We start from the raw sequence: 57,510 nt of genomic DNA on the forward strand, positions 1-57,510 counted from the left end.
CCAATCGTCTCAGGTCCTGCTCTAGGCATGAACCACTACCTAGAAGGTGCTGGGAATATTGTGCGTACTGAAAGCGAAGCCGCTCAGGCACTGGAGAATCTGCTGCAGTACCCCGCTCACCGCTGGCGAGTGGCGCTGAAAGGCGCACGAGCGATTATACGTGCCCACACAACCCAACACCGTCTGGCTCAGATGCTGCGCACCGCTGGCATGGTGATAATGGCACCTGAACCCCCAATGTTGAGCGTCCTTGCTCCAGAAATCACCATGGCTGCCATGCAGCGCTTGCTCGCCCAGACGCTGCGCCCCCAAAGGGTGGTAGCCAGCCAGTGGCAAGCCGATACCCAGGTACGGTTGGAAGCCGCCAGCATTCAGTGTAGTACCCTCGATGATTATGTCACTACTGAGAATTCTCTCTGTCTGCTAGCTGAGCCACTCGCGCTGGAGGACCTAGAGCCGGAAGATCTGGAAGATTTAGCCTGGCCTACCCAATACGCACCACATACGCGAATCGGTTTTATCCGTGATACTGAATTGGCCGATGGCCAGTGGCCTGGTGTGGCTCTTGAAACCTCATCAATTGATACTGGCCTGCAGTTGGTTTGTTCCCCAGCGGGCATGGCTCTAAAGGCATTTTCTGACTGGGCTTCGCAACAGCCGACACTCGCGCTTCGAAAGCCTGGGCCCAACCATGAACAAGCACCCAATATCGCACCGGAGAAAACGGTGTTGATCGCGGGGCACGACCTCAAATTCATCAAACCCTTCTATCCCTATTTTACAAAAGCGGGAGTTCGCGTGCTGCTTGACTTTTGGAAGGGACATAATAAGCACAACGAGATCACAAGTAAGCGTTTAGTCTACCAGGCCGATACTATTTTTTGCGAATGGATGTTGGGCAACGCCATCTGGTACGGCAAGCACAAGCGGGAAGGGCAGAAACTGGTGGGGAGACTGCACCTGCAGGAAATCGATCATGCCCTGTTCCCGAAGATTCCCTTTGAGGCCTTCGATACCGTGATGTTCGTGGGCCCCCATATCCTGCGCCAAGGGATTGCTAAGAACCCGGTACTCAAGAAAAACGGCATAGTGGTCTACAACGGCGTCGACGTGGAAGGCCTGCAGTCGGTACCTCGTAAACCCACCAACGGCAAGGTGCTGGGTTTTGTAGGTATCGTGCCGCAGCGTAAACGCTTCGATCTGGCTTTGGATATTCTTCAAGAACTACGTAAGGTAGACGACGGATATATTCTGAGGATTAAGGGAAAGCGCCCCGAGGAGTACCCTTGGATGGCTAACCGACCAAACGAGATGAGCTGGTATGAGGCACAGTATAAGCGCATAAAAGAAGATTCGCTTCTTGAAGGTGCGGTTTACTTCGATCCGCATGGGAACGACATGCCAGAATGGTACTCTGGAATCGACTATGTACTTTCCACTAGCGACTTTGAAAGTTTTCATTTTACTATCGCTGATGGGATTGCATCTGGAGGCTCCCCCATAATAATGAATTGGGAAGGCTCTGGAGAAATATATAAAAAAGAGTGGGTGGTTGAAAGTGTGCATGAAGCTTGCTCTTTAATAAACAAAGGCCAAAAGTGTTGTCGTGAAGAACTGGCGTTATTTTCGCAAAGATTCTCAATGGATGTGATATCAGGTAAGATTTTTGAGCAGCTTTAATTTGTGAGGATTTCCATGAAAGCATTGAATGAATCTAAAAACTATTTTATCTGTAGCACTCAGCGAAGCGGTAGCTCCTACCTCTGCCATTTATTAAGGGCTACTAACGTCCTTGGTAGGCCAGGAGAGATATTTGGTAAAGCTAAAGCGATTTCCAATATAGAAAGAAAAATAGGTATTAGCTCGGAGAACTACGAGTTATTTGCTAAAGAAGTTTTTCGTCATTGGAGATCTAGCAATGGTGTTTCTGGCGTAAAAGTCCATTACCATCAGTTTGAAGAGCTTGTTTCAAAGGTAAGACTGGGGAAAATATTTCCAAACATTAAATTTATTTTTATTGACAGGGACGATGTTGTTGCTCAAGCAGTGTCTTTGTATAAAGCTAGGGTTTCTGGAAAATGGTCCTCGGACCATAATGCTATTCGCGAAGCAGTCTATTCCTATAAGGAAATAAAGAGCTGTTTAGACATACTGGTATCCGAAAAAAATAAATGGAAGGCTTTTTTTTCTGTATGTGGGATCAATCCCTTACGGATTAGTTATGAAGAGCTTGAGGTAGCACCCGAAAGAAAAGTTTCTTTAATATGCAGTTATTTAAATGTTGATGTCAAAGAGTTCAGTGCTGAAAACGCTTTAGAAGTAAAAATTAAAAAGCAGCGGGACGTGGAAACAAAGGAATGGATAGATAGATTTCGGCAGGACAGTATTAATGATTGGTTTAAAACAAATGATTAACTAAAAAATATTTTTATGGCTGATCCTGTTGCTTTATATTTACTAACCGCTATGACATTATTCATGGTCAGAGTAATAATATAAGTTGAGACTTTTATTTATGAGTAAAATTACAGCTAATATTTTGCTGCAATGTACTGCCGAGGAAATCTATGCAGATGTAAAAGCTGGATATCTTAGCCCTCAAATATTGTTTCGAGATGCTAGAGAAGTAATTCGTCCTAAATTTGATTCTCATGATGACGTTCTAGAGAAATTCCTCAGTGATAGTTTTTCTTTACTCGATAATTGTGTTGAAACAAAAGAAATAAAAAAACTAATAATCGAAGTTTCTGTTTTGGTGAATGCGGGCTTGTATGGAAAATCTGTTTGTTTGGATAATATATTGAAAATAGACAATTTTTTACGGAAGGAAGAAAGGTGTTCATCGTCTTGCTTCTCTGGTGGAGTGATTTCTTATGTGTTAGGTGATTATAAGACAGCAGAAAAAAAATTCATGGAATTTGACTGTATAAAACCGGAAAAAATATTATATCACCAAACTGCAGCTCCAGCATTCAGAGATAGATCATATTGCCCACAGCCGAGATCTACTGACTCAGCTGGAGAAATAAAATGGTGTAAAAAAGCTGAACCTAAAAATATTACAGTTCTTGTTTCTTGCGATATAGGTTATTTTGTTGCGTATGGTAAAAATTATATCGATACAATCAAAAAATACAATAGCGATTTAAATGTACATTTTCATATTATTAATCCTATAGAAGATATTGTCTCTCAGGCAGATTTTCTAACTCAAACTTGGATAGGTTATTCTACGGAAAAGGTTGATTATGGTAATGTAAAAACCTATAGTTCTTTGGCAAGATATATTATAGCGCCAAGTGTAATAGAGCGATATGGTAATTCAGTTTTTATATCTGACATTGATCTGCTTGTTGAGAAAAATCCGCATTTTTTATCGTCATCTTGTAGGAATTTAATAGGGTTGTATATCGGAAGAAAGAAGGCAAGGTATTTCCCTTGGACTGCTATAAAAGCTGGGGCAGGTTTTTATCCAAACGAACAGAAAAGCATTGCCTTTTTGAAGACAGTAGGCGATTTTATGTTGGACATGTATTCAGCAGGAAATGATGGCTGGATGCTAGATCAAGTTGCCCTTGAATTCTCTTTCCGTCTCCACAGCAACTTAGAATATTTGGATTTAAAGAATTTGGATTATCCAATTGGGCAAGTAAAAAACAGAGGGGGAATGAGAAGAATTGCTTCTGATGTTATCCGGAATGGGTTGTAAGATACTAATGCGGAGGAGTTAAATTTGTTCAAATGGCCAGATCAAAAAAAAGATGTACTTGGTTTCTTATCAGCGGGCAAAAAAACTGACTTTATAGTAGCCTTAAAAACCAAGAACGAAAGTGAGTTGTTAGAAGACTGGATAAAACACCATGGGGATATATTCGGAATCGAAAATCTCGTTATTTTTGATAACGATTCCGATGACATAAAAGTTTTGGATATTTATGAAAAATATAAAAGTAAAGTTAGGTGCATTGTAAAATATGATAATAGTCAGGGAAGCCATAATGCTATACACCACCCACAAAAATTCCCAGAACTGTATGAGATGTTATCGCAAAAATGCAAGTATTTTGCTCTTTTTGATACAGATGAATTTTTTGTTGGGGTGAAAGATGATAAATATTTCTCAGGAAAGCAACTTTATAGACTTTTGATAGAAGAAGCCAAAAAAAATAAATATAACAAAATTATTTTTTGCTTTTGGCTAAACAGCTTGCCTGGCTGTGATGGAATTTACGATGTAGGAAATAACTACATGAAGCTGGTGAATGGGGCAAAAAATGGAAAACATTTCGTCCCAAGCTCATTCTTATTGGACTTTCCTAGAGGACATAATAGTTGCGTTCCTAGAGAAGCAGTATCTGACTCCATTTCTACTTCTTTTTGGCTATTACATAAGCAGGCAGCTAGTTTTAAGCGAAGAATTAGAGTTAATTATAATAAAATCAAGGCAAGAAATGCGTTTTTGAAAAAATATGATTTCTTAGAAGTTTACGATTCGCCGAACATGAACATGGTTAAGGCGACCACAAGTGGTCCTGTAAAAAGTTATATGAAGCAAATCATTGACATGAAGGAAATTGTTGAAAAAAAACTTGAAATAAAGCAGGAGGGAGTTGCAAAGTTAAGTGGTGGAAAAATAAGTTTTGACAAAGAGATTGCTAGAAAAACTTTTCTAAAATTCCAGAAAGATAGAAAAGTCAAAGAGGCGTTAAGGGTTTTTTTCAGTGATCCTAGAACTTGTGCACTGAATAAATCTCCTATGATAGATATCGGTGTTTATGGTAAAGTGGATTTTTTTTCCGAGGAAAAAATTGAAGGATGGCTAATCGATACTATTGTAAAAGAACCTTGGTGCGTGCAAATGAAGCTAAATGGTATAGTATTTAAGGAGGCGAAACCTATTGCCCCGACGTTCATTAATCCTCTAGGTAGGCATGAAAAATGCAGCTTTGTTTTTGATTTTAATATCCATGAAGTCGCTAGTTTTTTAGACGGAAATGAGTTTTTCTTCGAGAGCAATTTTGTGACAATAGATATTGTTTATAAGCGTATTAATAAGAGACTAAAAAAAGGAAGGCACGAACTGGTGGTTATGGATTTTTAAATAAATTGTGAACAGTGATGTTGGCCATTTCATGAAACTTTGGAAACAAATTAGATTGGCCGCATTGATATTGATGGATGAATAAATTTCGACACTGATCCCGCAGCTTCGCACAACTGAGCGATCCCGATGCTTGCTAATGCTTACCTCGTAGCTTGTTTAATTTGTCAGCGTTATTTAAGTTCTAAGAGAGTTTTGTGTTAGCCAAATGTGTCTGGCGTAGCCACTCGACGAAGCCATTCTATTAAACAGAAACGCTGAACTGCACCGTCGGTGTGTTATACGACTTAAGAAAGACAGCGCATCACACATGCACGATCATGTTGGGCAGTTTGTTGATATGTACCCCCTGCATAGCGACTGAAGCGTTTATTACAAACGCATCTTTATTAAAGCAAAGAAAGTTAATGCGGTTAATTGAATAAAACCAATTCTCGAGGCTGGGAAAGTGATAAGTATAGAGCGTATCCGATTAGTGAAAAATATGCGAGAATTAGACATTGGGACTCATATATCATTGAAGTATGATTATATTTACTTTCAGGTAAGCAAGTCGGCGAGTAGTACTGTCAAATATTACCTGCAAGAGCTTGAGGTTCGAGGTACACGTCGTCGTGTCGAAGATGTCAATAACCGAAACCTATCGCCGCATATTTGGCCGAGTCAGTTGAAGGAGGAACATTTTCTTGAGCTGCTGGCATCGCCCGATATGCGCAAAGTTACCTTCGTTCGTAACCCGTTTTCGCGACTTCTTTCCTGCTACCTTCATCGCATCAAAGAATCACCTGGGTCTCCCAGTGTGAAAAATATAAAACGCTTCACCCGTAATCGCTTTGATGAGACCCTCTCGTTTGGCGATTTTGTTGAGATCGTGTGTGATCAGCCAAGTGCCGAGCAGGACTCACATTGGCGTGTTCAATCTGATGAAGTCTTATATGACCTTATCCCTCACTGGAGCTTTATTGGTAGAGTTGAGCGGATTGAAGAAGATCTTCCTAAGTTAATGGCGATACTTGACCCTGATGTGGCTGCTCCAACCAGTGAGCTTGAAGATTACTCACCCTCCGTAACTAAAGCAAGCAGTAAGCTAGCCGATTTTTATACACCTGAGTTTGAGAGAAAAGTGGTTGAGCGTTACAGAGCAGATTTTGAGAACTTCGGTTATGCCGTCTCCATTGAATTGGCTGGATAGTTTGAGCTGAAATTAAAGTTTTCATAAGAAATTGTTTATATGAATAATCTAACGATAAAGTCTGGTTCATCTCCTGAGTTAGAGTGCTGCGTTCAGAAGAAGCTTCAACAACTCTCGAATAATTCATCCAACTGTACGCTCGGTGAAAGGCTGTTCGTAAAGCAGCAGCTTGAATTGGCACCCTTCAAAGCCGTCAAGTTTTCTGGTTGGGGTGACTGGGAACAAGATCCACTCAACAATCGGAGCTGGCAGTGGCGGCTGAACTGGCTTTCGTTTCTTTCGTACCTTATTGCGTATCACCGCTCAACTGGTGATGGTGCGGTGCTGGACTTTGCCCGTGAGGCGATTCAATCATGGCTGGATACCTACCTGAAAACGGATACAAGCTATCCGTTTGAGTTTATCTGGCATGATCACGCCACAGCGCTGCGCGCTGAGCAGTTGGTACTGTTTCTCTATTACTGTCATGAGTACGCACCCGAGTGGGTTAAGCGGCACTGTGCTTTTTTGGCTTATCTAAAGCGGTCGCTGGTCATACATGGTCAGTGGCTGTCCAAAGATAGCTTCTATTCCGAGCACACCAACCACGGATTGGAGCAGGCGCGGGTGCTGCTATTGCTCGGTACCGTGCTAGAGGGAAGTCTGGCATGCAAATGGCAACAGGTTGCCGTCCGGCGAATAAGCAGTGAGCTGACCTTCTCGTTTACCGATGAAGGCGTTCACGTCGAGAATAGCCCGGCATACCATGTTTTCGTATTCAAGGTGTTCTTGGGCATCATCAAGGATTACCCAGATGAAGTGTTAGGGGGGCTAGCCAAGCAGTTCGACCAGTTCTCTGCCAAGGCGTTGAGCTTCATCACCCATATTCTGCGCCCAGACGGTAGGCTTCCTCCAATAGGTGATACCGAGCAATTGCCTACCTCTGATGCTTACGGAGATATGTTTGGCCATACACTGGAGTATCAATATTTTCTGTATGCGATGAGTCAAGGTAAACAGGGGTTAGTACCTCCTGCACTTAATCGTGTATACGCCAACTCTGGCTACGCAATCTTCCGTGATCAATGGCCATCCAAGGAACACTATCGCAAGGCCTTCCATCTGATCGCTAAGGTGGGCTGTTCCAGCCGTTACCACCATCAGCAGGATGAAGGTCATATCAGCCTTTACGCTGGAGGCGAAGACTGGCTGATTGATTCCGGCCTTTACAATTACATTAACAAAGATCCGGTGCGGAAGTATATGCGAGGCCGCCCTGGCCACAATGTGCCGATGATTTCACACGCCAACTATGCGAAGGAGTTTGAGCACCGACTGAGTGCCTGGCAGGTCGTGGAGCACTCGGAAACTGCTCCCACCCCCTACTTGACCATGAAGCTCGGTGTACTGCTCCCGGTTAAGCATGTGCGGCGAGTGGATTTCGATACTGAGACTAAGGTAGTGAGGGTAGAAGACAAGATCTCTTCCGATGACCACCAACAGCGCAATATTACTTTGCATTGGCACTTTCCCAAGGATAAGAGGATATTAATTGAAGGTAATCAGGTGATAGTGACTAGCCCTACTGGCAACCGGCTGAGGATTAATTTTGAAGGCGAGATTCCGGATAACCTTTCGGTGGTCAAGGGGCGCAAGGAAGAGCGCGTATTTAGCTGCGTCTCTTATAAGGCCAACCAAGTCGAACCCAGTCAGCTGCTACGTGTGATGTTCAAGGAGCGCATGGGGCTGCAAGTAGCCACACGTTTTGATTTTGATTTAGCTGATGAACAGATTGCACCACCAGCGGGAAGGGGCAAAACCAGTGTGAAACCATTGGCAACGTTGCTTGCCAGCTTACAAAAAAACAAATCCGTTCATTCGGCAATCTTGGGGAGTCACTCGGCTTACTTGGCGCTGGCCAGGATGCATCGTAATCAAGGGCTAGGTCATGTTAGCCTGCTGGTCGATGAGTCCGAGGAATACAGTGTAACTCAGGAGGAACTCAGTAAACACAACCTCATTGATAGGGTGACCTGTTACCCCTTAACGATTCCGAATACCGTGCAGGAAGATTTCAACAGTGCGGCTCTTCAGGAAGTGAAGGAGGTGGATCTACTCATAATTACAGGTACTGGTTTCTCGGAGAAGCGTTTGACAGCGGTTCTACTCATCACGCTACCAGAATTGCTGAAGCGGATGAATAACTCCGGAGAGGTATGGGTCAGTAACTCTCTTCCCGAGCCATTGAGGGCATTGTGTGAAACATGGAGCACTCGTACTGACCTACGGGTTACGGTTGTGACAGGATTGGATGAAATCGTTACAACTTCGCAGTCTTTTACGAAATCACGTCGGTTAATAAATGTCTTAAAGAATTTAATGTCAGGAAAATGAAAAATCTCTAATTCTGTCTATGAGCTTTTTTGAAAAATTCCGAGAACGTTTAATGTGAAGAATGCGGATTATGGTCATGTTTTTTCATTTGAATTCATTTCCTGCATGTGTATTCGAATGTGAATATACAACAATCCTGCGGATTTTCTAAAGTAAAATGTTGCGCAGACTTATTTTTATTTTGCACTGCGGTTGGGTTGGAGGTCAAAGTTTTGTTAGGGAAAATATTAGCTACCTTAAGATGGTCATTTTCTATTGGTAATAAATTTTTTCGGGTCGTGCCGGGAGTGACATTGTCGATAATTGCAACGACTTTGGTGTCTCAATTATCGATATTGTTGGCGTTCTTGTTGCCGTTGAAGATACTCATGTTGCTCGGGTCGACTGGTATCCCTCGCTATTTCCCTGCTTCCTTTGCTAATGTAGATCGTGACCTGTTAGTAATGGGCCTAAGCCTGTCGGCCGTCGGGTTCTACCTACTCTATTTTATCGCAGAGAAGATAATTGCTTCATCTTCGAACCGAGGTGCGGCATTGCTACTTGAAAGAAGCCAGAAGATCGCGCTTTTCGAAAATCAGGAGGATGTGGCTACACGGGGATATCAGCGTTACTCTCGCAGCTTAGCGGGAAGTGTTTTTCTTTTTTTAGTTGCTATAGTTATGGCTTGGTTATACCCCGAGTTGTTGGCTGTGTTGGTTGGCTATATTGTCGCGGCATTTGTTTTTCTTACCATGCTTTATGGCAAGGGTGGTAAATTGAAGGAGAGTCTGGATGAGGCACCCGGACGTATTATCACTAACGCGACCAGCATCGGCTTTCTGTTGACTTTTGGTTTCATGGTGGGGCAATTCTTGCTTGGCAACCCACCAGGGCTATTGGTCGCTATTATTTCGTTGATCCTGATGCGCCAAGGTTTTTCACGCATCACGGGATTAGTCAATGATTTGAAAGGATTATATGCCCAGCGCTTCAAGCTCAATGCTCTATTTTTCCATGGGCATGTGCTGGTAAACGAAGCGAAGAAACATGAGACTAATTTTTGGTCATTGCTTCAGTCCTCCCAGCGTGAGCAGTGGATATATGATGTATTGAAAGATGTGGTTTCGCAGCCTATTGAGAAAGTGAAGGTGCATTGGTGGCAACTGGGCGGGCAGGATGTAGCAGCGTTTCGCGTAAAGAGTTTCGATCACGAGGGTACGCAAGTTGCCGAGAATCTAGTGAAGCTATTCAACACCAATCGTAGCTCGCTGGCAAAGCATGAAGCTACACTGCTTTCTGGAAATACTCCACTACCAACACTCCCGCTTTTAAGCGTCGATGAGATAGAAGGATTACACTGCCATGTCTTTGAGTGGGTTCCTGCTAAAAAAGTACCTCAGAAGCAGGTGAAAGCAGCTAGGCAGCAAATGATCGAGATGCTATTGTCTATCGAACCTGAAAAAAACTTGGTTTCCCAGTTCAAGCGTTCACGTCCTCCCCTCTGGCAACGTGTTGATGACCGTATGCTAGAGCGCTTGCGGACGGTGGCAGAAATGCTTGGAGGGGAGCACACCAGCCAAGTGCAACTCTTTGGCGAGCAGCAGGATGCTATCATGAGCCGGCTCAGAGAGCTGCCACTCACACTCGTCAATCCGGACCTTCGGCCCAATGCCTTTCTCAAAGCGGAAAACGGCGAACTGCTAATGACGCATTGGGGGCGCTGGAGCCTGGAGCCGGTAGGCGCCAACTGGCCCGTGCAGCCCAGGCAGCTCGAACAACTTGCTTGTGCTTTGAAGGAGGCGAAAGCTTCACGTCGTGCCCTGCGAGATGTCAGGTCGGAGGATGCGTGCCTTGCGGCATTGATGTTTATGCTGGAAAAGCTATATGCCCGCCAAGACTTTGTTGAGGCTCTCAAGCTGATTCCCCGAATCTTAACATATCTGAATATGAGACCTCAGTCTTCCAAAGTCACAGCCTAATGATCTTAAGGAGTAAGATTTGCCTACTGTTTCCATGATTGTCTGGAATGAGTTCCTTAATGATGCACGGGTATTGAAGGAGGCACAAACCCTCCAGGCAATGGGTCATCAGGTCATAGTGCATGCACTGCATACACCCGGTACGACGGAAGAGCGAGAAATACTTGTCTCTGGTGTTCAGGTGGTACGTGTCTCTCGCAGCCCGCTGTGGAAGCTTCGCAAGCGCAAGCGTATAGAAGCCGAACGCAATGCCGCCAAGAAGAGTGAGAAGACAAAGTCGCAACCGCAGAAGGTTGCTGCTCCGCCACCGGAAACCTACATACGCCAATTACTCAAGCTGGTGGCTAGGTTATGGACCCATGCTGGGCTTGCCGCTCAGCTCGTGCGCTCACGTCCGGATGTCATCCATGCTCATGATGTCAATGTACTGCCTACTGCTTGGCTGGCGGCTAAGATTGCTCGTGTGCCCTTAGTTTACGATGCTCACGAGATCAGTACGGACCGGGAAGGGTACAAGGCATTTCGAGGGCTGGTAGGCTGGCTGGAAAAGAAGCTGATGCCTAAAGCGGCAGGCACCATTACCACTACGGATGCGCGTGCCAAGTTTTTTGCCCGTGCTTATGGGATACCGCGACCCTTGGTGCTGCAGAATCGTCCGCGGCTGGTGAAAGTGGAGAATTCGAACCGCATTCGTGAGGAGCTGGGGCTGGCTGAGCCTTGGCCGATCGTGCTCTATCAGGGTGGATTGCAGCCTGGGCGGGGGCTTCCTCGTCTGGTGGAGGCTGCTGCTAGTGTACCGAATGCCTATTTCGTGTTTATTGGGGGAGGCCGCCAAGCCGCTGAGCTGCACGAACTGACCGCCGAGTTGGGGTTGGAGGAGCGCGTGCGCTTCATTCCTACTGTTGCGCTCAGTGAGCTGCCGTCCTATACCGCCTCGGCGGATGTCGGTGTGCAGCCCATCGAGAACACCTGCCTGAACCACTTCACTACCGATTCCAACAAGCTCTTCGAGTACGTCATAGCAGGCTTGCCGGTTGTTGCTAGCCAGCTGCCCGAGATTGGTAAAGTGGTGCGAAACCATGATCTGGGCCTGCTCGTACCCCCTGGCGACACAGTAGCCCTGGCGACTGCCATTCGGCGCTTGGTGGAGTCAACGGAGCTGCGCGCTTACTACCGCGCCAAGGCAGAGCAGGCTGCTGAGTCGCTCAACTGGGAGACCCAGGAGCAGGCATTGGTGGAGCTGTATGAGCGAGTATTGCCCCGTTCACGGGTTGCCAAGGCAGGGCGTTAGGCTCCGTGAAATTGCTCCTGCTTGGGTTCTACTATCCGCCGGATATCAGTGCCGGTGCCTTTCGTACCGAGGCACTGGTGAATGCATTGGCATGTCGTTTGCCCAAAGGGGCGGAGCTACATGTCATCACTACGATGCCTGGTCGGTGTGTAGCTGAAGGTGACGCACCGCCTGCGGAGGAAACGCTTTTCTCGGGTAGCGTGAGAATCATACGCTTACCTGTTCCCGGCGGGCGTGGTATGGCCGCGCAGTCTCGCGCGTTTGCTTGCTATGCGCTTCAGGTACGTAGGTTGATCAAAGGCGTCTCGTACGATCTGGTGACCGCTACCTCATCGCGTTTGGTAACCGCTGTGCTTGGGCGATGGGTGGCAAGGCGATGCAACGCCAAGCTATATCAGGATATACGCGATAACTTCGTTGCTAACCTGCCTTACGTGCTACCTGGTGGCGTGGGCCGGCTTCTGGCGCCTATCTTTGGTTGGGTGGAGCGCTGGGCATTGAGCCGGGCCGACCGCATCAACCTGGTGTCGCGAGGGTTTGCTCCCTATTACGAGTCTCGTTATCCATCCCAAGATTCCACGTGGCACACCAACGGTATCGATCTTCCGTTCGTCGAGGCGGCCGAATCCGGCTTTTTCGAGCATGCGGATTACCACGGTACCAAACCGCTGAAGGTGCTCTATGCCGGCAACCTGGGGGCTGGCCAGGGGATCGAGTACGTGTTACCGAGTTTGGCCGAGCGGTTGGGCAAACGGGTTCAATTTACCATCATCGGGGCCGGGGCGGGACGAGAGGCACTGTGCCGTGCTCTGAATGAGCGAGGCATCAAGAACGTTCACGTGCAAGACCCCGTGCCACGCGAGACGCTGCTTGAAGCCTACCGCGCTGCCGATGTGCTGTTTCTGCACCTGAATACCCTGCCTTCGCTGGAGACCGTGCTGCCCTCCAAGCTGTTCGAGTATGCGGCAACAGGGCGCCCGATCTGGGCTGGACTGGCGGGCTTTCCCGCGCGCTTCGTCATGGAGGAGATAGAGAACGCTGCGCTATTCGCACCAGGTGATGTCGAGTCGGCTGTCGCTGCATTGGATCGACTTGAGTTACACTGCCGCCCGCGCCCGGCATTCGTAGAAAAATGGCGGCGTGACAAGATCATGGCCGACATGGCCGAGGAAGTTTTGGCTCTGGTGACGAATGAAACGTAAGTACGAGCGCCGGCACTCCCGCTGGTATGAGGTGTTATTGCTGGGGCTGGGCATTCACGTGCTGGTGGGGTTGCCGTTGGTCATCCTGCTGCCATCGCTGGAGCGTTGGGGCTGGGAGTTCTGGTTGTATCTGCCGGATGTCCGCAGTAACACCATTATCGCGGTTGGGTTGGCGTTCATGGCTTCCGCCCTGACGCTGCGTCGATTGGGGACCTACCCGGGTACCCAATTGGCGGCTTACATCATGCCGACGGTTTCTATTGCGTTCCTGATTGCCGTGGCATTGTTGTTCTTCACCCGCGAGGGCTACACCCGCCAGGTGCTGTTCGGTGGCTACCTTGCTAGCCTGGTATGGTTCTACCTGGGATATTCCTTTGGCCGTCGTTACCGCAAGCTCAAGCTGGCCTTGGTGCCGTTCGGCAACACCAGGCGTTTGCTGGGCACTAAACGTATTGACCTGCGCATGTTGGATGAGCCCGATCTGCGAGGCATTCGCTTCGATGGCGTGGTGGCCGATCTGCGCGCCGAGGATCTGCCGCCGGAATGGGAGAAATTCCTGGCCACCTGCACCCTATGCCATATCCCCGTTTACCACATTCGCCAGATCCATGAGTCGCTCTCCGGCCGGGTGCAGATCGACAGTCTCTCCGAGAATGAATTCGGTAGCTTGCTGCCTTCGTTGATATACCTGCGCTTCAAGCGATTCGCCGATACCATTGGCGCCATGCTTCTGCTGCCGATACTGTTGCCGATCATGCTGGTGACGGCGGTGATCATCAAGCTGGACAGCCCCGGTCCGGTGTTCTTCATGCAGCCGCGCGTGGGCTATCGAGCTCGGCCCTTCCTGATGTTCAAATTTCGCAGCATGTACCACGACATGAGCGGCGAAGACTTCACCATTTCCGAGGATGACCCGCGCATCACCCGGGTGGGCAAGGTGATCCGCAAATACCGCATCGACGAGCTACCGCAGATCTTCAACATCCTGAAGGGGGAGATGAGCTTCATCGGCCCCCGGCCGGAATCGGCTTCGCTCTCTGAGTGGTACGAAGAGGACGTGCCGTTCTTCAGCTACCGCCACGTGGTACGCCCTGGTATTAGCGGCTGGGCCCAGGTGGAGCAGGGCTACGCAGCAGAGGTCCAGGGTATGACCAAGAAGCTGCAGTACGATTTTTACTACATCAAGCACGTGTCGCTGTGGCTGGACGTGCTGATCGCCCTCAAGACGGTGCGTATTCTGTTCACCGGTTTTGGTGCGCGTTAGGTGGGGCGCGGGCGGTTGGGCATGGCAGGCTAGCCATGCACGCTGGGTCTGTTTCAGCCCGCCCTGCACCTTTGGCCCAGCGTTAACGTGGCCAATTGTCCGAAGTGGTATGATTTCTGCGAGCGCCTGCGGGCGCTCGCTGCGTTTATGGCTCGCTTGGAAGCGGGAAGGGGAGGCTGAGAGAAGTGTTCATACGAAAGCGAGCGATGTGGATCAACCAATGGGCCTTGTTTCTGGTACTGGTACTCCTCATTGCCACACCGATCCGTAGCCATGCCGTGGTCGCGGTGCTGTTGCTCTATTCCATCGGCTATCTAATAGCGAACCGCCACACGCTGACGATCACTCCGTTCGACTGGACGGTGGTTGCGCTACTGTTGCTATTCTTGTTTTCCCGGCTGCCTATCTATTTCTGGGCCGATCAGGAGTCCCGTTACCTGGCTCCAGGCGCGCACATGGCCGCTTTGGTACCCATCTACCTGATGCTACGCCACCTGCTGGTCCCGTCTGACTTGCCTGCTTTAAGGCAATACATGGAAGCGGGCCTGGTGCTGGGCTGTCTTGGTGCACTGGCTGTTGCGCTTTATCAAACCCAGGTATTGGGGAGCTACCGTGCCGACGGATTCCTGTTCAGCATCAACCTGAGTTACCTCAGCTGTGCCATGGCTTTTCTGGCAGCCTGTTTAATCCGTGGCAGCCGCCATAAGGCATGGCTGTTGGCTGCGGCTCTGGCCGGTGCCGTGACTTGCGTGCTCACGCTAGCCAGGGGGGGCATTCTGGCAATGCCTATCCTGCTGATAGTGCTCTTGATGCTGAATATCGACAAGATTGGCTGGAAGATCTTCGCTAGCGGTATTGCTGCCTTGCTGCTGCTGGGCACGGCGAGTTATGTCACGCTGCCCAGCGTACAGGATCGGGTTGCCTACACCATCGCCGAGTTGGATAACCTGTCACAGGGTGACATTGAAGCTGCGGTATCCGCTGGTGGGCGTTTGCAGCTCTGGACTGCGGCTTCTCATGCTTTCTTGGCCCGTCCACTGATCGGGCTTGGCTATGAGGAGCGCGAAGCGCTGAATGCGCAGTTGGTAGAAGATGGAGAAATAACCGAATGGGTACTCGGGGTCAGCCGGGGCCATGCTCATAGCCAGTATTTCGAGATGGCTGCCACGGGTGGTGTCTTGGGATTGGTGGCGCTGTTTGGCTATTTGGTCGTCCCGGGTATTTTCCATTGGCGGCTGTGTCGGCAGGACAGCAGCAATATCTGGTCGCAGGCAGCATTGGTGTTTACGCTAGGGTTTGCCTTGTACAACCTGACAGAAGCGGCGATACACCATGAAATGATGACAATTTTCTACACCTACATGCAGGTGACGCTATTGGCGATGGCGCTCTTGCATCGGAATCAGATGTCCGAGAGGCAATGAGGGGGTCGGTACCATGCATTGCCTCTGGGTGTGCGGAGCCTCTACCATAGGCATCGTAGCTAGGCGGCGCACATAAAGTACGCCGCCTTCTCTCATTAACCGATGCGAAGATGACGGTCTAGCAGGGTGAGGTAACGCTCTTGTGTTGCCTCTTTATGCTCGGCCAATGCGCGGCTTCTGCTCACGATGTTGCCAATTGAAGCGTCAATCGTTTCTTTTACCTGCTCATAGGGGTCGTCAATAGCTATCATGTCTGCAAGGAAGCCTTTTACTGTGGCCGCTCGTCTATCATGAGCAAGCATGATGCCTGGGATTCCCATGGAGGCCGATATTCCGATACCATGGACACGGTAACCTATTACCAGATCATAGCGATTATAAATATCCAGATAATCTTTGGCGTCGTAGGAGTATCGAACGGTTTGATCACCGAAGTCCTTTCTAAAATGAGATAGCTCGTCTATGTAGTGTGAGACAAACTCTATTTCGTATTCGTCGCCGTAATCATCAAGTAATTTTTTGTAAATATTCATCATGTACTGGTAGGTATCGCTAGAAACGTTGTTGCTGGCAACCGCGTCGTTCGTGCCGTACATTAAGCCGATTCTTTTGACTTTATCTACCAATCTTCCGCTTTTGCTAGATAGCAAGGCAGGGCAAGGTAGCTGATGGGTTTCTAGCGGTTGCAGCCCATCATGTGTGTCAGTATCTCTTGTGGTTATTAGCGAAGCTCGTTTAAAAACTTCTTGTTCTTCCTTGGTGAAGTGTTCGTCATTGAAGCTGAATTTCCCGCTGGTCCCCAAGCCAAGAAAAATGGTAGGAAGATCGTATTCGAGAATGGATGAATAGAGCTTGACCATGCGTCTGCCTCGCCACTCGGGGGAGCCAGCGAAGACTACCATGTCAGCATAATCCATAGGCGGCCTTTCTTTGACCGAGTTGTCGAGAAATTTCTCAACTAGATCTTTGCCGGCCGCCTTGTCGATGGCTTTGATGATATCATACTTACGGGCGCGTCGTGTCTGCGGGTTTCGGTTGTAAATGATGGGATTAAACTCACCGAGGTATTGCTGAAGCAGGTTGATACACCCCATGAGAATAAATTCGTCGCCAGGATTCCACTGGCGGGTGGTCGAAAAAACGATATTCACGTCTATGCTCCTGGTTGGGTAGCCAAGGTCGTTACGGCTCGGTTATCGGGAGCGATGTGATGTGCTACCCTGAGCCATTTCCGGGTGCGGCAAGCCTAACGAAAAGTTCTTTCCGTTGCCAGTGTGGCCAGACGCGAGGGGGAGTGGTGGGATACCTTATCAGAAAAGGGTTGAATGGGGTCCGGTCGAGCCGAGATAGGCTTCGCATCGCACTGATTCGACGGCTTTTTGATCGTGAAAAGCTGGCCGTTGAAAGGCCCTCAGAGGTTCGCAAGGTGCTTTTCATCCGGTGGGATGCCAAATGGGGCGATTCGGTAGTGTTCTCCTTCGTGCCCAGAGAGCTGCAGCGGCAGGGCATTTCGGTGGAAGTCATCGCCACAGCCGATATGGCACCGGTATTTCGCGATCAGTTTGGCGTGGATACAGTGCACGTAACGAAGAAGCGTGCTGGCTACGGCGAAATCCGGCAGCTAGCCAAGCGTATTGGTCAGGTCGATCTGGTCGTGTTTTTCAGCCATTTGGCTAACCATCGAGCGCTCTACCTGCTGAGTCAATTGCAGGCCAGGCATGTTGCTAGCCTGGACGATAGCGTAGGGCTGGTCGATCTCAAGCTGGGAGAGGCTACTCGAGGGCGTCATTTTGCCGAGAAATATCTGACACTGCTCGAACGCTGTGGCGTACAGGGGGCGGATACCCAGTACCTCGTCCCCCGTAACGAGCAGAGCGAGGAGCGGGTGGCTACCTTTGTGAGAGGTCGACGTCCCTTCATCTGTTTCAACGCTTTCAGCAAGGGGCGTGCCCGTACTCTCACGTTCGAGACTAGCCGGCAACTCATCCCCATGCTGCTTGAACGACTGCCTGGGCACGACGTATGCGTATTATCCGCTCCCGGCAAGCAGCAGGAGGTCGAGGCACTGTGTCAACAATGGAGTGAGCGAGTCTTTTCGTTGCCCGACACGCAGAGCGTCTATGACAATATCGCGCTTATCGCCCATGCCGATGCCCTGGTGTCGGGTATAACTGCTACGGTTCACATAGCTGATGGCTTGGGTGTGCCCTCCTTTGTGCTGTTCCCCTATGATCCGGCCGATCGCGACGATTGGCACAGCCGGCACCCGCTGTCGGTTAATATGTTGGCACAGCCTAGCGAGCCGCTGGATGTCAATCAGTTAGACTGGGATGAGGTGAAAAAACAGTTGAGCTGGTTTACTAGTGAGCTGGGAGTTTCGAAACTAGATCATAGCTCTCCGGAACCGTGAGGGCTGGGGCATGTCGTAGCTGGGGTATCCATGAAGAGGGGAAGCGAGTGAACAACTTTGGCGTACTGGCCTTTGCCAGGATGGTGAAACTGCTGGCCAACGTGACCAAGCTGGCTTCCTACGGCTTCCATTTTCTCTTTCCCAACAAGCGCTTCACCATTCCCGAGCGTGCCGCTCCCTGGTGGAGGTCGAAGCGCGCGGCCGAGGCCAAGGTGCCACGCATCCTGTGGCAGACCAACTTCACCGACAAGGCTACGCTACCGGTCTACCTGAACTATCTGTTCAACCGGCTGATGGCGCCGAGCTTCGAATATCGCTTCGTGATCACCGAGGCACGGGCCGCGTTCATCGAGCAGAACTACCCGGCGGATATCTTTGAAGCCTATTCACGCTTGCAGGTGGGCGCGGCCCAGGCCGATTTTTGGCGCGTGCTGGTGCTGCAGCGGCACGGCGGGGTCTACATGGATATCGACGGCCACGCCGTTTGGCCGCTGGCGCGGATCGTGAAGCCGGAAATGGAGGAGTTGTTCGTCACCACCAAACGGGGCGACATCAGCAACTACTTCATCGCCAGCAAGCCCGACAACCCGCATCTGCACGGGATCATCGAAGCCATCTGCGCCAATATCGAGAGCGAGGCCGACAAGAACATTTTCGAGCTGACTGGCCCGGGCGTGTTCAACAAGATGTTGCCACGCGATGAGATTCCAACCGCTTCCTACCGCTATACCTGCAACCAGGGCAACTTCACCAACGAGTACTTCCAATACATGGACAAGCCCCAGGGCAAGTGGACCCGCGAGCAGCACAAGATCGACGTGGTGCGCAAGCGCGAGGCGGTGGAGTAGGGCACCGCTCAGCCGAATGACGCGCGAGTTCTATTTGAGCCCGCCGATGCCGGTGGGACGTATTGCGTGTTTTAGCAGAACCTGTTGACGCGGCACGAGACCAACCTTGAGGCCCAGCGGGCGGCAGACGTGGCTTGCGCTGTTGAGGAAGCAGTGCCAGCCGGCCCATGCCAGGAGCATGGCCGGGCCGGCATGGTGTGGTTGCCTTCAAACGGTTGGAGGTTCGCCCAATATATCGACCCCAGTGCCCAGCTTGGCTTCGATGGCTTGGCCGATGGCCAGCAGGCGCGCATCCTGCCAGGGGCCGGCGAGTATTTGCAGGCCCACGGGCATGCCGGCGTCGTCTTGGCCGACCGGCAGCGTCAGGCCGCACAGTCCCATGAAGTTAGCCATGACGGTGTTGCGCAGAGCCTTCATGTTAGCTTTGGGATAGGCCCCTTCCGGCTGCAAGCTCTCGAGTGTCGGTGGGGTGATTGCCACGGTGGGGGTCAGTACGGCATCTACCTGGCTCATGCACTCGGCTGCGGCCTGATAGAGGCGGTCGATCACTACACGACGGCGTACATACTCCCATGCGGGCATATCATCGGCGGCAGCGACGCGAGCGGCGACGTTGGGGTCCAGGGCCTCGAGCATGTCCGGAAGCTCCATCCGCAGGAAAGCGGCCAACTCCGCAGCGGCCAGGCCGCCTTGCTGGAACAGCTCGTATGCCTCGTCGGTTTTGGGCAGTTCCAACGTTACCATTCGCGCACCGGCAGCTTCCAACTGGCGAATGGCCTGCTGTACGCTCTCGGCGATGCCGGGGCTGCAGTCGTTCCAGAAGAAGCGCTGCGGGACACCAAAGGTGAGGTCCGCAAGATTGGGAATGGCGGGGACCTTCGCGGGGCGGGGGCTCAAGCCACCGTCCAGGGCATCGAAGGCGTAAGCCAGGTCATCGACCCGCCTGGCCAAGAGCCCGGGGGTATCCAAGGTGGTGGAGAGCGGTACGATCCGTTCCGCCGGCCAGCGACCTGCCGTGGTCTTGAGACCGGCTACGCCGGTCATGCTGGCGGGAATGCGCACCGAGCCGGCAGTATCGGTACCCAGTGCCAGGCTGGCGGTACCGCTGATGAGCGAGACACCCGCGCCGGAGCTGGAACCACCCGGCGTGCGGTGGGTGTCACGATCCCATGGGTTGCGGGGGGCGCCCCAATGGGCGTTGGTGCCCAGGCCGCCGAAGGCGAACTCCACGGTGTGGGTCTTGCCCATCAGGCTGGGGAGTTGGGCCAGCAGAGTCGTCACCAGCGGCCCCGGTGTCTCCCAGTGCGGGGGTAGCCGGCGCGATGAGCCGGCGTAGGTGGGCAGCCCCGGTACGGCGTAGATATCCTTTATCGATACCGGGATGCCCATCAGTGCACCGCTATTACCTCCTTGGGCAATCAGGGCATCGGTGGCGCGGGCAAAGGCCAGGGCGGCCTCGCCCTGCCAGGTGAGGTAGGCATGGTCGTGCTTGCCTCGGCTGGCATAGGCCGCGCAGGCGGCTTCGGCCAGCTCGGTGGCGCTGAGCGTGCCATCACGCAGCGCGGCGGCCTGTTCGCGCAGCGGCCGCAGCAGGGGGGAGTGGGTCGTCATATAGGTATCTCCTGCCTAGTCACGGATCTCGAAGATGGCTTCCACTTCTACCGCGGCGTTGCCGGGCAAGGTAGCCACACCAATTGCCGTGCGGGCATGGCGGCTGGCCTCGCCGAACAGTGCGATGAACAGCTCCGAGGCACCGTTGATGACGAGTGGGACATCGTGAAAGCCGGGGGCCACGTTGACGAAGCCGTTCATGCGAACGCAGCGTACCACCCGCGTCATGTCGCCATTCACGGCATCGCTGAGCGAAGCCAGCAGGTTGAGCGCGCAGGCCTGGGCAGCCAGCTTGCCGGTTTCCAGGTCGAATTCCGCGCCGACCTTGCCGGGGTAGAGTACCTCGCCGCCGCGTTCGCAGATCTGGCCGGCCAGGAACAGTTGGTTGCCCAGGCGCGACCAGGGCCGAAAGGTACCGCGTGGCTCGGGAATGGCGGGTAGGGTGAGGCCATGGGTGGCCACGGCATCGGCTATGGTGTGCATTTGTCGTTATCCTGTTAGTTGTACGTTTAGTAGTACGTTCTCGACCGTGCTGACCAGGGCTCGCACCGCTAATTCAGCCTCGGCGCGTTCGATGTCTTCGTCGGGGTGATGGCTGATACCTGCCCGGCAGGGGGTGAACAGCATGGCGGTGGGGCATACCCGTGCCAGGTGGATGGCATCGTGAAAGGCCCCGGAGACCAGCTGTGGTGCGCTGGAGCAGTATTGCTTGACGGCGGAGTCGGCGAGTTCCACCAGAGTGGGGTCGAAGGCTACCGGTGCCACCCGAGACGCCACCTTCAGGCTGGCGCTGCAGCCCGACCAATGGTGCTCGGCCAGCTCATGAAAGGCGGCATCGAGTTCGTCGAGCACGGCCTGGCTGGGGTGGCGCAAGTCGATGGTGAAGCTGGCGCGCTGGGGTATGGTGTTGGTAGAGCCGGGCGCCACAGTGAACTTACCGATGGTGAAGCGCACCTGGTCGTCATGCTGGGCAACGACCTCCTTCAGTGCGCCGATCAGGGCGTGGGCGCCCATGAAGGCGTCGCGGCGCGCGGCTTCCGGCGTGGTGCCGGCATGATTGGCCTGGCCGCTCACTTCGATCTCGTACCAGTTGACGCCCTGAATGTCGCTGACGGCGCATACCGGTACACCTAGGCTCTCCAGCACCGGACCCTGTTCGATGTGCAGTTCCAGGAAGGCGTGGGGGACGTAGGGCTCGGGGCGAAAGGTGGTGCTCTCGGTTTCCTCGAGCATGGCGAGGCAGCGCTTCAGGGCATCGCTGAAGCGAATGCCGTCGTCATCGCAGGCCGTGATGATGCTGGTGACATCGCGCTGGCCGGCGAACCAGGAGGAACCGGAAGCACCGGGGGCGAAACGCGCACCCTCCTCATTGGTCCAGGCCACCACTTCGACGGGGCGAGCGTGCTCGATCCCTCGCTCCTGCAGCGTGCGCAGTACGGCCAGTCCGGCCACCACACCCAGCGTGCCATCGTAGCTGCCGGCACAGGGCTGGCTGTCGAGGTGGCTGCCGATGAGCAGCGGCGCCAGGCTGGGCTCACGTCCTTCCCGGCGCAGAAAGATATTGCCCATGGCGTCATGGTAGGCCTGGCAGCCGAGAACCCGGCCTTGTTCGATCATCCACCGGCGGGCGCGGTTGTCGTTGTCGTCCAGGGCCAGGCGGCGTAGGCCGCGAGGAGCGAGCGCGCCGATCTTGGCCTGCTCCTGAAGGTCGCTCCAGAAGCGCTCGCCATCGAGGCATTCAGCCAGTGTCATGGTCAGGTTTCCTTTTCATGCAGGCGCATCAGTAGATCAGCGAGGGCACCCAGGTGCTGAACCATGGCACGTAGGTGAGGATGATTAGGGCGATGAACATCAGCACGATCAGCGGGATGCAGGCGCGGAAGACCTCGATGAGTGACATGCGCGAGATCGCCATGGCCACGAACAGGTTGAGCCCTACCGGCGGGGTGATCATGCCTACCGAGAAGTTGACCAGGGTGATGATGCCGAAGTGTACCGGATCGACGCCGACCTGGGCGGCGATGGGCTGCAGCAGCGGCGAAAGCACGATGATGGCCGAGGCGCTATCGAGGAAGAAGCCCGCGACGATCATGACCAGGTTGAACAGCGCCATGACCTGCACCGGGTGATCGGTGAGCGAGAGGACCTGACTGGCCAATTGGGTCGGTGTACCGGTGATGGCAAGTAGCCAGGAGAAGGCTGAGGCGCCGGCGGTAATCAACAACAGCGTGGCCGAGGTCAGCCCCGAGTTGCGCAGGGTACCGAGCAGCTCGCGCCAACTGATGGTGCGGTAGACCACCATGCCAACGAACAGACCGTATATGCAGGCCACGGCGGCGGATTCGGTAGGCGTGAAGATGCCGCTGTAGATGCCGCCGAGCAGGATGACCGGCAGCCCCAGGCCCCAGGCGGCGGACTTCACTGCGATGGCGATCTCACGCAGAGTGGGGAACGGCGAACGCGAATAGCCCTTCAGCGACGAATAAACGATGCAGTAGGCGATCAGCAGCGAGGCGATCAGGATGGCAGGCAGCAGGCCCGCGGCAAACAGGCGCCCCACGGAAGTGCCGGTTACCGAACCGTAGATGATCAGCGCGATGCTGGGCGGCACGATGGGACCTAGGGTGCCGGCGGTAGCGATCAAGCCGATGGCAAAGCGCTTGTCGTAGCCGGCGGCCACCAGGGCGGGGAACATGATCGAGCCGATCGCCACCACGGTGGCGGGGCTGGAGCCGGAAATGGCGCCGAACAGCAGGCACGAGAGCACAGTGGCGGCGGCCAGGCCGCCCGGTACCCAGCCGACCAGGGCCTTGGCCAGCTCGATCAGGCGATTGGAGAGCCCACCAATGCGCATCAGCTCGGCGGCCAGGATGAAGAAGGGAATCGCCATCAGCGAGAAGTTGTTCATCCCCGTGAACATGCGCATCGGCACGATCACCGGGTTGGTGTTGCCGAAGAAGTCGATGGCCAGGAACACGGCGAATGCCAGTGAAGCGAAGATGGGCAGCCCCAGCAGCAGCACCGCGAAGAAGATGGGAAGCAGAGCCGTAATCATGTGGAACTCCAGTCGTCAGACGAGCTTGTCTTTTTCGGCGGCGAGCTCTTCGGCGAGGCTGACCGGTGGTTTGGTCCAGGCTTCGTGTATCACCCACAGGTAGCGCAGGATCAGCAGGACGCCGGAAATGCCGATGGGCAGGTAGAACCACGCCATGGGCAGACGCAGGGCGGCGGTGAGCTGGCCACGCCCCAGGGTGTTGAAGTAGAGCTGGAATCCGTAGTAGGCCAGGTAGCCGGCGAAGGCGATGCCGAGCAGGGCGGCGATGATGTGCAGCCAACGATTGACGACAGGCGGCGCGAAGGCATTCAGCACATCGACGGAGATATGGACGCCATGGCGTACCCCCATGCTGGCACCGACGAAACTCATGCAGATGATGGAGTAGATGACGACTTCCTCGACCCAGAAGATCGAGCTGTTGAAGCCATATCGATAGACGACCTGGATGGCGGTGAGGATGGTGGCGATCGACATGAACACGACCATTGCCATGCCCTCCAGGAAATCGAGGACCTTGTTGAGCGCTTCGAACATGGTGAGGCCACTTTGTTGGTATCGTAGGGGGCGAATAGAACGCACGGACGCCACAGTGCCAGCGCCGATTGCGCTGGACGGCAGCGTCCGTGCGGTCATGCGGGCATCAGTAGGAGATGCCGACCTCGTCGTATACTTTGTGCAGCAAGTCGGCAGTCACCACGCTTTCATACTCGCGGTGCACCGGCATGCTGGCTTCGATGAACGCTTCGCGGGCCTCGGGCGTGAGCTCGTTGATGGCGATCTCGTCCTGGATGGCCTCGAGAATGCGCTCTTCGTCTTGCAACGTCAGTTCACGCGCGTGGTCGCGGCCGTTGTCGAAGGCCTCGCGCATGACCTCCTGCAGGTCCTCGGGCAGGGAGTTCCAGGCATCGCTGTTGATCACAGCGGCGTAGCCGTGATAGGCGTGATTGGTCAGGGTGAGATAGTCCTGCACTTCGTGGAAGCGCATGGTGTAGATGTTGGCCAGCGGGTTCTCCTGGCCGGACACGACGCCCTGCTGCAGGCCGTTATAGACCTCGGTAAAGGCCATGGCCGTGGCGTTGGCACCGAAGTTCTGGTAGGTGGAGATGATGATCGGCGCCTGCATGGTACGCATGCGGATGCGCTCCAGGTCATCGGGACCTTCGATGGACCGTTCGTTGTTGGTCATGTGGCGGAAGCCGGCGCCCCAGAAGTTCACCCCGTACATGTTGTGTGAGTCCAGCGTATCCAGGATTTCGCGGCCCACGTCACCGTCCAGCACCTGCACCATGGAGTCGTAATCGGAAATCAGAAAGGGCAGATCGAGAATCTGCAAGCGAGGCTCGAAGTTGCCCAAGGTGGCGGTCGGCGGAATGCCGATGTCCACCAGTCCCATCTGGACCTGCTCGATGATCTCCACGTCGCCGCCGACCTGGGCGGCGGGGAGCACGTCGATTTGGATCCTGCCGTCGGACTTCTCTTCCACCTCTTCTTTGAAGCGCAGGGCTGCCTGGCCGTTCGGGGTATCCTCGATCAGCACGTGGGCGAAGCGGAAGGTGTAGTCGGCGGCCTGGGCCTGTCCCATGCCCAGGGAAGCGGCGGTAATGGCCATGACCAGCGTTGCTTTGCTCAGTTTGTTCTTCATCTTTCACCTCGTGATGGGGGTGTCGCTTATCGTGTCCTGTGCTTTTCGTTGCGCATGGCCCCGGCCGGAATAGGCATGGTTGCCATGCGGAAGGACCTCGTTTCCCTGCGAAATTCGCCCGAGGTCGGCTCCTGGCTGCTGTGCCGTTTGCCGGCGTTCAAGCGGCCAGGAGTTTCACTCTCTCTCCCAGTGGTCGTGCGCTGGGAGAGGCGAGCAGTACCGACAGTGCCAGGCGTGCCTTGCGAGCGCTGAGGCCGGTAACTGGCATGGCGCCCGCCGCCTGGAGGCTGGCGAGGCTGCCGGTGAATTCGTAACTGGTATGGACGGGACCGCTCGGACAGTTGCTGACCACGGCCACCGGGATACCGCGTGCGGTGACCCTGGCGATGGCTTCCATCCATTCCGGAGGTGCATGGCCACGTCCCAAACCGTCGATTACCAGGCCGGTTGCACCGCTTTCCACGGCCGCTTCGATCAGGCGCGGTGATGCACCGAGATAGGCGGGCAGTATGTCCACCCGAGGCAGCGGTCCTTCGACAGACAAGGGATATCCGGCGGGGCGAATGGGCCGCGCGGCCAGATGCACCTGTTCTCCATCGACGTAACCCAACGGCCCGGTTTCGGGGGAGGCAAACCCATGCAATTGGAAACTGCTCACCTTGCGTACCTGCCTGGCGGCGAAGATCGATTGGTTGAAGACCACCAGCGTGCCTAGCCCGGTTGCCTGCGGTGTGGCGGCGACCTTGAGGGCGTCTGCGATGTTGCAGAAGGCATCGGTACCCGGTTCATGAGGCGCGCGCTGTGAGCCTGTCAGTACCACGGGCTTGCCGTGGGGCAGAGTGATGTCCAGGAAGTAGGCGGTTTCTTCCAGAGTGTCGGTACCGTGGGTGATGACGATGCCGAGTACATCCTCCTGGGCACCGATGTCCTGGCAGGTTTCGTGCAGTTGCAGAAGATCGTCGCAAGTAATGGCGTTACTGGGTTTCTGAAGGATCGAATGCACCTCGACCTGTGCGGAGAAGGTTGCAGGAAGGTTTACCTGGGCCAGCAGAGTCTCGCCCTGTAGAGCGCCGGAGCGGTTGCGTCCCGAGGCATCTGGCTGGCTGGCGATGGTGCCGCCGGTGGCCAGCACGACGATTCTGCTTCTTGTCATTTCCGTGTCCGTTGAGTTGCAGAGCTAGCGTTGAGATTTTGCTCGTAAGACATCTGATGTCTGATGTCGGTCGTGATATGCTATGCAAACATTTGCTCCTAACGCAAGAGCGCGACACAATCGACGAGCGCTCACGCTTCAATCGGCGTCAGGAAGCGGTGTCCAAGTTATTGATGAAAATTAATAAAAGTGGAAAATCCGCTAACGAAGAACGAGAGACCCCATGAGTGCGAAACGCCAGCTCGCCGGCCGAGCCACATCATGCGACTCCTTTGGTAGTTCCATTGAGCGAAGCTCGGTTGCCATGCAATTGCTCGAGCGCATCAAGAGCGCCCTGATACGCGGCGAACTCAAGCCCGGCGACTACCTTCCCTCCGAGAGCGAACTCACCCATAGCCTGGGAATCGGCAAGTCGAGTGTCCGGGAGGCCATCAAGATGCTTCAGGCCATCGGCATCGTGGAGGTGCGGCGTGGGCAGGGAACCATGATTCGGCGTGAGCCGGGCGACCCCATCGTCGATCCGATGGCCTTTGGAATGATCCTGGCCCGCGGCATGACTCGGGACGTGCTCGAGTTTCGCCGCATGTTCGAGCCGGCCTATACCCTGCAGGCGATGCATAACGCCACTGAAGAGGATCATGCCCACATTCGCCGCGCCATTGAGGACATGGAGGCCGCCATAGCCAAGGGCGAGCAGACGTCACGACACGACGTGGCTTTTCATCGAGCTATCCTCCACGCCACTCACAACCCGATGACGATTCGAGTGGGTGAGACCCTGCTGCAACTGATCGAGGCGGCACTGGAAACCTCGATGCAGACCCTGCCCGAGGTGGCGCTGAAGGATCACAAGGCGATCTACCAAGCGTTCAGGCAGAAAGACAGCGAGGGCGTGCAGGTTGCCATCCAGGTCAGCAGCAAGAGCTGGGAGACCAACCTGACCTATGTGGACGAGAAGGCCGGAGGGTGAACCGCTCGCTCGAGTAGTGCCTGTTGACGCGGCGCGAGAGTTTGCGCGTCTTCATGGCGTGCACCAGGTCATAACAGTCTCCAGCGCTCGAGACGATGCTCCCTACACATCGAGCTCGTCGATCTGGCTGCTGGCCCGTTGTCTGATGAGGTGGGGAAAGGCACGCTCGACGGCTTGTGTCGTCGATAGTGCACGCAGCTCGTCGCGAAGCAGGGTAGCGATCAGGCGTGCCTGGGCCTCGTCCCGGTGACGTTTCATGGGTTCCCGGTCGGGCTGTTGGCTGACATGCCACTTGTGCAGCACGAAGGCGCGGGGATCGACGGTAGACAAGCGCAGCGGCATGCCTCGCTCATCGAATACGATGGCTTCGAAGTGTGGCGACGCTATAGCCCATTTCAGGGAGTCGATGCCTACCGGCTTCAAGTCGCCCGCCTCCAGATGATGCTCGAAGTCGCTCATTGCCATGGGGTCCGCGGTCTGCGTGATCAGGTCGATCATGTAACCCTTGGCGTTCGTGGCACGAAACTCGAAAGGAGACTCGGTGAGCGGCTCGAAGGTGCGATCGCTGGATTGCAGGACAGAGAGAAGGGTTTCCCCCTTCAGGGCCGTGACGATTCTCAAGCCCTGCCGAGCATCCATGAGTACATCGATATCGGCGGTCGCCAAATGTTCGGGCTCGATCAGCACGCCCGCACGGGCTTCATAGGCGTATAAGGCATTGGTACCGATTACCCGGAAAGGGATTTGCTTGCGTTGCAGTGCCCGTATCGCCCGGGCGCCGTCGATGGGGAATCGGTTCAGCCGATTGGCTCGGATGTAGGCGGCGTGCACCTGGAGCTGCTCCTTCAGCGACTGCTCCCGCGCCTGGTACTCCGCTTTGCGAGCGTCAAAGGTATTTATAATGGCTTCTGTCTCGGCGGAGCGTGGGCCCAGCGAATGATTCTTGCCTCCCGTGTAGGCACGATATAGGTACTCGCGCCCATGGATACGCTTCCAGTGCATCGAGCCCTTGACCTGGCGCGCCTGGGCGCGATGGTGCTCGAGCGCTTCGAAGAGTTGCATCGCGTTGACGGCAACCCGGGTTTGTTCCGCTTGGAGGCGCTGGTAGGACATCGGGGTAGGCCCTGGATGGCTTTAACTAATATCAGTCAAATTATGATGGGAAATTAGTTAAAGTCCAGTGCGCTCCACTCATGAATGGTGTCACCAACTCTTCGCCTTGCGGCACTGTGTTTGAATGTGCTGGCGCTGCTGCTGTAGCCGCCGCCAGCCGCGCTCGCTCAACCCGGCAGCGGTCAGGGCTTGCGGCAGCTCATCCGAATCCAGCAATTCCTGCACTCTGGCGGCGAGCGCTTGTATCTCGCGCCGCACGAAGGGGTAGCTGAAGCGGCACTCCTTGGCGAAGGCCTGCCAGTCGCGAGGCAGTAGCTGCTGCGAGTTGACCTGATCGCCGATCGAGAAGGCCAGGTCGCGGTGATAGCCCAACACCAGCGTGCCGACCAGGTCGTAGGCAGGGGCGACCTGCCACTGGCCGCGTTCGTCCTGGAGCAGGGAGATGTTCTTGGCATGGCCATCGGTATTGCCGACCAGCACGTTGAAGATCTGCCAGTGCAGCAGGTGCTGGAGCGAAGCGGCACTTGGCCGGCAGGCTTGCCGGGCCGTGGCGATGCACTGCGCGAAACGCGGGCCGTTGGGCAACTGGTACTTGTCGATGCGCGACAGCCCCATGGCCTGGCAGAAATCCTCCTGATGGACGCGACGCAGTTCGGGGGTGCCGATGCCGGCCCTGTCGTAGCGCTCCACGAGCAGGTAGGGGTGTCCTTCTGCCTGGCCCACCGTGGTGGTGGGGCAAGCCAGCCCGGTCAGGCGTGCCAAGGTGTTGAGGAACAGTTCGTTCAACACGATCAGGTCGCGGCCATCCACGGCGAACTTGAGGATATGGGACGAGGGCGTGGCGCCTCGGGGCAGCTTGAGTTCACCATTCTCGAGCAGTACCGGGATCTTGTCCTGGGCGCCCGCGAGCGACAGGCGTGGACGCGGATCGCCCCCCTCGCTGCCCATCAGCGCGTAGCGGTCGCGGAAGGCCGCCCATTGGGCCAGCTTGTCGAGCGCCAGTGGTGTCGTGTCCCGTTGGCGTGTCGGCACCTGATCGGGGGGCAGGATCGTCAGAGCCCCGGCACAGTCTCCGCCGATGGCTTCCAGCAGTGCGAAATCGTCGTCGGGAATGGCCAAACGCTTGAGCAGGGCGGCCCGGGCCTGTTCTTCGGGCAGCAGGTTGCCGAACCAGCGGTGGGCCGTTTGTTCCTCGGGAAGCCAGGTACGCTTTTCCAGCGGCAGGCTGTGGGAGATGGCGTGGCCGAACGCCTGCCACTCGCTGTCGTATTCGAAGCCGATCAGGCGCTCGCCGCTGCCTCGCCACAGCACGCCGACTCGCTTGTCGTCATGCCATACGCTCAGCGTATCGAGGCGGTTCATGTGCCTTGGGCCTCGGGAAGCTGGGCCGTCAGCTCGATGCCCAGGGCGTCGAGCACCCATAGCACCCGTATCAGGCTGCAGGTTTCGCGCCCGTTCTCCAGTTCGCTGAGAAAACGGATGCTCAGCCCGCAAAGGCCCGCCAGGGTCTCGAGGGTGTGGCCCTGCTGCTTGCGCACTTGGCGGATGAGGCGGCCAAGGGTGGCGGCGTCACGGATGGGGTAGGTGTCATTGGGCATGTCAGACCCTTCCTGAAATTTCCCGATTGGGAAAATTTAACAGGAGCATAGGGCGGCGGCAAGCGAATTTTCCCAATCGGGAAATTTGAAGTATATAGGCTTGTAGCAGCACTTTTCTTTCCCTACTGGGAAAATACCGGTCAGGTCAATGCTGTATCGTGAGTCCCATCCAGGCTCTTCTGCGAAAAATTGGAAAATAAACGCACCAAAACGGTTATGGAAGCGATTTCCATGCGCTTGAGCGGTACTGGGACGAGATTTATGACATACAGTGGCGTATCTTTAGATCCTGAGGGCAAAGTTTCGTCACCCTGGTGAAATATCGATAAAGCTGGGGCATGATGTTTCTCGATATCCCAAGGAGAAACCTCATGTCTACACAATCGACTGCTGTGCTGCGCGAAGTGCTGGATCACTGGATCTCTCAAGCCCAGGCTCAACTGGCGGCTCGCGACGCCATCGCTGCCTACATTGGCTGATACAGCACGCGCTACCAAGACCTTCTTATCTCTTTGTCTCTGACTCCTTCAATGCCGAAGCGGCAGGATTCGCCCCGGGTTCATTAATCCATCCGGATCGAACAACGCCTTGATGCCTTCGGCCAGCTCACGCTCCACTGGCGAGAGGCGGGCCAGGTAGGCGGGCTGCTTGACGCGGCCGATGCCATGCTCGGCGCTGATGCTGCCGTTGAAATCGTCGAGTACGTCGAACAGGCGGGCTTCCAGAGCGTGGAGATGCTGGCGCTTGTCCGCCTCGGGCATGGTCGTTGGCGGCAGGATGTTGAAGTGCAGGTTGCCGTCGCCAATATGTCCGTAGGCGATGATCTCGCAATCGGGCGAGGCTTCCATCACGCTGCGGTTTGCCGCGTCGAAGAAGGCGGGGATCGCGGAGATGGGGACCGAAATGTCGGTGCGCAGGTGCTCACCACGGCGGCGCTGGCCTTCCAGCATGCTTTCGCGGAACTGCCACAGTTGACGCGACTGCGCTTCGCTCGCGGCAAGCGCGCCGTCGAGCACCAGCTCGCGGACCATGCCTTGCTCGAGCAGGTGCTCCAGTAGGGCAGTGAGGTCGAGTGGGCCGCTGGCGCTGATCTCCATTAGCACGTACCAGGGGTAGGGCTGGTCCAGCGGGTCGCTCAGCGATGGCGTGGCCTCCAAGGCGAGTTCGATGCAGCGGCGTGGAATCAGCTCGAAGGCGCTGAGCAGGTCGCTGCAGTCGCGCCGGGCGAGTCCGTATAGGGCGATGACCGCCTCCAGCGAGGGAACGCCAAGCAATGCCGTGCGGGCCTGGTTGGCACGCGGCGAGAGCTTGAGTACGGCGCCGGTGACGATGCCTAGGGTGCCTTCGCTGCCAAGAAAGAGCTGATGCAGGGCATAGCCGCGATTGTCCTTGTGTAGGGCGTTGAGGCCGTTCCACAGGCGGCCGTCTGGCAACACCACTTCGAGCCCCAGCACCAGTTGGCGCATCATGCCGTAGCGCAGCACGTTGAGCCCGCCGGCGTTGGTGGCGATGTTGCCACCGATCTGACAGCTGCCTTGGGCGCCGAGGGCGAGCGGAAACTCGCACTCGTGCTCGGCGGCGGATTGCTTGACACTCTCGAGGATGCAGCCGGCCTCGACCGTCATGGTGAAATTGATCGGGTCGATGGCGCGTATCCGGTTCATGCGCTCCAGGCTGACGATCAGTTCGTTGCCCTCGGCGGCGGGTAGCGCACCGCCGACCAGCCCGCTGTGCCCGCCCTGGGGCACCATGGCCACACCGTGCTCGCGGCATAGCCGTACTGTTTCGACGACCTCCTCAGTGGAAGCGGGACGGGCAACCGCCCGCGGCATGCCTAGCCTGTCGCCGGCCCAGTCGGCCACGTAGCGGGCCATCTCGTCTGCTGCGCGCAGCAGTCCGCGTTCACCCAGGCGCTCGGCGAGCGCATCGAGAAAGTCGTTGCGTTCCATTCAGTTCTCCTTCTGCCACGCTTCTTGCCAGACGGCGCCGCCCGGGAAGCGGTGGCGGGCCAGCGGCTTGGGGTGCATGGTATTTGCAAGGCGCCTGGTGCCTGGCCAGGACTCGCCTATCATGCTAATGATACTGTGTTGTATGACAGGTATGCCAAATAGGGTCGCTCTAGCTCAAGCATCCGGGCCTGGTTGATGGTTTCCGGTCTCGCGATGGGGGTGGCTCATGTTCCATTTCGCCAGGGGGAGAGTGCAGCAATGCTCGATGAATGGAAAGGCAAGCGCGTGTTGATTACCGGGGCCAGCCGGGGCATCGGCGCCGCCGTGGCGCGGCAGTTGGGTGTGCTGGGAGCGCGGGTCGCGGTGCATTACCACGCCAGTGCCGATGCGGCCGAGGCAGTGGCTCAGGATATACGGCAAGCGGGTGGTGAAGCCGTGGTCGTGAAGGGCGACGTGGGCCGTTCCGCCGAGGCCCGGCGCATCGTTGACGAGGCCGCTGAGCGGCTGGGCGGGCTGGATCTGCTGATCAACAATGCCGGCGACATGCTCGGTCGCGTCACGCTGGCGGAGATCGACGACGCCCACTACGACCGCGTGATGGATCTCAACGCTCGCTCGGTGGTGATGGTCTCGCAGGCGGCGCTACCTCACTTCAAGCGTGCCGGTGGCGGCAGCATCATACATACCACCTCGATTGCGGCGCGCAACGGCGGCGGGCCGGGCGCGGGGCTGTACGCCTCGGCGAAGGGCTTCGTCAGTACGCTGACGCGTAACATGGCCAAGGAGTTGATGGACGACAAGATCCGCGTCAATGCCGTGGCGCCGGGCGTCATTGCCACCGATTTCCACGTGCGCCACTCCACCGAGGAGCAGTTGGCCGCGGTTTCCGCCTCCATCCCCATGGGGCGTACGGGGGTCGCCGAAGAGTGTGTGGGCGCCTATGTGTTCCTGGGCACCGACAGCATGAGCGGTTACGTGACCGGGCAGATCATCGAGGTCAATGGGGGCCAGTTGATGCCATGAGCGAAATATCACCAGCGGCCGGTGATCGGGGCGGAGACGCGGCGGGCGATCTGGTCTTTCGCTGTGTCAAGCGCAGGCAGTTTTCAGACAGTGCCTAAACAAGGCGGCACTATACGAGACGGGTTAGGAAACGATTGCGGTTGCGCGGCAGTAGGCGACCGTCTAAGTTTGGATAGGGTGGTATGATACGTATACAGCAAGACAGCATCCCCATCAGGCCGGTTCACCCGGTTCACCCGGTTCACCCGCAACACCGAAGCCAACGAGCCGAGTCGAGGAGCTGAGCTCACGGACGCCACTACCCAACGCCTGCACCTAAGTTGACAAGCAGAATAAACCGACAGGTTGTAAGGAGAACAAGATGAGCCACAAGCGCCAATGCCAGCCCAAGCTCCTGCACATGACGGCCGTTGCCCTCGCGGCGGCGAGTATCAGCATGGCGGCATCTGCCCAGCAGAGCCTGCGTTTCGCCCACGTCTACGAAACCTCCGAGCCCTTCCACAAGTGGGCGCTATGGGCAGCCGACGAGATCGAACAACGCACCGAGGGACGCTACACCATGCAGGTGCACCCGGCTTCCTCGCTGGGCAAGGAGGAGGACATCAACGAGGGACTCGAGCTTGGCACCATCGACGTCATCTATACCGGTACGCAGTTTGCCGGCCGCTCCTACGGCCCCATCGGCATTGCCGGCGCTGCCTACATGTTCCGTGACTTCGATCACTGGCAGGCCTATGCGGACAGCGATCTGTTCCAGGAGATCGCCGAGGGCTACCAGAATGCCACCGGCAACGTACCTGTCGCGCTCAACTACTACGGCGAGCGCCACGTGACCTCCAACGAGGAGATCAGCGTGCCCGAGGACATGCGCAACCTGCGCATTCGCGTGCCCAACGCGCCGCTCTACATGATGTTCCCCCGTGCCGTGGGTGCCAACCCGACGCCCATTGCCTTCGATGAGGTCTACCTGGCCCTGCAGCAGGGCGTAGTGGATGCCCAGGAGAACCCGCTGCCCACCATCCGCGCCAAGGCGTTCCATGAGGTACAGGACTACATCCACCTGACCGGACACATCACCGATTCGCTGATCACCATCGTGGGTGGGCCGCGCTGGAGCCAGCTCTCCGAAGAGGACCGCGAGATCTTCCGCGAGGTGTTCGAGGAGGCGGCACGCAACAACACCGAGGAGATCGTCCAGGCTGAGCAGGACCTGGTGGCCTGGTTCGAGGAGCAGGGCACCACGGTCAATGAGGTCGACCGCACGCCTTTCCGCGAGGCGGTGATGCCGGAGCACCTGGGCGATGCCGCCACCTGGGATGAGGAAACCTACGAGCGGTTGCAGGCCATCGGCCAGTGACGGCAGCGTTTCCTGCGTACTCATCTCGCAGCCGGCTCCACGCTCCAGCGTAGGGCCGGCCAGGAGGCATGCTTCATGTCCCGCACACCGTCTTCCAAGATGCCGTCGTCGTCATCCACCGAGCCTGAAATCGACTTCAACATGGCGTTCGATGACGACGACTTCCGGTTTCGCGACTATGCCGTCGAGGATTACGTCACCCTGGTGGTGTTCTGGTCGCTGATCTTCGTCGTGTTCCTGCAGTTCTTCACCCGCTACGTGCTGGGCGATTCGACGACCTGGACGGAGGAAATCGCTCGCTACCTGCTGATCCTGGTGGGCTTCATCGGTAGCGCCATGGCGGTTCGCCGTGGCACGCACATCATGGTGGAGTTCTTCTACCACTACATGCCCGCCTGGTTGGCGCGGCTGCTCAACGACTGCGTCGAGGTGGTCAGCATCGCCTTTTACGCCATGCTGGCCTGGGTCACGTTCAACCTCGCAGGGCGCACGGGCGGCATGATGATCTCCGTGGACGTGCCCAAGAGCGTGCTCTATTACGCTGTCTGCGCGGCCTTCGTGCTGATGGCGGTGCGCGGAGTGCAGCGCCTGGTGAGCCGCCGCCTGGCGGAGCGTCGCCAGGTCCAGCGTCGACCCGTATCATCCGATTCCCGCTGACGACAACGACAAGATTCTTTTTCGCGAGGCTACGCATGGCTCGACTCTCCGTGATGCGCTGGCACAAGCCCATCGTCACGCCCACGCTCTCGGCACTGGCCGTGCTGGGGTGCGTGATCCTGGCCGTGATGGGCCATTACCTCTCCTTCCTGTTCTTCTCTCTGTTCACCATGCTGGTACTGGGCGTGCCGATCGCCATCAGCCTGGCGGGCTCCTGCCTTATATTCGTGCTGATCAGCGGCCAGGTGCCCAACATCGTCGTGGCGCACCGCATGATCAACGGCATTGATAGCTTTCCGCTGCTGGCCATTCCGTTCTTCATCTTTGCCGGCGGCCTGATGAACAATGCCGGTATCACCGAACGCATCTTCAATTTCGCCAAAGCCCTGATGGGCTGGATGCGCGGTGGGCTGGGGCACGTCAACGTGGGGGCGAGTATCGTCTTCTCGGGGATGTCGGGTGCGGCGGTGGCGGATGCCGGCGGCCTCGGCATGATCGAGGTGAAGGCCATGAAGGACGCCGGCTACGACGAGGAGTTCGCCGTCGGTATTACCGCGGCCTCGTCCACCATCGGTCCGATCATCCCGCCCAGCCTGCCGATGGTCATCTACGGTGTGATGGCGTCGGCTTCGGTGGGCCAGCTGTTCGCCGCCGGCCTGCTGCCGGGCCTGCTCATGGGCATCATGTTGATGCTGATGATCTTCCTGATCGCCCGCCGCCGCGGCTACCAGCGCGACACCACCTTCTCCGTGCGCGTGCTGGGCCATACCTTCGGCCGGGCGCTGCTCTCGCTGATGACGCCAGTGATCATCGTGGGTGGGATCATTACTGGCGCTTTCACTCCCACCGAAGCCGCCGTGGCCGCCGTGTTCTATGCGCTGTTCCTCGGCGTGGTGGTCTATCGCACCCTGAGCTGGCGCAAGCTGCTCAAGGTGAGCATGGAAACCATCGAGACCACGGCAGTGATCCTGTTCATCGTGGCAGCCGCCTCGATCTTCGCCTGGATTCTCACCAGCAATCAGGTGACCCAGCACGTCATCGCACTGATGGGGCCGTTCTCCGACAGCAAGGTCGTGGTGCTGATGATGGCCAATCTGGTGCTGATCATCGTCGGCTGCTTCATGGAAACCATTGCCGCCATCACCATCCTGGTGCCGGTATTGCTGCCGCTGGTGATGGCGGTGGGCGTCGACCCGGTGCACTTCGGCGTGATCATGGTGCTCAACCTGATGATCGGTCTGCTGACGCCGCCGGTAGGCATGGTGCTCTACGTGCTGTCGCGGGTTTCCAACGTCAGCTTCGAGCGCTGCATGCGCGGCACGATACCGTTCCTGATTCCGCTGGTGATCTGCCTGCTACTGGTGACCTTCGTGCCAGCCATCTCCATGTGGCTGCCTACCTTGGTGTATCGCTGATACAACGAACCACAAGGGACGTGAATGATGAGTGAGTGCTTAACTGGTTTCAGAGTGGCACGGAATGAGCTGGAACGTTTCATGCTGGCGGTGCTGGCGCGTGCCGGCGCCGATGAGGCCTCGGCCAGTGCCGTGACACATGCCCTGGTGACGGCCTCGCGCATGGGGACCGACAGTCATGGCCTACGCCTGCTGCCGCACTACGTGCAGGCGCTGCAGGGTGGACGTATCTCTGGCTCCCCCTCGATGCGCTTCGAGCGCCGCCTGCCGGCCACCGGTTACCTGGACGCCGGAAATGGCTTTGGCCATCTGGCGGGTTATACCGCCATGCGACATGCTGCCGACATGGCCGAGGAGGTCGGCATGGGGGCGGTGGCCGTGGGGCACTCTTCCCACTTCGGTGCGGCAGGCTGCTACGCCCTGGCAGCTGCCGAACGCGGCTTGATCGGGCTGGCGCTGTGCAACTCCGATCCCTTCGTGCTGTTGCACGGTGGTATGCATCCGTTCCATGGCACCAATCCCATCGCCTTTGCCGCGCCGGTTGCCGATTCTCCTCCCTACCTGCTGGACATGGCGACCAGTTCGATTCCCTGGAACCGTGTGCAGCAATATGGCGCCATCGGCCGCGAGCTGCCCGATCAGGTGGCGGCGGATGACGAGGGCAGGGTGACGCGCACTCCCGCCGAGGTGGCGGCACTGCTGCCGCTGGGCGGCGCGGACTTCGGTTTCAAGGGCGCCGGCCTGGGCGGCATGGTCGAGGTGCTCAGTTCCACCTTGGCTGGTATGGCGAATGGCTTCCGGCTGCTGCCCATGGGCGGGCCGGACATGTCCACGCCGCGGGGCGTCGGGCATTTCTTTCTGGCGCTGAAGCCGGATGCCTTCGCGCTGGGCGATGTTTATCCGGCCAGGATGCACGACTACCTCGACGACCTGCGCGCCCAGCCGGGAAGGGGCGGGGCTCGAGTTCTGGCGCCGGGCGACCGCGAGTGGGCCTGCCAGGCGCACCGCGATGCCGAAGGCATTCCCCTGGATAGCGCCAACCAGGCCGCCTATGGCGAGCTTGCCGAGCGGCTCGATGTCGCTCCGCTGCGGCGCCTGCGTAGCGCCGGTCAGTGCTGAAAATGCGGTAAACTGGCGGCAATTGGCGCATTTATCAGGAGACATCGCCTATGAGCAGATATCGGGTCGAGCGCAAGACGCTTTCGGAACAGGTGGCGGAGCAGCTCGAGGCGGAAATCCTCGAGGGGCGGCTCAGTGAGAACGATCAACTGCCCTCGGAGCGCGAGTTGATGGAGCAGTTCGGCGTGGGCCGTCCGGCGGTTCGCGAGGCACTGTTCTATCTGCAGCAGCTTGGCCTGATTGCCATTAACAGCGGTACCCGAGCCCGGGTGATTCGCCCCACAGCCGAATCGGTCATGGCACGGCTGTCCGGCGTTACCCGCCAACTGCTCTCCAAGCCCGATGGTCAGCAGTACTTCCAGGAAGCTCGGGCAATGTTCGAGATCTCGCTGGCCCGCCATGCGGCACGTCACGCCAGCGACGAGGACATCTCCCGGTTGCGCGATGCGTTGCAGGACAACCGCGACGCGCTGGGCGACGAGGCGCGCTTCAAGCGCTCCGACAACGATTTTCATGGCGTGCTGGCGAGCATTGGCCGCAACCCCATCTTCGACGCCATCCACGTGGCGCTCTCCGAGTGGCTCGACGACCGCCGCGCCCAGGTCCTTCAGCAGAAGGACGAGGACAAGGCGGCGCTGGTGGCGCATAGGGAGATCGTCGACGCCATCGAGTCCCACGACCCGGACGCCGCCGAGGCAGCCATGCGACGGCACCTCGACCGGCATTATGGGACTTATATGAAGCTCAAGAAGCGCCTTACGGAATAAACAAATGTCTGCGCGAGCGAATCGCTGCGTTGCGCGGTGCTCGGAATCCTCACATATACCCCATATGCTCCGGTTCCTGTGCTCCGTGCGCCTTGCGCTTCATCTCGCTCGCCCATTTGCTCAGCGCTTCCAAACTCCGCTTTCTCGCCCAATTTCGCCTTGTGACCCACACGGATGTGGGAAATGCGTTGGCCCGTAGGGAACGGGCCTAGCCCTGGCTCTAGCTCGCAAGATCGCGATAGCTGGGTATTCTCAGCCATAAGAAGGAAGTTCGAGCGCAGCCACGTTATACCACTATAAAGAAACGCCGCGCTTCCAGGGGATGAAGTCATATTGCGCCAATCTCACCGCATGGGGTTGGTAGCGACCGGAAGCGGTGTCGATGCATAGCGCGAGCAGGCGGTCGGCGAGTTCGTCGATGGTTGCTTCGCCGCGAATGATGGGGCCGGCGTCGAAGTCGATGACGTCGCCCATGCGTGCGGCCAGTTCGCTGTTGCTGGATATCTTCAATACGGGCGTGATGGGGTTGCCGGTAGGCGTGCCGAGTCCGGTGGTGAAGAGGATCAGGTTGGCGCCGGAGCCGGCTAGCGCAGTGGTGGATTCCACGTCGTTGCCCGGCGTGCAGAGCAGGTTCAGCCCGGCCCGTGTATGCGGCTCGGTGTAGTCGAGCACGTCGATCACCGGGCTGTCGCCGCCTTTCTTGGCGGCGCCGGCGGATTTCATGGCATCGGTGATCAGGCCATCGCGAATGTTGCCCGGCGAGGGGTTCATCGAGAAGTCTGCGCCGACTCGGGCAGCATGCTGCTGGTAGGCTTCCATCAGCGTCTTGAAGCGCTCGGCCACGGCATCGTCGCGGCAGCGCGCGATCAGCTCGTGCTCGACACCGCACAGCTCAGGGAATTCGCTGAGGATGCCGCTGCCTCCCAGCGCCACCAGGCGGTCGACCACTGCGCCCACCAGGGGGTTGGCCGAAAGTCCGGAGAAGCCGTCGGAGCCGCCGCACTCCACTCCCAGGGTCAATGCCGAGAGCGGCGCAGGTGAGCGCTCGACGCGATTGGCCTCGGCCAGGCCGTCGAAGATGGTGGTCAGCGCCTCACGGATCAGCGCCTCTTCGCTCGTGCTGGCCTGCTGTTCGAGGTAGTGGACCGGACGCAGCCACTGCGGATCGCGCTTGGCCACGGCGGCTTTCAGCATCTCGATCTGTGCCTTCTGGCAGCCCAGGCTGAGCACCGTGGCGCCCGCCACGTTGGGATGGCAGATGTAGCCGGCCAGCAGTTGGCACAGGGCGCGGGCATCGTCGTCGGTGCCGCCGCAGCCCAGGGTATGGGTGAGGAAGCGAACGCCGTCGACGTTGGGGAACAGCCTCTCGCCGACAGGGGAGGTCTGCTCGGTGTCGCTCTCGCCATGTAGCAGGGCGCGGGCCATGCGCTTGTAGTCGCGGTAGGGGTCTTCACCCAGGGCATCGGCGACGCACTGGCGCAGCACTTCGATATTGCGGTTCTCGCAGAACACCAACGGCACTACCAGCCAGACGTTGGCCGTACCGACCCTGCCGTCGGGGCGGCAATAACCCTCGAAAGTGACATCGGCAAATGACGAGACGTCGGGGACTCGCCATTCGCCGCGTCTGGCCTGGGGCGTGGCGGAAGCGGTGCTGTGCTCGGTGTTGTCGACCGTAATGGCCGTTCCCGCCGGGATGGGGCGCGTGGCGCGGCCCACGGTGACGCCGTACATGACGACGGCATCTCCAGCGGTGATGTCCTCGACACTGAACTTGTGCTTGTGGCGAATCGGCTCCGCCAGTTCCAGGGGGCGCCCGTCGTCGTCGACCCGGGTGCCGGCGGCAAGATCCTTCAGCGCCACGCGCACGTTGTCGGCGGCGTGAACGCGCAGGCTCTGCCGTTGGCTGCCGTCGCTGGCAATGGTCTCTGTCATGGTCTGGGGCTCCGCAGCAGGACGCTAGGTGTCGCTCGAAGGTTCGGCGATCACACGCTGGGTCTGGATGCCGAGGCCTTCGATGCTCAGGCGCATCTGCTGGCCAGGCTGGAGGTAGACCGGTGGCTTCTGGCCCATGCCCACTCCGGGCGGGGTGCCGGTGGAGATGACATCGCCGGGCTGAAGGCTCATGAAGCGGCTCAGGTAGCTGATCAGGAAGGGGATCTGGTAGACCATGGTGCGCGTGTTGCCGTCCTGGTAGCGATGTCCGTCTACTTCCAGCCACAGGTCGAGCTGGTGGGGGTCGGCGATCTCCTCCGGTGTCACCAGCCAGGGGCCCAGCGGGCCGAAGGTGTCGCAGCCCTTGCCCTTGTCCCAGGTGCCGCTGCGCTCGAGCTGGAACTCGCGCTCGGAAACGTCGTTGACCACGCAGTAGCCGGCCACATGGGCCATGGCGCCGGCTTCGGCGACGTAGCGTGCGGTCTTGCCGATCACCACGCCGAGCTCGACTTCCCAATCGGTTTTGCGCGAGTCGCGTGGAATGATCACTTCGTCGTTGGGGCCGCAGATGGCGCTGGTCCACTTGTTGAAGATCACCGGCTCGGGCGGTACCTCGGCGCCGGTTTCCGCGGCGTGATCGGAATAGTTGAGCCCGATGCAGATGAACTTGCCCACGCCACCCACGCAGGGACCGATGCGGGTATCGGGAGAGACCTGGGGCAAGCGGGAGGGATCTAGTCCGGCCAGTTCTGCCAGGGTGTTGCGCCCCAAATGGCGGCCATTGATGTCGGCTACGTGAGCCGAAAGGTCGCGGATCCCGCCGTCGGCGTCGAGCAGGCCGGGTTTCTCACGGCCCTTGGGGCCGAAGCGCAGCAGTTTCATGATGTCTCCTTGCTCATGGTTTGTCCCCGATGGTGTCGTCAGATCAGCCAGCCGCCGTCGATGATGTGGGTGGTGCCGGTGGTGTAAGCGGACTCGTCCGCGGCGAGATAAGTGGCCAAGGCGGCGATTTCCTCCGCCGTGCCCAGTCGCCCGAGCGGCTGACGGTCAAGGAACTCGGCGTGGACCTCGGCATCGGGGCGCGCCTGCCGCTGGGCCTGCTCGCGGATGCGCTGGCGCAGCGAGGGGGAGTCCACGGTGCCTGGGCAGATGGCGTTGCAGCGAATACCCTGGCCGATGAAGTCGGCGGCGATCGATTTGGTCAGGCCGATCACGGCGGCCTTGGTGGTGCCGTAGGCGCAGCGGTTGGGCACGCCCTTGAGGCTGGAGGCCACTGAGGCCATGTTGATGATGCTGCCTCCGCCGTGACGGATCATGGCCGGCAGCAGGGCGCGGGTCAGGCGCATCATGGCGGTCACGTTCAGGGACAGCGATAACTCCCAGTCGTCGTCGCTGCCTTCGAGCAGCGAGCCGCTGGCGACGAAACCGGCACAGTTGAACAGGACGTCGAGCGGCGGCAGTTCGGCGGCAAGAGCGTCGATGGCAGCGGCATCTTGCACGTCCAGGCGACAGGTTTCGATGCCAGGCGTGGATGACAGGGTGGCGAGCTTCAGCGCTTCGATGTCGGTGGCAATTACTCGGGCACCCTCGGCGGCGAAGCGTAGGGCAGTGGCACGACCGATCCCTTGTCCCGCTGCCGTGATCAGCGCCGTCTTGTCGCGCAGTCGCATGGCGGTTCCTTGCTGTGGTTATGGAGCGTTGTGGTTATTGGAGCGATGTGGCTGGAACTGGCATGCGTCGGGCTATCCTGGCGAGCCGCACCGAAGCGTGCGCTTTTGGTATGATAGGATACTAGCCTGACGTTTATCCCGATTATGGCCTAGACCGAGGGAAATGCAACTTGCCGCCCCGGTGTGCGGCGTTCCACCAGGTGATGTGCGGCATATTGGCTGAGAAAGAATGCGGCCCTGAGGTTGACGTCGATGACTTCGCCCCAGTCCGCTTCGCTGAACTCCAGCGCGGGAGCGCGACGGATGGTGCCGGCTATATGCCGCGTGCCCTGTAGGGATGGCAACCAACTGAATGGAAAGTACAAAAGAGGCTTTCCATTTTCGTTCGAACGCGATAGTATACGCCTCGTTCTCAGGGGCGCTGGCAACGACCGGTCAACCTGAAGCGTCGAATATCGCTGCGTTTTTGCCGTGACGGAATCGACGCAGAAATGTCGGAGCGTGGCGCAGCTTGGTAGCGCGCTGCAATGGGGTTGCAGAGGTCGCAGGTTCGAATCCTGTCGCTCCGACCATTAGATTTAAGAAAAACCGCCACTTACGGGTAATGCCGGGTGGCGGTTTTTCATTTCAATTCCAAAATTTCTCCTGCCTGGCGGCGCGCTTCGCTTGTTGGGCCGTTGTGTCGCGGTACACTCGGCCGAACTTAGAGTTCTTCCCAGATACGACGCCTGAATTCCTGGGGCAGGCTGGCTACCTGCTTGATGCGCTGCATGTGCTGCTCTGCAATTTCACGGGCGATCTCTTCATAGCACTCCTGAATCTTTTCAGGATCGTGCCCGTGGGTTTCATAGCATTGGCCAAGTTGCTGTCCGGCGGCGGAAAGGGCGGCAATGAAGCGTGCCTCCTGTTGCATCATGTCACTCATGCTCTCCATCCAGGCGAGCTGCAGGCGTGTCATTGGGGTGATGCCTTGAATCCATTGTTGGGACCACCACTCCACGAGTGGCTGTGAGGCAAACGGCGCTGGATTCGTCGGAGGGCTTGTGGTGTTGGTGCTGGGCATGGCGATCTCCTGTGGTATAGATAAGGGCAAGCGTCAGGAGGTATTCCTTTGAGTGTAGCCGTCTGGGGGCAGGGCTCCATGCATTTTTTGGTGCGCTGCGGTATGAATTTTTATGATACCCGGTAGACAACGCTTTACTTGCCCGGTTGGGGATGGGCATGCTTTGTGAATTGGCTGAGCGCACTGGGAGCATAGCGATGTGGGGTGTGATCAAGTCGGTATTGGCGGCTTTCCTTGGGGTGCAGCGGGACCAGCAGCGCCGCGAGGATTTCGAGAGGGGCAGCCCGCTCGCCTTCATCGTGACGGGCATCGTCATGGGAGTGTTGTTAGTGGCAATCATTGCCCTGGTAGCGTTCCTGGCGGCGGGTTGAAATCGCCGAAACGATGAGGTTTGTCGTACAACGTTGACTGCCGCGTTAGCCAGAAGGAGGAGAACGGACCAGTGACTTTCTGATTTTGGCTTCATATACTCGCTCAAGAAGCGGCTAATGTTCTCTGGGATGAGAACCCCGACCCCTGACATACGGGACTGCCGCTATCTAGACAACTACAAACATCGGGAGGCGTCGATGCGCACTCTGCTCGTCTGGTTGGCAGGGGGCTTGGCCCTTGTCGGCTCGAGCCAGGTGGCTCTGGCTAGAGGCTGGAACATGCCTGTCGGGGTCACTGACCTCAGTGGTGAAATTTACAGCCTGCACATGATCATATTCTGGATCTGTGTGGTCATCGGCGTGGTCGTGTTCGGGGTGATGTTCTACTCCCTGTTCCGCTATCGCCATTCCCAGGGCGCCAAGGCAGCCAATTTCCACGAAAACACCACTGTCGAGATCATCTGGACGACGGTACCGCTGCTGATCCTTGTCGGCATGGCGGTGCCCGCTACGGCGACGCTACAGAAGATCTACGATCCTTCCGATGCCGAACTCGACGTCATGATCACCGGACAACAGTGGCGCTGGCGCTACGAATATCTGGGTGAGGACGTGGCCTTCAATTCCAACCTTGCAACCCCCCGGGCACAGATCCGCGGTGAAGAGGAGCGCGGCGAGCATTACCTGCTCGAGGTCGACGAGCCCCTGGTGTTGCCGATCAATCGCAAGGTCCGCTTCCTGTTCACTTCCGACGATGTCCTGCATGCGTGGTGGGTACCCGAATTGGCGGTCAAGCAGGATACCGTGCCGGGCTTCGTCACCGAGAACTGGGTGCAGATCAACGAGCCGGGCATCTACCGCGGCCAGTGCGCCGAGCTGTGTGGTGTCGACCATGGCTTCATGCCGGTGGTAGTGCATGCGGTGGAGGAGGATGAGTTCGATGCCTGGCTGGTGGAGCGCCAGGAGATGGCCGCCGAGGAGGCCATGGGCGTCGACCGCGATTGGGAGATGGACGAGCTGATGGAGCGTGGCGAAGGCGTCTATGGCAGCATCTGCGCTTCCTGCCACCAGCCCGAAGGGCAGGGGGCGCCGCCCGCCTTCCCGGCCCTTGCGGGCAACGAGGAGCTGATCGCCGGTATCGAGTGGCACAAGGATGTCGTGATCAATGGCGTGTCGGGGACCGCCATGCCGGCGTTCCGCACCACCCTGAACCCTGTCGAGCTGGCAGCGGTGATCACCTACACCCGCAACGCCTGGGGCAATGATACCGGCGACGCGGTTCAGCCGGCGGAGATCGCTGAACGGCTGGCGCAATGACGATCGCCGCCGCGGCGCCGAGGCGTCGCGGCCACCCTGACCCGCTGCGGCATAACAAGACGACGACACTGGAGTATTCCGATGGCCCCTAAGGTACCTCCTCAACCGACTCTCGAGCAGAGCACCAGCGCCGTGGATGCCGGGCATGGGCATCACCATGCCCACGAGGCGCCCCCCAAGGGAATCATGCGCTGGTTGCTGACCACCAACCACAAGGAGATCGGGTCGATGTACCTGATCTTCTCGCTGATCATGTTCTTCATCGGCGGCATCTTCGCCCTGGTGGTGCGACTCGAGCTGTTTCAGCCCGGGCTGCAGTTCGTCAACCCGGAGTTCTTCAACCAGATGACCACCATGCATGGCTTGATCATGGTCTTTGCGGCGGTCATGCCGGCCTTCACGGGCTTGGCCAACTGGATGATTCCGCTGCAGATAGGCGCGCCGGACATGGCACTGCCGCGACTCAACAACTTCAGCTTCTGGTTGTTGCCGGTGGCCTTCGGCCTGCTGCTTTCCACCCTGCTCATGCCGGGCGGCGGTCCCAATTTCGGCTGGACCTTCTATGCGCCGCTATCGACCACGTACGCGCCGCCGTCGACGACGTTCTTCATCCTGTCGCTGCACATCGCTGGCATTAGCTCCATCCTCGGGGCGATCAACATCATTGCCACCATTCTCAACATGCGCGCCCCTGGCATGCGCATGATGGACATGCCGCTGTTCGTGTGGACCTGGCTGATCACTTCCTTCCTGCTGATCGCGGTGATGCCGGTGCTGGCCGGGGTGATCACCATGATGCTGATGGACATCAACTTCGGCACCAGTTTCTTCAATGCCGCGGGGGGCGGCGACCCGGTGCTGTTCCAGCACCTGTTCTGGTTCTTCGGCCACCCCGAGGTGTACATCATGATCCTGCCGGCGTTCGGTATCGTCTCGGCGATCATCCCGGCATTCGCTCGCAAGCGCCTGTTTGGCTATGCCTCCATGGTCTATGCCACCGCCGCCATCGCCATCCTGTCCTTCATGGTATGGGGGCACCATATGTTCGTGGTGGGCATGCCGCTGGCGGGGCAGCTGTTCTTCATGTACGCCACCATGCTGATCGCGGTGCCGACGGGAGTGAAGGTGTTCAACTGGGTGGCGACGCTGTTCCGTGGCTCGATCAGTTTCGAGCCGCCGATGCTGTTCGCCCTGGCCTTCGTGGTGCTGTTCACCATTGGTGGTTTCTCCGGGCTGATGCTGGCCATCGCGCCCGCCGACTTCCAATACCATGACACCTACTTCGTGGTGGCTCACTTCCACTACGTGCTGGTACCGGGGGCGGTGTTCGCCATCATGGCCGGGGTCTACTATTGGTTGCCCAAGTGGACCGGCCATTATCCCAACGTGAGGCTGGCGCAGTGGCATTTCTGGCTGTCGGTGATCGGGGTCAATCTGACCTTCTTCCCCATGCACTTCTCGGGGCTGGCCGGCATGCCGCGGCGGATTCCGGACTACGCGCTGCAGTTCGCCGACTTCAACTTCGTGTCGTCTCTCGGTGCCTTCCTGTTCGGCTTTTCCCAGTTGCTGTTCGTCGCCGTGATCATTCTCTGCGTGCGCGGCGGCAAGAAGGCTCCGGCCCAGGCTTGGGGCGAATTCGCCGATGATCTCGAGTGGAGCGTGCCGAGTCCTGCGCCGTTGCACACTTTCGAGACACCGCCGACCTTCCAGCGCCCGGCGCACTGAACTGCGCGGGCAAGGAGGATGACGCATGACCCAGAGCGATCGGGAGATACGGCAGGCGGGGGTACGGCGCACGATCTGGCGTAGCGTGGCGGCGCTGGTCGGCATGTTCGCCTTCGCCTTTGCCCTGGTGCCGCTGTATGACGTCTTCTGCCGCGTAACGGGAATCAACGGTGCGGTGGATACCACCGCCCAATCCATCGTCCACGAGGAGGTGGACGAGTCGCGGATGGTGACGGTGCAGTTCATCACCCGCAACGGTTCCGGCCTGCCGTGGCGCATGGAGGTGGAGACGCGACAGGTGCGCATGCATCCGGGGCAGACCACCGAGGTGCACTTCACCTTCAGCAATCAGAGCGGAGGGGAGAGCTGGGGGCGCGCGGTGCCCGGTGTCTCTCCCGCCACGGCCACGCGCCATGTGCGCAAGGTGAGCTGTTTCTGTTTCGAGGAGCAGAAGTTGCAGGCGGGGGAGCGGCTCGAGTTGCCGCTGGTGTTCCAATTGGCCCGCGACCTGCCTCCCGAGGTCAACACCGTGACGCTGGTCTATACCCTCTACCCCGTCGAAGGCAAGAGCGAGCCGCTCCAGACGGCGGGGGCGCAGAACAAAGAAGGAGAAGAAGCATGAGTGGTGGCAGCTATTACGTTCCCGCGACCAGCAAATGGCCGGTATTGGGCTCCCTTGCGCTTGGGGTGATGATGGTCGGCGCCGGCATGGTGCTGGTGCACGAGCGCGGCTCCTTCCTTCTGCTGCTCGGTGTGGTGGGTGTGCTGGCGGTGATGGCGTTGTGGTTCCGCGACGTGGTGGTGGAGTCCCGCAGTGGCCTCTATGATGCGCAGATGGACCGCTCCTTCCGCTGGGGCATGGGCTGGTTCATCTTCTCGGAAGTGATGTTCTTCGCCGCCTTCTTCGGTGCGCTCTTCTACGTACGTACCTTTGCCATTCCCTGGCTGGGGGGCGAGGGTACCAAGGGCGCCACGGCGCTGCTGTGGCCGGAGTTCACCGCCCACTGGCCACTGCTCAGCCCGCCGGACCCCTCGGTCTCCGGTCCGGGCCAGGTGTTCAGCCCGTGGCATCTACCACTGGTCAATACCCTGATCCTGATCTCCTCCAGCATTACCCTGACCGTAGCGCACGAGGCCCTCAAGGAGGGCAAGCGCCAGGTCTGCCGCAACTGGCTGGCGGGCACCGTGCTGTTGGGTCTGTGCTTCATCGTCATCCAGGGGGTGGAGTACTACGAGGCCTATGCCCACTACGGCATCACGCTGGAGGCGGGCATCTATGGAGCGACCTTCTTCATCCTGACGGGATTCCACGGTGTGCACGTCATCATCGGTACGATCATTCTCATCGCGATGCTGGCGAGGATCATGAAGCGCCACTTCACTCCCGAGGAGCATTTCGGCTTCGAGGCGTCGTGCTGGTACTGGCACTTCGTTGACGTGGTGTGGGTGGGGTTGTTCTTGTTCGTCTACGTCTTCTAGGCGCCGCAGGCACGCCGGCGTTGCGCGCGGCGCCCGGGGGTCACGGGGCGCTCAGGCCGCCGAAATAGAAGCCATAGAACAGCAGGGCCAGTAGCAGCGCCGCGAGGCTGACGCGGATCTTCAGCGACACCAGCAAACGCCTCGAGGCCGAGTCGTCGCGGAGGAGAAAGCCGGCGCCGGCGGCCAGGCTGGTCAGCATGGCCAGGAATACGAGGGCTATCAGGGTCTTGAGAAACATGCATCACTCCATCAGAGGTCAAGGGGCAGGAAGCTGGCGGCTGGCCGCCTGGTTCTTGTTTTGGTCGCTGCTGGTGATATTAGGGGTGTTTCTTGGACTATGGCAGTGGGAGAGGGCCGACGACAAGCGTGACTATCTGGCCCGGCTGGATGCTGCGCCAACGCTCGAGGCGCCGGGAAAGGTCCCGCCCGAAGGCACTCATCTTACCCTGCGTGGCCATTATCTGGCCGAGCGGACCTTGTTTCTCGACAACCGTACCCACCAGGGGCGATTGGGTGTGGCGGTGCTGACCCCTTTGCGCACCGGGGATGGCCGTGTATGGCTGGTGCAAAGAGGTTTCGTGCCGACCGGGCCGAGCCGTGAGTCACCCGAGGTGGATACGCCAACTGGAGAAGTCCTGGTAAAGGGGCGGTGGCAGCAGGCGGGTAAGGGCACGCCGCTGTTTGGTCCCAACCGTGAAGGGGACAGGTTGCAACGAATCGATCTTGCTGCCTGGAAATCTGGTGACTTCGCTCATGAGGGGTGGATGCATCTTGAGCGTGGTGCGGGAATGCTCGAGCCTTGGTGGGAGCCCAGTGTCATGCCGCCCAGTCGCCACGTCGGCTATGCCATGCAGTGGTGGGGCCTGGCGCTGGCCGCTCTGGTGATGATGCTCCTTGGCGGACGCAGGTTGATGAAAGACCGCAGCCTCTACGGAGGTGGCGCCGAAAACGCAACATCCGAGGAGACGGAAGGGTGCAGGAAGCCGTGAATATACGCCATCAGCGCATCAAGCTGCTGGCATTGATTGCCGTGTTCGCCTTGCCGGTACTGACGGCCTGGGTCATGGTGCAGTGGCGCATCGGCATTCCCGAACAGCGAACGGCCCATGGCCAGTTGGCACCCGAGATCCCACGTTTGGCCGAGTGGCCCTTGGCCGAGCCGTTCGATACGGTAGACGGTGGCGACTGGATACTGGCTTTCGATTGCACGAGTGCTTGTGCCCAGGAGGCCGATCGCTGGTGGCGCCTGCATCGTGCGTTGGGCCGCGAAGCGCCACGCGTCACCCGGCTCAGAATCGGCGGCGGGGGCGTCGTGCTGCCTGGCGAGATCGGCAATCATTGGCTGAACGTGCCCGATTGGCAGGGGCCGGGACGGGTCTGGCTGCTTGATCCTCAGGGCAAAGTCGTATTGACCTATGGGCGAGAGGTCGCGGAACGTGACGTAATGGACGATCTCAGTCATCTGTTGCGCATGAATCCTGATCCTCGGGCGGCGCCTGAACTCGATGGCACGCATCGCTGAGGCGATGCGAGGGTGGCAAAGAACGATTCGATACGTGACGAGGTCAAGGAATCCGATATGCAGGGTGCTTCGATGCCGAACTCTCCCGCGCAGGCAAATACGTCGCGGCTACGCTTGTTGCTGACCCTCAGCCTGGTGGGTGTCGTTCTCACCGCGGTGGTGATCCTCATCGGTGTCTGGACTCGTCTGGTAGATGCCGGATTGGGCTGTCCGGACTGGCCGGGATGCTATGGGCGTTTGGTAGTGCCTGATGCTGAGCGCGCCATGGCGCATTCCCCCCATGCGCCGCTGGAGTCGTTCAAGGCTTGGGTCGAGATGATCCATCGTTATGTGGCCTCCGCCCTGGGCCTGCTGGTCATCAGCCTGCTCGTGCTGGGGGCTGGGTTGCGTCGACGCCCCGGCTACCCTTGGGCGGCCAGTGTGGCGCTGCTGGCAGTCATCCTGCTGCAGGGGGCATTCGGTGCGTTCACCGTGACTCTCAAGCTGTGGCCCCAGGTGGTGACGTTGCACCTGCTGGGTGGCCTCACGGTGCTGGTCCTGTTCCTGTGGCTGCATCTGAGCCTGCGTCGCTTTGCCAGGGGAGATGGGCTCGGCGTGCCCAGGCGCCGGCTGACACCGCTGTGGGGGCTGGCCATGCTCCTGCTGGTGCTGCAGTTGGCATTGGGTGGCTGGGTATCCAGCAACTACGCCGGTATTGCCTGCCAGGGGTTTCCCACCTGTAATGGCCAATGGTGGCCGGAAATGGACTGGAGCGAAGGGTTTCACCTGACCCAGACGGTAGGGCCCAATTACCTGCACGGCCAGCTACATGCCGATGCCCGCACGGCTATCCATCAGGGGCATCGCATCGGTGCGCTGCTACTGGGACTGGCGTTGGCGATGCTGGCGGCACGCTACTGGGGAGTGGCGCGCATGCGGCCTTGGCTCGGCGGGCTGGTCGTTGCCTATGGTATTCAATTGGGGTTGGGAATTGCCAACGTCCTGATGTGGTTGCCGTTGTGGCTGGCGTTGCTGCATACGGCCGGCGCCGTGTCGCTGGTCTTGCTGATGGTGTTGGCGACCTGGCACTGGCGGGAAATGGCTGACGAGGCCGTAAGTTCGAAACGACGGGACAAGGAGTGGGTGCATGTCTAACGCGCTGATGAAGCGGGCAGGTGTGAAGCGCGTATTGCTGGCTCAGTTGGCAGCCTCCGATTGGACCTGGCAGGACCTGCTCACGCTATGCAAACCCAGGGTGGTGGTGGTAATGCTGGCCTGCGCTCTGGTGGGAATGGCGCTGGCAACGCCAAGTCTGCCTGCGTTGTCTACGGTGATGTTCGGTCTGGCGGGCATTGGGATGGCCGCCGGCGGTGCGGCAGCCTTCAATCATGTGGTCGACCGTCGGCTCGATGCCATGATGTTGCGTACCTCGCAGCGCCCCCTGGCTGCCCAGCGGATGCCTACTGCGCTGGCGCTGGCCTGGGCTTCGCTATTGTCGATTGCCGGTATTGCCTTGTTGCTGTGGCAGGTCAACGCCCTGACGGCATGGCTGACGCTGGGCTCGTTGATTGGCTATGCGCTGATCTATACGGCTTTTCTCAAGCGTGCCACGCCGCAGAACATCGTGATCGGCGGTGTGGCGGGGGCGGCGCCGCCCATGCTCGGCTGGACGGCAGTCACCGGACAACTGGGGCCGGAGCCGCTGCTGCTGATGCTGATCGTTTTTGCCTGGACGCCGCCGCACTTCTGGGCGCTGGCCATCCACAAGCGCGATGAATATGCCCGTGCGGGCGTGCCGATGCTGCCGGTGACCCATGGCGAGGCGTTCACGCGGCTTCAGGTCTGGCTTTACGGTTGGTTGACCGTGGCGGTGACACTGCTGCCTTTCGTCATCGGCATGAGCGGTGTCGTCTACCTGTGCGGTGTCATGGCGCTCAACCTGCGTTTCATGTACTGGAACTGGAAGGTCTGGCGCGGCCACGACCCCAAGGCGCCGCTGGCGGCCTTCTGGTTCTCGATCCGTTATATTCTCGGGGTGTTTGGCGTATTGTTGCTGGACCACTATGCCGGCTTGTGGGCCATTTAGCCGGTCATGCTGAGAGTCGTTATAGGAGAGTTGTCGTGAGTCGAGGGTTCGGCTTGAGTTACAATCCGGCCCGGAACTCATCAGCCTGGAGATTCGATGACGACGACAACGGCACTGATCCTGCTTGCCACGGGCCTAGCCATCGTGGCTGGCCTGGCGGCCTATGCTTTCACCCTGTGGCAGGAGGTGAAACGTCGGGAAGCCTTTCGCGAGGATGAGTTGCGCCGGGCGCACGAGAATTGCCTGGCCAATCTCGAGATCGTTGCTTCTTCCTTGCTGCAGGAGCAGGTCGACATCACCGAGGGTGCCTGGCGCTGTAAGCTGCTGCTTGATATCCTCGATCCCCATCTGCTCGAAAGGCCCGATTTCCAGGCCTTCGGCGAGGTTTATGCCCGCACCCAGCACCTGCATACCCATTCGGCTCGCAAGCAGCTGGCGCCGCGCGACCGGGTGCAGGAAGACCGTGAGCGGCTCGAGATCGAGGCGGAATGGCGTGGCCCGGTAATGGCGGCAGCGGAGGAAGTGCTCAAGTTTCGCCAGAGCTGGCCAAGTCGCCTCCACTGAAACTATACAACGGCTCTACAGCAAGGTATGTTGGCAGCGCCTTGCGTACTCCGGCAAGCTAATCAATGGCCATTCAGCAGGTTTTTCTGGCAGGAAACGGCACATGGCCAATGAAAGGAGTGCAACGACGCTTTGAGCAAGGCCAATAACGGCCTACACTTAAAGCCGTTGGGTCAATGAATGTCCTGACCGTCGGGGAGTTCGCTTTTGCATAACCCCGAGATGAAAATCAAGAAGGAGTCTTGCAATGAAAAAATCAACGACTGGCTTGCTGCTGGGTTCTGCACTGGTGATCGGCCTTTCTGGCTGCGCCACCGATTTTCAGAGGGGAGGCCAAGCGTCGGGAGGGGCGACAACCGCATCTTCCGGTAACGCCTGGTACCAGCAGCCCGTTGTGTGCGGCATCGCCGGCGGCCTGGTTGGTGGCGGCATCGGCTATGCGACCAGCGGCAGCTCTGACGAGGAGTCCGGTGCTGCGATTGGTGCCGTGGCCGGTTCGGCGATCGGCGCGCTGCTGTGTGCCGACCGCACGCCGCCGCCCGAGCCGGTGGCCGAGCCCGAGCCGATGCCGGAACCCGAGCCGGCTCCGGTCACCGAGTTCGAGCCCGTAACGCTGGATAGCGAAGTCACCTTCGCTTTCGATTCCGACGAGATTCGTCCCGGCGCCCACCAGACTCTGGATCAGGTGGCGACCACCCTGCGGGAGAATCCCAATCTGCGGGTTCGCATCGAAGGTCATACCGACTCCGTCGGTTCCGCGCAGTACAACGAGGGGCTGTCACAGCGTCGCGCCGATTCCGTCCGTGATTTCCTGGCTTCCCGCGGGATCGCCGAGAATCGCATGACGACTCGCGGTTTCGGTGAGGAGCGTCCGATCGCGACCAATGAGACCGATGAGGGTCGGGCTCAGAACCGTCGCGTCGAGATCCTGAACTGGGATTGATCGATGCCTCCGGGCGATACGCCCGGGGAGCGGAATGTCAGGGGCACCTTCGGGTGCCCCTGTTTTTGTGGGCAGCTTTTGTCTCTGGACGGCTTTTTTTCTGTGGCAATGAGTTTCGTGGCGCACGCAGGGTCGATTCTGTTAGTCTTGTCGGCTCCGTGACGTGCGGCGGGGCCGGCTGGCAAGGCACCCGTATCGCCCAGAGTAGTGGGTGGGCCGTACGCTTCCCGGATTGAACTCTGTTTTCGAATTCTGCTATCAACCGCGACACGTGATCCCTGGTATGGATCACCACTGCGCAAAGGACGCTTCGATGCCCATCGTGACCCTGCCGGACGGCAGCCAGAGAACCTTCGACGAACCCATTAGCGTGATGCAGCTCGCCGAGTCCATCGGGCCCGGTCTGGCCAAGGCCTGCGTGGCCGGCAAGGTCGACGGCGAACTGGTGGACGCCGCCGATCTCATCACCCGTGACGCGGAAGTGGCGATCATTACCGCCCGCGATCCCGAAGGGCTCGAGATCATCCGCCATTCTTGTGCGCATCTGATCGGCCACGCCGTCAAGCAGCTCTATCCCGAAGCCAAGATGGCCATTGGGCCGGTGATCGATGATGGTTTCTACTATGATATCGACTTCGGTCGCTCGGTGACGCCGGATGATCTGACGGCCATCGAGGCGCGCATGAAAAAGCTGATCGACGCTGAATACGACGTGGAGCGCGAGTACGTCGATCGCGACAAGGCGATGCTGACTTTCCTCCACCGGGAGGAACCCTACAAGCAGGAGATCGTGCGCGAGATCCCTGAGGGCGAAACGATCCGGCTCTATCACCACCTGGAATATACCGACATGTGCCGGGGACCCCATGTGCCCAACACCCGGCATCTGAAGGCGTTCAAGCTGACCAAGCTGGCGGGCGCCTATTGGCGCGGCGACGCCACCAAGCCGATGCTGACCCGTATCTACGGTACCGCCTGGGGCGACAAGAAGGAGCTCAAGGCCTACCTGCAACGCCTCGAGGAAGCCGAGAAGCGCGATCATCGCAAGCTGGCCAAGCGCATGGACCTCTTCCATCTGCAGGAAGAGGCACCGGGCATGGTGTTCTGGCACCCCAACGGCTGGACCCTGTACCAGGCGCTGGAGCAGTACATGCGCCGGATCCAGATCGAGCATGGCTATCAGGAGATTCGTACGCCGCAGGTCGTCGACCTGTCGCTGTGGAAGAAGTCCGGCCACTGGGGCCACTACAGTGACCTGATGTTCACCACCGAGTCGGAAAAGCGCGAGTACGCGGTCAAGCCGATGAACTGCCCCTGCCATGTGCAGGTGTTCAACCAGGGGCTGAAGAGCTATCGCGACCTGCCGCTGCGCCTGGCCGAGTTCGGCAGCTGTCACCGCAACGAGCCTTCCGGCTCGCTGCACGGCTTGATGCGGGTGCGTGGCTTTACCCAGGACGATGCCCACATCTTCTGTACGGAAAAGCAGATTCAGAGCGAGGCCGAGGCTTTCATCGCGCTGACCCTGAAGGTTTACAAGGAGTTGGGCTTCGAGGACGTCGAGCTCAAGCTCTCGACGCGTCCCGAGGATTTCATGGGCGAGGCGGCACTGTGGGACCGTGCCGAAGCTGGCCTCGAGGCAGCACTGAACGCCACCGGCCTCGACTGGGAGTTGCAGCCGGGCGAGGGGGCCTTCTACGGGCCGAAGATCGAATTCGCACTGCGCGACTGCCTCAACCGTGTGTGGCAGTGCGGAACCCTGCAGCTCGATTTCAACCTGCCGGGCCGCCTGGGCGCCCAGTTCGTCGACGAAGACGGCGAGCGCAAGACGCCTGTCATGCTGCACCGGGCGATCCTGGGATCCTTCGAGCGCTTCATCGGTATCCTGATCGAGCACTATGCAGGTGCGATGCCGCTGTGGTTGGCACCGGAGCAGGCGGTGGTGATGACCATCACCGATGCACAGCGCGATTATGCCCTCGATCTCGAGCGTCGCTTGCAGAAAATTGGCCTTCGCGTCAAGGCGGACTTGAGGAACGAGAAGATCGGCTTTAAAATCCGCGAACATACGTTGCAGAAGGTTCCCTATCTCCTGGTAGTAGGAGATAAGGAAGTCGAAGCCGACTCTGTTGCCGTGCGGACTCGCAGCGGCGAAAATCTGGGCACCATGACTGTCGATGCCTTCATCGAGCGGATCAGGGCTGAAGGCTGGTAACAAGGCTGACAGGCCCCAGGTGGGTACAGCCCAGGTGGTAAAGACAGTTGGCAACCGACATCGTCAATTACCGGAACGGAGACGGAACGATCAAGCGAAGCAGCCCGCGCGGACGTCCACAGGACAAGCGCCCCCCAATGAACGAGCGGATAACCGAGGATCAGGTACGCCTGATCGACAGCGACGGCGAGCAGTTGGGCGTCGTCCCGACCAGCGAAGCGCTCGAGCGCGCCGAAGCGGCCGGTCTAGACCTCGTCCAGATTTCCAATGCCGATCCGATCGTTTGCAAGATCATGGATTACGGCAAATTCGTCTTCGAGCAGAAGAAGCAAAAGGCAGCTCAGAAGAAGAAGACGAAGCAGATTCAGGTCAAGGAAGTCAAATTCCGGCCTGGCACCGACGAGGGCGATTATCAGGTCAAGCTTCGTAACCTGATCCGCTTCCTCGAAGGTGGCGACAAGGGCAAGGTCACGCTGCGTTTTCGCGGCCGTGAAATGGCGCACCAGGACATCGGCCGCAAACTGATGGAGCGGATCGCCGCGGATCTCGAGGATATCGGGACCGTGGAAGCCTTCCCCAAGATGGAAGGGCGCCAGATGACCATGATCATTGCCCCCAAGAAGAAGTGATCCGTAGGCCCGTCAAACGGATGGTCGGCCAGTGCCGGCCATCGGCCCCGGATTTTCTGAAAAATCTCGAGCGGAGTTAGTCTCATGCCGAAAATCAAGAGCAACAGCGGCGCTGCCAAGCGCTTCAAGAAGACGGCCAACGGCTTCAAGCACAAGCAGTCGTTCCGTAGCCACATCCTGACCAAGAAGTCGACCAAGCGTAAGCGTCAACTGCGCGGTATGAAGCAGATCCACGACGCCGACAAGGCCCTGATTCAGCGCATGCTGCCGAATCTGTAAGCCCTTGGTTGCCCATATCTAAGTCAGGAGAAAGCCATGACTCGTGTCAAGCGTGGTGTCGTCGCTCGTCGCCGTCACAAGAAAGTTCTAAAGCTGGCCAAGGGCTACTACGGTGCCCGTTCGCGCGTCTTCCGCGTGGCCAAGCAGGCTGTCATCAAGGCGGGCCAGTACGCCTACCGTGACCGTCGCCAGCGCAAGCGTCAGTTCCGTGCCCTGTGGATCCAGCGTATCAATGCTGGCGCCCGTCAGCACGGCCTGTCCTACAGCCGCTTCGTCGGTGGCCTGAAGAAGGCCGGGATCGAAATCGATCGTAAGGTGCTGGCCGATCTGGCCGTTCACGAGAAGGCTGCCTTTGCCGCTATCGTCGAGAAGGCCAAGGCTGCCCAGTAAGTGACATCGGCCGATGGCGTCGGGCCGGCTCAGGTTGGCCCGACACGATGCCAGACCGTCGCAGGGGAAGAGCAGCCGCTCTTCCCCTGTTTTTTTGGTGATTGCCTACCATGGCAGCCACCCTACGGGCCGTCGCTGGCGCGACGTCAATATCGTTCCCGGCTGTTTTTTGCCGTGCGCCAGTGATGTGCTAACAGCAGAATCAACGATTCGGAGCTCAACGGATGGACCATCTACCGACACTGGTCGCCGAGGCCCGTCAGGCCATTCAGGCCGCCGAGAGCATCGCGGCGCTCGAAGAGCTGCGGGTACGCTATCTTGGCAAGAAAGGCGAGATCACCGCTCAGCTCAAGGGGCTGGGCAAGCTTCCGGCAGGCGAGCGTCCGGCGGCAGGGGAGCGTATCAACCAGGCCAAGCAGGCGCTGACGGACGAGCTCGATGCGCGTCGGGCGGCGTTGTCGAAGGCGGAACTCGAGACGCAGTTGGCCGCCGAGCGTATCGATGTGACCCTGCCGGGGCGCGGCCAGGTCAGCGGTGGCCTGCATCCCGTGACCCTTACCCTGGAGCGTATCGAGGGGCTGTTCAGCCGCATCGGCTACGATGTGGCGGTAGGGCCTGAAGTCGAGGACGACTACCACAACTTCGAGGCGCTCAACATCCCGGCGCACCATCCGGCGCGGGGTATGGCCGATACCTTCTATTTCGATGCCACGCGTCTGCTGCGTACCCATACCTCGCCGGTTCAGGTGCGTACGATGAAGGAGCAGGCGCCGCCGATTCGCATCGTCTGTCCGGGCCGCGTCTACCGCAGCGACTCCGACCTGACCCATACGCCCATGTTCCATCAGGTC

The 57,510-nt window shown here is 58.2% G+C and carries 53 protein-coding genes and 1 tRNA gene (2 of these 54 cut by a window edge); 37 read left to right on the top strand and 17 right to left on the bottom strand.

Annotated elements, in window-relative coordinates; genetic code table 11:
• The 11 genes from HOP51_RS02160 to HOP51_RS02210 form a co-directional block, all read left to right on the top strand.
• Positions 1-1,680 carry the final stretch of a glycosyltransferase gene (locus HOP51_RS02160; RefSeq protein ID WP_234272305.1) on the top strand. Its footprint begins 2,406 nt before the window's first position, so the window shows 1,680 of its 4,086 coding nt (coding positions 2,407-4,086); its start codon lies off the left edge, out of view; the stop codon is at positions 1,678-1,680.
• 15 nt (positions 1,681-1,695) lie between these two features.
• Positions 1,696-2,415, top strand: a complete 720-nt coding sequence (locus HOP51_RS02165; RefSeq protein ID WP_234272306.1) for a Stf0 family sulfotransferase — start codon at positions 1,696-1,698, stop codon at positions 2,413-2,415.
• Between the two features lie 100 nt (positions 2,416-2,515).
• Positions 2,516-3,709: a hypothetical protein gene (locus HOP51_RS02170; RefSeq protein ID WP_234272307.1), complete on the top strand. Its 1,194-nt coding sequence runs from the start codon at positions 2,516-2,518 to the stop codon at positions 3,707-3,709.
• 24 nt (positions 3,710-3,733) lie between these two features.
• The gene (locus HOP51_RS02175) at positions 3,734-5,101 is read left to right on the top strand and encodes a glycosyltransferase family 2 protein (RefSeq protein ID WP_234272308.1); all 1,368 of its coding nucleotides are present in this window, start codon (positions 3,734-3,736) and stop codon (positions 5,099-5,101) included.
• Positions 5,102-5,585: 484 nt separating this feature from the next.
• Positions 5,586-6,293, top strand: a complete 708-nt coding sequence (locus tag HOP51_RS02180) for a sulfotransferase family protein (RefSeq protein ID WP_234272309.1) — start codon at positions 5,586-5,588, stop codon at positions 6,291-6,293.
• A 39-nt stretch (positions 6,294-6,332) separates the two neighbouring features.
• Complete coding sequence (locus HOP51_RS02185) at positions 6,333-8,666, top strand: heparinase II/III domain-containing protein (RefSeq protein ID WP_234272310.1); 2,334 nt, start codon at positions 6,333-6,335, stop codon at positions 8,664-8,666.
• 119 nt (positions 8,667-8,785) lie between these two features.
• The gene (locus tag HOP51_RS02190; protein ID WP_234272311.1) at positions 8,786-10,624 is read left to right on the top strand and encodes a hypothetical protein; all 1,839 of its coding nucleotides are present in this window, start codon (positions 8,786-8,788) and stop codon (positions 10,622-10,624) included.
• Between the two features lie 19 nt (positions 10,625-10,643).
• Positions 10,644-11,915 carry a glycosyltransferase family 4 protein gene (locus tag HOP51_RS02195; RefSeq protein WP_234272312.1) on the top strand — a complete coding sequence of 424 codons (1,272 nt, stop codon included), beginning with the start codon at positions 10,644-10,646 and terminating at the stop codon, positions 11,913-11,915.
• Positions 11,916-11,992: 77 nt separating this feature from the next.
• The gene (locus HOP51_RS02200; protein WP_234272608.1) at positions 11,993-13,117 is read left to right on the top strand and encodes a glycosyltransferase family 4 protein; all 1,125 of its coding nucleotides are present in this window, start codon (positions 11,993-11,995) and stop codon (positions 13,115-13,117) included.
• A complete protein-coding gene (locus HOP51_RS02205) occupies positions 13,107-14,381 on the top strand; it encodes an exopolysaccharide biosynthesis polyprenyl glycosylphosphotransferase (protein ID WP_234272313.1) in 1,275 nt (424 codons plus the stop codon). Before HOP51_RS02200 ends, HOP51_RS02205 begins: the two co-directional genes overlap by 11 nt.
• Positions 14,382-14,587: 206 nt before the next feature.
• Positions 14,588-15,805 carry an O-antigen ligase family protein gene (locus tag HOP51_RS02210; RefSeq protein ID WP_234272314.1) on the top strand — a complete coding sequence of 406 codons (1,218 nt, stop codon included), beginning with the start codon at positions 14,588-14,590 and terminating at the stop codon, positions 15,803-15,805.
• A 95-nt stretch (positions 15,806-15,900) separates the two neighbouring features.
• Here the strand turns inward: HOP51_RS02210 and HOP51_RS02215 are convergent, their stop codons facing one another.
• Complete coding sequence (locus HOP51_RS02215) at positions 15,901-16,956, bottom strand: polysaccharide pyruvyl transferase family protein (protein WP_234272315.1); 1,056 nt, start codon at positions 16,954-16,956, stop codon at positions 15,901-15,903.
• 143 nt (positions 16,957-17,099) lie between these two features.
• On the opposite strand from HOP51_RS02215, the gene HOP51_RS02220 reads away from it, so the two are divergent.
• The gene (locus HOP51_RS02220) at positions 17,100-18,215 is read left to right on the top strand and encodes a glycosyltransferase family 9 protein (protein WP_234272316.1); all 1,116 of its coding nucleotides are present in this window, start codon (positions 17,100-17,102) and stop codon (positions 18,213-18,215) included.
• A gap of 47 nt (positions 18,216-18,262) precedes the next feature.
• Entirely contained in the window at positions 18,263-19,063 is an 801-nt protein-coding gene (locus HOP51_RS02225) for a glycosyltransferase family 32 protein (RefSeq protein ID WP_234272317.1), read from the top strand.
• A gap of 207 nt (positions 19,064-19,270) precedes the next feature.
• Here the strand turns inward: HOP51_RS02225 and HOP51_RS02230 are convergent, their stop codons facing one another.
• The 7 genes from HOP51_RS02230 to HOP51_RS02260 all read right to left on the bottom strand — a co-directional run bounded on the left by HOP51_RS02230 (position 19,271) and on the right by HOP51_RS02260 (position 26,527).
• Entirely contained in the window at positions 19,271-20,674 is a 1,404-nt protein-coding gene (locus HOP51_RS02230; protein ID WP_234272318.1) for an amidase, read from the bottom strand.
• A 15-nt stretch (positions 20,675-20,689) separates the two neighbouring features.
• Positions 20,690-21,157 (bottom strand): RidA family protein, encoded by a 468-nt coding sequence (locus HOP51_RS02235; protein WP_234272319.1) that lies wholly within the window; start codon positions 21,155-21,157, stop codon positions 20,690-20,692.
• A gap of 6 nt (positions 21,158-21,163) precedes the next feature.
• Positions 21,164-22,426: a M20 family metallo-hydrolase gene (locus tag HOP51_RS02240; RefSeq protein WP_234272320.1), complete on the bottom strand. Its 1,263-nt coding sequence runs from the start codon at positions 22,424-22,426 to the stop codon at positions 21,164-21,166.
• Positions 22,427-22,454: 28 nt separating this feature from the next.
• A complete protein-coding gene (locus HOP51_RS02245; RefSeq protein WP_234272321.1) occupies positions 22,455-23,729 on the bottom strand; it encodes a TRAP transporter large permease in 1,275 nt (424 codons plus the stop codon).
• A 15-nt stretch (positions 23,730-23,744) separates the two neighbouring features.
• Positions 23,745-24,266 carry a TRAP transporter small permease gene (locus tag HOP51_RS02250; RefSeq protein ID WP_234272322.1) on the bottom strand — a complete coding sequence of 174 codons (522 nt, stop codon included), beginning with the start codon at positions 24,264-24,266 and terminating at the stop codon, positions 23,745-23,747.
• Positions 24,267-24,372: 106 nt separating this feature from the next.
• Positions 24,373-25,374, bottom strand: coding sequence for a TRAP transporter substrate-binding protein (locus tag HOP51_RS02255; RefSeq protein ID WP_234272323.1), 1,002 nt, complete (start codon positions 25,372-25,374; stop codon positions 24,373-24,375).
• A gap of 157 nt (positions 25,375-25,531) precedes the next feature.
• A complete protein-coding gene (locus HOP51_RS02260) occupies positions 25,532-26,527 on the bottom strand; it encodes an asparaginase (RefSeq protein WP_234272324.1) in 996 nt (331 codons plus the stop codon).
• Between the two features lie 223 nt (positions 26,528-26,750).
• Here HOP51_RS02260 and HOP51_RS02265 point away from each other — a divergent pair, with 223 nt between their 5' ends.
• Positions 26,751-27,497 carry a FadR/GntR family transcriptional regulator gene (locus HOP51_RS02265; RefSeq protein ID WP_234272325.1) on the top strand — a complete coding sequence of 249 codons (747 nt, stop codon included), beginning with the start codon at positions 26,751-26,753 and terminating at the stop codon, positions 27,495-27,497.
• 102 nt (positions 27,498-27,599) lie between these two features.
• Here the strand turns inward: HOP51_RS02265 and HOP51_RS02270 are convergent, their stop codons facing one another.
• The 4 genes from HOP51_RS02270 to HOP51_RS02285 form a co-directional block, all read right to left on the bottom strand.
• Complete coding sequence (locus tag HOP51_RS02270) at positions 27,600-28,610, bottom strand: GSU2403 family nucleotidyltransferase fold protein (RefSeq protein WP_234272326.1); 1,011 nt, start codon at positions 28,608-28,610, stop codon at positions 27,600-27,602.
• 90 nt (positions 28,611-28,700) lie between these two features.
• Positions 28,701-29,972 carry a type II toxin-antitoxin system HipA family toxin gene (locus tag HOP51_RS02275; protein WP_234272327.1) on the bottom strand — a complete coding sequence of 424 codons (1,272 nt, stop codon included), beginning with the start codon at positions 29,970-29,972 and terminating at the stop codon, positions 28,701-28,703.
• Complete coding sequence (locus tag HOP51_RS02280; protein ID WP_234272328.1) at positions 29,969-30,208, bottom strand: helix-turn-helix domain-containing protein; 240 nt, start codon at positions 30,206-30,208, stop codon at positions 29,969-29,971. Before HOP51_RS02280 ends, HOP51_RS02275 begins: the two co-directional genes overlap by 4 nt.
• Before the next feature lie 527 nt (positions 30,209-30,735).
• Positions 30,736-32,157 (bottom strand): FAD-binding oxidoreductase, encoded by a 1,422-nt coding sequence (locus HOP51_RS02285; protein ID WP_234272329.1) that lies wholly within the window; start codon positions 32,155-32,157, stop codon positions 30,736-30,738.
• A gap of 258 nt (positions 32,158-32,415) precedes the next feature.
• Here HOP51_RS02285 and HOP51_RS02290 point away from each other — a divergent pair, with 258 nt between their 5' ends.
• From HOP51_RS02290 to nanR, 6 genes are all read left to right on the top strand, one after another.
• Positions 32,416-33,180: an SDR family NAD(P)-dependent oxidoreductase gene (locus HOP51_RS02290; protein ID WP_234272330.1), complete on the top strand. Its 765-nt coding sequence runs from the start codon at positions 32,416-32,418 to the stop codon at positions 33,178-33,180.
• A 361-nt stretch (positions 33,181-33,541) separates the two neighbouring features.
• Positions 33,542-34,537: a sialic acid TRAP transporter substrate-binding protein SiaP gene (locus HOP51_RS02295; protein WP_234272331.1), complete on the top strand. Its 996-nt coding sequence runs from the start codon at positions 33,542-33,544 to the stop codon at positions 34,535-34,537.
• A gap of 75 nt (positions 34,538-34,612) precedes the next feature.
• The gene (locus HOP51_RS02300) at positions 34,613-35,194 is read left to right on the top strand and encodes a TRAP transporter small permease (protein WP_234272332.1); all 582 of its coding nucleotides are present in this window, start codon (positions 34,613-34,615) and stop codon (positions 35,192-35,194) included.
• A 35-nt stretch (positions 35,195-35,229) separates the two neighbouring features.
• Positions 35,230-36,609: a TRAP transporter large permease gene (locus HOP51_RS02305; RefSeq protein ID WP_234272333.1), complete on the top strand. Its 1,380-nt coding sequence runs from the start codon at positions 35,230-35,232 to the stop codon at positions 36,607-36,609.
• A 27-nt stretch (positions 36,610-36,636) separates the two neighbouring features.
• Positions 36,637-37,728, top strand: coding sequence for an Ldh family oxidoreductase (locus HOP51_RS02310; protein WP_267957579.1), 1,092 nt, complete (start codon positions 36,637-36,639; stop codon positions 37,726-37,728).
• 50 nt (positions 37,729-37,778) lie between these two features.
• Positions 37,779-38,495: a transcriptional regulator NanR gene (gene nanR, locus HOP51_RS02315; RefSeq protein WP_234272335.1), complete on the top strand. Its 717-nt coding sequence runs from the start codon at positions 37,779-37,781 to the stop codon at positions 38,493-38,495.
• A 294-nt stretch (positions 38,496-38,789) separates the two neighbouring features.
• On the opposite strand, the gene HOP51_RS02320 is transcribed toward nanR, so the two are convergent.
• Genes HOP51_RS02320 through HOP51_RS02330 form a run of 3 tightly spaced genes read right to left on the bottom strand, consistent with a single transcriptional unit; the run spans position 38,790 to position 42,100 of the window.
• Positions 38,790-40,430, bottom strand: a complete 1,641-nt coding sequence (locus HOP51_RS02320; protein WP_234272336.1) for a UxaA family hydrolase — start codon at positions 40,428-40,430, stop codon at positions 38,790-38,792.
• A 24-nt stretch (positions 40,431-40,454) separates the two neighbouring features.
• Positions 40,455-41,312, bottom strand: coding sequence for a fumarylacetoacetate hydrolase family protein (locus HOP51_RS02325; protein WP_234272337.1), 858 nt, complete (start codon positions 41,310-41,312; stop codon positions 40,455-40,457).
• Between the two features lie 38 nt (positions 41,313-41,350).
• Entirely contained in the window at positions 41,351-42,100 is a 750-nt protein-coding gene (locus tag HOP51_RS02330) for an SDR family oxidoreductase (protein ID WP_234272338.1), read from the bottom strand.
• Positions 42,101-42,595: 495 nt separating this feature from the next.
• Here HOP51_RS02330 and HOP51_RS02335 point away from each other — a divergent pair.
• Positions 42,596-42,672 (top strand) — tRNA-Pro (locus tag HOP51_RS02335).
• A gap of 131 nt (positions 42,673-42,803) precedes the next feature.
• Here HOP51_RS02335 and HOP51_RS02340 read toward each other — a convergent pair.
• Positions 42,804-43,163, bottom strand: coding sequence for a hypothetical protein (locus tag HOP51_RS02340; RefSeq protein ID WP_234272339.1), 360 nt, complete (start codon positions 43,161-43,163; stop codon positions 42,804-42,806).
• Between the two features lie 197 nt (positions 43,164-43,360).
• Here HOP51_RS02340 and HOP51_RS02345 point away from each other — a divergent pair, with 197 nt between their 5' ends.
• The 5 genes from HOP51_RS02345 (at position 43,361) to HOP51_RS02365 (ending at position 48,055) form a co-directional block, all read left to right on the top strand.
• Complete coding sequence (locus tag HOP51_RS02345) at positions 43,361-43,534, top strand: DUF2970 domain-containing protein (protein ID WP_234272340.1); 174 nt, start codon at positions 43,361-43,363, stop codon at positions 43,532-43,534.
• Between the two features lie 198 nt (positions 43,535-43,732).
• Positions 43,733-44,851, top strand: a complete 1,119-nt coding sequence (coxB, locus tag HOP51_RS02350; RefSeq protein WP_234272341.1) for a cytochrome c oxidase subunit II — start codon at positions 43,733-43,735, stop codon at positions 44,849-44,851.
• An 81-nt stretch (positions 44,852-44,932) separates the two neighbouring features.
• The gene (ctaD, locus tag HOP51_RS02355; protein WP_234272342.1) at positions 44,933-46,576 is read left to right on the top strand and encodes a cytochrome c oxidase subunit I; all 1,644 of its coding nucleotides are present in this window, start codon (positions 44,933-44,935) and stop codon (positions 46,574-46,576) included.
• Between the two features lie 25 nt (positions 46,577-46,601).
• Positions 46,602-47,198 carry a cytochrome c oxidase assembly protein gene (locus tag HOP51_RS02360; RefSeq protein WP_234272343.1) on the top strand — a complete coding sequence of 199 codons (597 nt, stop codon included), beginning with the start codon at positions 46,602-46,604 and terminating at the stop codon, positions 47,196-47,198.
• Entirely contained in the window at positions 47,195-48,055 is an 861-nt protein-coding gene (locus tag HOP51_RS02365) for a cytochrome c oxidase subunit 3 (RefSeq protein WP_234272344.1), read from the top strand. Before HOP51_RS02360 ends, HOP51_RS02365 begins: the two co-directional genes overlap by 4 nt.
• A gap of 40 nt (positions 48,056-48,095) precedes the next feature.
• Here the strand turns inward: HOP51_RS02365 and HOP51_RS02370 are convergent, their stop codons facing one another.
• Complete coding sequence (locus HOP51_RS02370; protein ID WP_234272345.1) at positions 48,096-48,293, bottom strand: DUF2909 family protein; 198 nt, start codon at positions 48,291-48,293, stop codon at positions 48,096-48,098.
• Between HOP51_RS02370 and HOP51_RS02375 the strand changes: the two genes are divergently transcribed.
• From HOP51_RS02375 to pheS, 11 genes are all read left to right on the top strand, one after another.
• The gene (locus tag HOP51_RS02375) at positions 48,292-49,044 is read left to right on the top strand and encodes an SURF1 family protein (protein WP_234272346.1); all 753 of its coding nucleotides are present in this window, start codon (positions 48,292-48,294) and stop codon (positions 49,042-49,044) included. The genes HOP51_RS02370 and HOP51_RS02375 overlap by 2 nt on opposite strands.
• Positions 49,041-49,577, top strand: a complete 537-nt coding sequence (locus tag HOP51_RS02380) for a hypothetical protein (protein WP_234272347.1) — start codon at positions 49,041-49,043, stop codon at positions 49,575-49,577. Before HOP51_RS02375 ends, HOP51_RS02380 begins: the two co-directional genes overlap by 4 nt.
• A 72-nt stretch (positions 49,578-49,649) precedes the next feature.
• Positions 49,650-50,711, top strand: a complete 1,062-nt coding sequence (locus HOP51_RS02385; protein WP_234272348.1) for a COX15/CtaA family protein — start codon at positions 49,650-49,652, stop codon at positions 50,709-50,711.
• Positions 50,704-51,642 carry a heme o synthase gene (cyoE, locus tag HOP51_RS02390; RefSeq protein WP_234272349.1) on the top strand — a complete coding sequence of 313 codons (939 nt, stop codon included), beginning with the start codon at positions 50,704-50,706 and terminating at the stop codon, positions 51,640-51,642. Before HOP51_RS02385 ends, cyoE begins: the two co-directional genes overlap by 8 nt.
• Before the next feature lie 96 nt (positions 51,643-51,738).
• The gene (locus HOP51_RS02395; RefSeq protein ID WP_234272350.1) at positions 51,739-52,206 is read left to right on the top strand and encodes a DUF2489 domain-containing protein; all 468 of its coding nucleotides are present in this window, start codon (positions 51,739-51,741) and stop codon (positions 52,204-52,206) included.
• A 247-nt stretch (positions 52,207-52,453) separates the two neighbouring features.
• The gene (locus tag HOP51_RS02400; protein ID WP_234272351.1) at positions 52,454-53,149 is read left to right on the top strand and encodes an OmpA family protein; all 696 of its coding nucleotides are present in this window, start codon (positions 52,454-52,456) and stop codon (positions 53,147-53,149) included.
• A 313-nt stretch (positions 53,150-53,462) separates the two neighbouring features.
• A complete protein-coding gene (gene thrS, locus HOP51_RS02405; RefSeq protein ID WP_234272352.1) occupies positions 53,463-55,361 on the top strand; it encodes a threonine--tRNA ligase in 1,899 nt (632 codons plus the stop codon).
• Between the two features lie 47 nt (positions 55,362-55,408).
• Positions 55,409-55,990 carry a translation initiation factor IF-3 gene (gene infC, locus HOP51_RS02410; protein WP_267957580.1) on the top strand — a complete coding sequence of 194 codons (582 nt, stop codon included), beginning with the start codon at positions 55,409-55,411 and terminating at the stop codon, positions 55,988-55,990.
• An 84-nt stretch (positions 55,991-56,074) separates the two neighbouring features.
• On the top strand, positions 56,075-56,269 hold the full coding sequence (rpmI, locus tag HOP51_RS02415) for a 50S ribosomal protein L35 (RefSeq protein ID WP_089725334.1): 195 nt from the start codon (positions 56,075-56,077) through the stop codon (positions 56,267-56,269).
• 36 nt (positions 56,270-56,305) lie between these two features.
• Positions 56,306-56,659: a 50S ribosomal protein L20 gene (gene rplT, locus HOP51_RS02420; protein WP_104203667.1), complete on the top strand. Its 354-nt coding sequence runs from the start codon at positions 56,306-56,308 to the stop codon at positions 56,657-56,659.
• A gap of 224 nt (positions 56,660-56,883) precedes the next feature.
• Positions 56,884-57,510 carry the 5' portion of a phenylalanine--tRNA ligase subunit alpha gene (gene pheS, locus HOP51_RS02425; protein WP_234272353.1) on the top strand. The gene runs 393 nt beyond the window's last position, so 627 of the gene's 1,020 nt are visible here — the first part of the coding sequence; its start codon is at positions 56,884-56,886; its stop codon lies beyond the right edge, outside the window.

This window comes from Billgrantia zhangzhouensis (assembly GCF_021404465.1).
In the GTDB taxonomy this organism is placed as follows: domain Bacteria; phylum Pseudomonadota; class Gammaproteobacteria; order Pseudomonadales; family Halomonadaceae; genus Halomonas; species Halomonas zhangzhouensis.

Excerpts from the sequence above, each read along its gene's own strand:
- HOP51_RS02165 (WP_234272306.1), top strand. The coding sequence starts at position 1,696 with ATGAAAGCATTGAATGAATCTAAAAACTATTTTATCTGTAGCACTCAG.
- HOP51_RS02170 (WP_234272307.1), top strand. The coding sequence starts at position 2,516 with ATGAGTAAAATTACAGCTAATATTTTGCTGCAATGTACTGCCGAGGAA.
- HOP51_RS02180 (WP_234272309.1), top strand. The coding sequence starts at position 5,586 with ATGCGAGAATTAGACATTGGGACTCATATATCATTGAAGTATGATTAT.
- HOP51_RS02185 (WP_234272310.1), top strand. The coding sequence starts at position 6,333 with ATGAATAATCTAACGATAAAGTCTGGTTCATCTCCTGAGTTAGAGTGC.
- HOP51_RS02205 (WP_234272313.1), top strand. The coding sequence starts at position 13,107 with ATGAAACGTAAGTACGAGCGCCGGCACTCCCGCTGGTATGAGGTGTTA.
- HOP51_RS02210 (WP_234272314.1), top strand. The coding sequence starts at position 14,588 with ATGTGGATCAACCAATGGGCCTTGTTTCTGGTACTGGTACTCCTCATT.
- HOP51_RS02230 (WP_234272318.1), bottom strand. The coding sequence starts at position 20,674 with ATGACGACCCACTCCCCCCTGCTGCGGCCGCTGCGCGAACAGGCCGCC.
- HOP51_RS02235 (WP_234272319.1), bottom strand. The coding sequence starts at position 21,157 with ATGCACACCATAGCCGATGCCGTGGCCACCCATGGCCTCACCCTACCC.
- HOP51_RS02240 (WP_234272320.1), bottom strand. The coding sequence starts at position 22,426 with ATGACACTGGCTGAATGCCTCGATGGCGAGCGCTTCTGGAGCGACCTT.
- HOP51_RS02245 (WP_234272321.1), bottom strand. The coding sequence starts at position 23,729 with ATGATTACGGCTCTGCTTCCCATCTTCTTCGCGGTGCTGCTGCTGGGG.
- HOP51_RS02250 (WP_234272322.1), bottom strand. The coding sequence starts at position 24,266 with ATGTTCGAAGCGCTCAACAAGGTCCTCGATTTCCTGGAGGGCATGGCA.
- HOP51_RS02255 (WP_234272323.1), bottom strand. The coding sequence starts at position 25,374 with ATGAAGAACAAACTGAGCAAAGCAACGCTGGTCATGGCCATTACCGCC.
- HOP51_RS02260 (WP_234272324.1), bottom strand. The coding sequence starts at position 26,527 with ATGACAAGAAGCAGAATCGTCGTGCTGGCCACCGGCGGCACCATCGCC.
- HOP51_RS02265 (WP_234272325.1), top strand. The coding sequence starts at position 26,751 with ATGAGTGCGAAACGCCAGCTCGCCGGCCGAGCCACATCATGCGACTCC.
- HOP51_RS02270 (WP_234272326.1), bottom strand. The coding sequence starts at position 28,610 with ATGTCCTACCAGCGCCTCCAAGCGGAACAAACCCGGGTTGCCGTCAAC.
- HOP51_RS02275 (WP_234272327.1), bottom strand. The coding sequence starts at position 29,972 with ATGAACCGCCTCGATACGCTGAGCGTATGGCATGACGACAAGCGAGTC.
- HOP51_RS02280 (WP_234272328.1), bottom strand. The coding sequence starts at position 30,208 with ATGCCCAATGACACCTACCCCATCCGTGACGCCGCCACCCTTGGCCGC.
- HOP51_RS02285 (WP_234272329.1), bottom strand. The coding sequence starts at position 32,157 with ATGGAACGCAACGACTTTCTCGATGCGCTCGCCGAGCGCCTGGGTGAA.
- HOP51_RS02290 (WP_234272330.1), top strand. The coding sequence starts at position 32,416 with ATGCTCGATGAATGGAAAGGCAAGCGCGTGTTGATTACCGGGGCCAGC.
- HOP51_RS02295 (WP_234272331.1), top strand. The coding sequence starts at position 33,542 with ATGAGCCACAAGCGCCAATGCCAGCCCAAGCTCCTGCACATGACGGCC.
- HOP51_RS02300 (WP_234272332.1), top strand. The coding sequence starts at position 34,613 with ATGTCCCGCACACCGTCTTCCAAGATGCCGTCGTCGTCATCCACCGAG.
- HOP51_RS02305 (WP_234272333.1), top strand. The coding sequence starts at position 35,230 with ATGGCTCGACTCTCCGTGATGCGCTGGCACAAGCCCATCGTCACGCCC.
- HOP51_RS02310 (WP_267957579.1), top strand. The coding sequence starts at position 36,637 with ATGAGTGAGTGCTTAACTGGTTTCAGAGTGGCACGGAATGAGCTGGAA.
- nanR (WP_234272335.1), top strand. The coding sequence starts at position 37,779 with ATGAGCAGATATCGGGTCGAGCGCAAGACGCTTTCGGAACAGGTGGCG.
- HOP51_RS02320 (WP_234272336.1), bottom strand. The coding sequence starts at position 40,430 with ATGACAGAGACCATTGCCAGCGACGGCAGCCAACGGCAGAGCCTGCGC.
- HOP51_RS02325 (WP_234272337.1), bottom strand. The coding sequence starts at position 41,312 with ATGAAACTGCTGCGCTTCGGCCCCAAGGGCCGTGAGAAACCCGGCCTG.
- HOP51_RS02330 (WP_234272338.1), bottom strand. The coding sequence starts at position 42,100 with ATGCGACTGCGCGACAAGACGGCGCTGATCACGGCAGCGGGACAAGGG.
- HOP51_RS02340 (WP_234272339.1), bottom strand. The coding sequence starts at position 43,163 with ATGCCCAGCACCAACACCACAAGCCCTCCGACGAATCCAGCGCCGTTT.
- HOP51_RS02345 (WP_234272340.1), top strand. The coding sequence starts at position 43,361 with ATGTGGGGTGTGATCAAGTCGGTATTGGCGGCTTTCCTTGGGGTGCAG.
- coxB (WP_234272341.1), top strand. The coding sequence starts at position 43,733 with ATGCGCACTCTGCTCGTCTGGTTGGCAGGGGGCTTGGCCCTTGTCGGC.
- ctaD (WP_234272342.1), top strand. The coding sequence starts at position 44,933 with ATGGCCCCTAAGGTACCTCCTCAACCGACTCTCGAGCAGAGCACCAGC.
- HOP51_RS02360 (WP_234272343.1), top strand. The coding sequence starts at position 46,602 with ATGACCCAGAGCGATCGGGAGATACGGCAGGCGGGGGTACGGCGCACG.
- HOP51_RS02365 (WP_234272344.1), top strand. The coding sequence starts at position 47,195 with ATGAGTGGTGGCAGCTATTACGTTCCCGCGACCAGCAAATGGCCGGTA.
- HOP51_RS02375 (WP_234272346.1), top strand. The coding sequence starts at position 48,292 with ATGCATCACTCCATCAGAGGTCAAGGGGCAGGAAGCTGGCGGCTGGCC.
- HOP51_RS02370 (WP_234272345.1), bottom strand. The coding sequence starts at position 48,293 with ATGTTTCTCAAGACCCTGATAGCCCTCGTATTCCTGGCCATGCTGACC.
- HOP51_RS02385 (WP_234272348.1), top strand. The coding sequence starts at position 49,650 with ATGCCGAACTCTCCCGCGCAGGCAAATACGTCGCGGCTACGCTTGTTG.
- cyoE (WP_234272349.1), top strand. The coding sequence starts at position 50,704 with ATGTCTAACGCGCTGATGAAGCGGGCAGGTGTGAAGCGCGTATTGCTG.
- HOP51_RS02395 (WP_234272350.1), top strand. The coding sequence starts at position 51,739 with ATGACGACGACAACGGCACTGATCCTGCTTGCCACGGGCCTAGCCATC.
- HOP51_RS02400 (WP_234272351.1), top strand. The coding sequence starts at position 52,454 with ATGAAAAAATCAACGACTGGCTTGCTGCTGGGTTCTGCACTGGTGATC.
- thrS (WP_234272352.1), top strand. The coding sequence starts at position 53,463 with ATGCCCATCGTGACCCTGCCGGACGGCAGCCAGAGAACCTTCGACGAA.
- rpmI (WP_089725334.1), top strand. The coding sequence starts at position 56,075 with ATGCCGAAAATCAAGAGCAACAGCGGCGCTGCCAAGCGCTTCAAGAAG.
- rplT (WP_104203667.1), top strand. The coding sequence starts at position 56,306 with ATGACTCGTGTCAAGCGTGGTGTCGTCGCTCGTCGCCGTCACAAGAAA.